The organism is Brevibacillus invocatus (genome assembly GCF_003710915.1).
Classification (GTDB): Bacteria; Bacillota; Bacilli; order Brevibacillales; family Brevibacillaceae; genus Brevibacillus; species Brevibacillus invocatus.
On record NZ_RHHR01000027.1, the window covers coordinates 1 to 57,671 of the forward strand.

58 protein-coding genes, 3 pseudogenes and 1 riboswitch (1 of these 62 running past the window's edge) are annotated in these 57,671 nt (G+C 50.1%); of the genes and pseudogenes, 12 read left to right on the forward strand and 49 right to left on the reverse strand.

Going from position 1 to position 57,671, the window contains the following annotated elements; translation table 11 throughout:
• Window positions 1-213, reverse strand: a pseudogene (locus EDM52_RS24930) (IS5/IS1182 family transposase); the annotation flags it as partial.
• Between the two features lie 214 nt (window positions 214-427).
• On the opposite strand from EDM52_RS24930, the gene EDM52_RS14325 reads away from it, so the two are divergent.
• Window positions 428-1,375: a helix-turn-helix transcriptional regulator gene (locus EDM52_RS14325; protein WP_122909665.1), complete on the forward strand. Its 948-nt coding sequence runs from the start codon at window positions 428-430 to the stop codon at window positions 1,373-1,375.
• Here EDM52_RS14325 and EDM52_RS14330 read toward each other — a convergent pair.
• The 13 genes from EDM52_RS14330 to EDM52_RS14395 form a co-directional block, all read right to left on the reverse strand.
• A complete protein-coding gene (locus tag EDM52_RS14330) occupies window positions 1,372-2,553 on the reverse strand; it encodes an MFS transporter (RefSeq protein WP_122909730.1) in 1,182 nt (393 codons plus the stop codon). The genes EDM52_RS14325 and EDM52_RS14330 overlap by 4 nt on opposite strands.
• A 47-nt stretch (window positions 2,554-2,600) precedes the next feature.
• On the reverse strand, window positions 2,601-3,587 hold the full coding sequence (locus EDM52_RS14335; protein ID WP_122909666.1) for a lipoate--protein ligase: 987 nt from the start codon (window positions 3,585-3,587) through the stop codon (window positions 2,601-2,603).
• 144 nt (window positions 3,588-3,731) lie between these two features.
• On the reverse strand, window positions 3,732-5,102 hold the full coding sequence (locus EDM52_RS14340) for a type 1 glutamine amidotransferase family protein (protein WP_122909667.1): 1,371 nt from the start codon (window positions 5,100-5,102) through the stop codon (window positions 3,732-3,734).
• Window positions 5,103-5,233: 131 nt separating this feature from the next.
• Window positions 5,234-6,064, reverse strand: a complete 831-nt coding sequence (locus EDM52_RS14345) for a TasA family protein (protein WP_122909668.1) — start codon at window positions 6,062-6,064, stop codon at window positions 5,234-5,236.
• Between the two features lie 80 nt (window positions 6,065-6,144).
• Window positions 6,145-6,705 carry a TasA family protein gene (locus EDM52_RS14350; RefSeq protein WP_122909669.1) on the reverse strand — a complete coding sequence of 187 codons (561 nt, stop codon included), beginning with the start codon at window positions 6,703-6,705 and terminating at the stop codon, window positions 6,145-6,147.
• A 251-nt stretch (window positions 6,706-6,956) separates the two neighbouring features.
• Complete coding sequence (locus EDM52_RS14355) at window positions 6,957-7,481, reverse strand: signal peptidase I (RefSeq protein WP_122909670.1); 525 nt, start codon at window positions 7,479-7,481, stop codon at window positions 6,957-6,959.
• Window positions 7,482-7,581: 100 nt separating this feature from the next.
• Complete coding sequence (locus tag EDM52_RS14360; protein WP_122909671.1) at window positions 7,582-8,415, reverse strand: hypothetical protein; 834 nt, start codon at window positions 8,413-8,415, stop codon at window positions 7,582-7,584.
• Between the two features lie 14 nt (window positions 8,416-8,429).
• Window positions 8,430-9,002, reverse strand: coding sequence for a hypothetical protein (locus EDM52_RS14365; protein ID WP_122909672.1), 573 nt, complete (start codon window positions 9,000-9,002; stop codon window positions 8,430-8,432).
• Window positions 9,003-9,072: 70 nt separating this feature from the next.
• Window positions 9,073-10,329 carry a M73 family metallopeptidase gene (locus EDM52_RS14370; protein ID WP_122909673.1) on the reverse strand — a complete coding sequence of 419 codons (1,257 nt, stop codon included), beginning with the start codon at window positions 10,327-10,329 and terminating at the stop codon, window positions 9,073-9,075.
• Entirely contained in the window at window positions 10,326-10,871 is a 546-nt protein-coding gene (locus EDM52_RS14375) for a signal peptidase I (RefSeq protein WP_183185099.1), read from the reverse strand. Before EDM52_RS14375 ends, EDM52_RS14370 begins: the two co-directional genes overlap by 4 nt.
• Before the next feature lie 438 nt (window positions 10,872-11,309).
• Window positions 11,310-12,482 (reverse strand): HD-GYP domain-containing protein, encoded by a 1,173-nt coding sequence (locus EDM52_RS14385; RefSeq protein WP_122909676.1) that lies wholly within the window; start codon window positions 12,480-12,482, stop codon window positions 11,310-11,312.
• A gap of 39 nt (window positions 12,483-12,521) precedes the next feature.
• Entirely contained in the window at window positions 12,522-13,145 is a 624-nt protein-coding gene (locus EDM52_RS14390; protein ID WP_122909677.1) for a response regulator transcription factor, read from the reverse strand.
• Window positions 13,133-14,689, reverse strand: a complete 1,557-nt coding sequence (locus EDM52_RS14395; RefSeq protein WP_183185101.1) for a sensor histidine kinase — start codon at window positions 14,687-14,689, stop codon at window positions 13,133-13,135. Before EDM52_RS14395 ends, EDM52_RS14390 begins: the two co-directional genes overlap by 13 nt.
• A 239-nt stretch (window positions 14,690-14,928) precedes the next feature.
• Here EDM52_RS14395 and EDM52_RS14400 point away from each other — a divergent pair, with 239 nt between their 5' ends.
• Window positions 14,929-15,651 (forward strand): ArsR/SmtB family transcription factor, encoded by a 723-nt coding sequence (locus tag EDM52_RS14400; RefSeq protein ID WP_122909679.1) that lies wholly within the window; start codon window positions 14,929-14,931, stop codon window positions 15,649-15,651.
• Here EDM52_RS14400 and EDM52_RS14405 read toward each other — a convergent pair.
• The 10 genes from EDM52_RS14405 to EDM52_RS14465 form a co-directional block, all read right to left on the reverse strand.
• Entirely contained in the window at window positions 15,611-16,510 is a 900-nt protein-coding gene (locus EDM52_RS14405; RefSeq protein WP_122909680.1) for a DMT family transporter, read from the reverse strand. The two genes, EDM52_RS14400 and EDM52_RS14405, sit on opposite strands and share 41 nt — an antisense overlap.
• Window positions 16,511-17,225: 715 nt before the next feature.
• Window positions 17,226-18,806: an alpha/beta hydrolase gene (locus EDM52_RS14420; protein ID WP_122909682.1), complete on the reverse strand. Its 1,581-nt coding sequence runs from the start codon at window positions 18,804-18,806 to the stop codon at window positions 17,226-17,228.
• Window positions 18,807-18,839: 33 nt separating this feature from the next.
• The gene (locus tag EDM52_RS14425) at window positions 18,840-19,862 is read right to left on the reverse strand and encodes a FecCD family ABC transporter permease (protein ID WP_122909683.1); all 1,023 of its coding nucleotides are present in this window, start codon (window positions 19,860-19,862) and stop codon (window positions 18,840-18,842) included.
• Complete coding sequence (locus tag EDM52_RS14430) at window positions 19,855-20,862, reverse strand: FecCD family ABC transporter permease (protein WP_122909684.1); 1,008 nt, start codon at window positions 20,860-20,862, stop codon at window positions 19,855-19,857. Before EDM52_RS14430 ends, EDM52_RS14425 begins: the two co-directional genes overlap by 8 nt.
• A gap of 46 nt (window positions 20,863-20,908) precedes the next feature.
• Entirely contained in the window at window positions 20,909-21,913 is a 1,005-nt protein-coding gene (locus tag EDM52_RS14435) for an ABC transporter substrate-binding protein (protein WP_122909685.1), read from the reverse strand.
• Window positions 21,914-22,019: 106 nt separating this feature from the next.
• Complete coding sequence (locus tag EDM52_RS14440; protein ID WP_183185103.1) at window positions 22,020-23,684, reverse strand: ABC transporter substrate-binding protein; 1,665 nt, start codon at window positions 23,682-23,684, stop codon at window positions 22,020-22,022.
• A 462-nt stretch (window positions 23,685-24,146) separates the two neighbouring features.
• On the reverse strand, window positions 24,147-25,565 hold the full coding sequence (locus EDM52_RS14450) for an MFS transporter (RefSeq protein WP_122909688.1): 1,419 nt from the start codon (window positions 25,563-25,565) through the stop codon (window positions 24,147-24,149).
• A 184-nt stretch (window positions 25,566-25,749) separates the two neighbouring features.
• Complete coding sequence (locus EDM52_RS14455) at window positions 25,750-26,643, reverse strand: alpha/beta fold hydrolase (protein ID WP_122909689.1); 894 nt, start codon at window positions 26,641-26,643, stop codon at window positions 25,750-25,752.
• 3 nt (window positions 26,644-26,646) lie between these two features.
• Window positions 26,647-27,621: an ABC transporter ATP-binding protein gene (locus EDM52_RS14460; protein WP_122909690.1), complete on the reverse strand. Its 975-nt coding sequence runs from the start codon at window positions 27,619-27,621 to the stop codon at window positions 26,647-26,649.
• Window positions 27,618-28,619, reverse strand: coding sequence for an ABC transporter ATP-binding protein (locus EDM52_RS14465; RefSeq protein WP_122909691.1), 1,002 nt, complete (start codon window positions 28,617-28,619; stop codon window positions 27,618-27,620). The genes EDM52_RS14460 and EDM52_RS14465 overlap by 4 nt, the downstream gene beginning before the upstream one ends.
• Before the next feature lie 88 nt (window positions 28,620-28,707).
• Between EDM52_RS14465 and EDM52_RS14470 the strand changes: the two genes are divergently transcribed.
• Window positions 28,708-29,616, forward strand: a complete 909-nt coding sequence (locus EDM52_RS14470; protein ID WP_122909692.1) for a LysR family transcriptional regulator — start codon at window positions 28,708-28,710, stop codon at window positions 29,614-29,616.
• On the opposite strand, the gene EDM52_RS14475 is transcribed toward EDM52_RS14470, so the two are convergent.
• The 9 genes and pseudogenes from EDM52_RS14475 to EDM52_RS14515 all read right to left on the reverse strand — a co-directional run bounded on the left by EDM52_RS14475 (window position 29,613) and on the right by EDM52_RS14515 (window position 38,911).
• Window positions 29,613-30,497, reverse strand: a complete 885-nt coding sequence (locus EDM52_RS14475) for an ABC transporter permease (protein ID WP_122909693.1) — start codon at window positions 30,495-30,497, stop codon at window positions 29,613-29,615. The genes EDM52_RS14470 and EDM52_RS14475 overlap by 4 nt on opposite strands.
• The gene (gene nikB / locus EDM52_RS14480; protein WP_122909694.1) at window positions 30,494-31,435 is read right to left on the reverse strand and encodes a nickel ABC transporter permease; all 942 of its coding nucleotides are present in this window, start codon (window positions 31,433-31,435) and stop codon (window positions 30,494-30,496) included. The genes EDM52_RS14475 and nikB overlap by 4 nt, the downstream gene beginning before the upstream one ends.
• Entirely contained in the window at window positions 31,432-33,117 is a 1,686-nt protein-coding gene (locus EDM52_RS14485; protein WP_122909695.1) for an ABC transporter substrate-binding protein, read from the reverse strand. The genes nikB and EDM52_RS14485 overlap by 4 nt, the downstream gene beginning before the upstream one ends.
• Window positions 33,118-33,419: 302 nt before the next feature.
• Entirely contained in the window at window positions 33,420-34,079 is a 660-nt protein-coding gene (locus EDM52_RS14490) for an ABC transporter permease (protein ID WP_122909696.1), read from the reverse strand.
• 32 nt (window positions 34,080-34,111) lie between these two features.
• Window positions 34,112-34,996, reverse strand: a complete 885-nt coding sequence (locus EDM52_RS14495; RefSeq protein WP_122909731.1) for an osmoprotectant ABC transporter substrate-binding protein — start codon at window positions 34,994-34,996, stop codon at window positions 34,112-34,114.
• Window positions 34,997-35,024: 28 nt separating this feature from the next.
• Window positions 35,025-35,675: an ABC transporter permease gene (locus EDM52_RS14500; protein WP_122909697.1), complete on the reverse strand. Its 651-nt coding sequence runs from the start codon at window positions 35,673-35,675 to the stop codon at window positions 35,025-35,027.
• Between the two features lie 66 nt (window positions 35,676-35,741).
• Window positions 35,742-36,482, reverse strand: a pseudogene (locus EDM52_RS14505) (ABC transporter ATP-binding protein); the annotation flags it as partial.
• 205 nt (window positions 36,483-36,687) lie between these two features.
• Window positions 36,688-36,821, reverse strand: a riboswitch (cyclic di-AMP (ydaO/yuaA leader).
• 209 nt (window positions 36,822-37,030) lie between these two features.
• Complete coding sequence (locus EDM52_RS14510) at window positions 37,031-37,924, reverse strand: AEC family transporter (protein WP_122909732.1); 894 nt, start codon at window positions 37,922-37,924, stop codon at window positions 37,031-37,033.
• An 84-nt stretch (window positions 37,925-38,008) separates the two neighbouring features.
• On the reverse strand, window positions 38,009-38,911 hold the full coding sequence (locus EDM52_RS14515) for a LysR family transcriptional regulator (RefSeq protein WP_122909699.1): 903 nt from the start codon (window positions 38,909-38,911) through the stop codon (window positions 38,009-38,011).
• Window positions 38,912-39,031: 120 nt separating this feature from the next.
• Between EDM52_RS14515 and EDM52_RS14520 the strand changes: the two genes are divergently transcribed.
• Window positions 39,032-40,222, forward strand: coding sequence for a coenzyme F420-0:L-glutamate ligase (locus EDM52_RS14520; RefSeq protein WP_122909700.1), 1,191 nt, complete (start codon window positions 39,032-39,034; stop codon window positions 40,220-40,222).
• Window positions 40,223-40,328: 106 nt separating this feature from the next.
• Here the strand turns inward: EDM52_RS14520 and EDM52_RS14525 are convergent, their stop codons facing one another.
• Window positions 40,329-40,676, reverse strand: a complete 348-nt coding sequence (locus EDM52_RS14525; protein ID WP_122909701.1) for a hypothetical protein — start codon at window positions 40,674-40,676, stop codon at window positions 40,329-40,331.
• A 373-nt stretch (window positions 40,677-41,049) separates the two neighbouring features.
• Between EDM52_RS14525 and EDM52_RS14530 the strand changes: the two genes are divergently transcribed.
• The gene (locus tag EDM52_RS14530) at window positions 41,050-42,528 is read left to right on the forward strand and encodes an Lsa family ABC-F type ribosomal protection protein (protein ID WP_122909702.1); all 1,479 of its coding nucleotides are present in this window, start codon (window positions 41,050-41,052) and stop codon (window positions 42,526-42,528) included.
• Between the two features lie 63 nt (window positions 42,529-42,591).
• Here the strand turns inward: EDM52_RS14530 and cuyA are convergent, their stop codons facing one another.
• The gene (cuyA, locus tag EDM52_RS14535) at window positions 42,592-43,590 is read right to left on the reverse strand and encodes a D-cysteate sulfo-lyase (protein WP_122909733.1); all 999 of its coding nucleotides are present in this window, start codon (window positions 43,588-43,590) and stop codon (window positions 42,592-42,594) included.
• Between the two features lie 179 nt (window positions 43,591-43,769).
• Between cuyA and EDM52_RS24935 the strand changes: the two are divergent.
• Together EDM52_RS24935 and EDM52_RS25835 are read left to right on the forward strand one after the other, a co-directional pair.
• Window positions 43,770-43,850, forward strand: a pseudogene (locus EDM52_RS24935) (polar amino acid ABC transporter ATP-binding protein); the annotation flags it as partial.
• The gene (locus tag EDM52_RS25835; protein WP_148038760.1) at window positions 43,830-44,255 is read left to right on the forward strand and encodes a hypothetical protein; all 426 of its coding nucleotides are present in this window, start codon (window positions 43,830-43,832) and stop codon (window positions 44,253-44,255) included. The pseudogene EDM52_RS24935 and the gene EDM52_RS25835, both read left to right, overlap by 21 nt.
• A gap of 50 nt (window positions 44,256-44,305) precedes the next feature.
• Here the strand turns inward: EDM52_RS25835 and EDM52_RS14545 are convergent, their stop codons facing one another.
• The 10 genes from EDM52_RS14545 to EDM52_RS14590 form a co-directional block, all read right to left on the reverse strand.
• A complete protein-coding gene (locus tag EDM52_RS14545; protein WP_122909734.1) occupies window positions 44,306-45,868 on the reverse strand; it encodes an alkaline phosphatase family protein in 1,563 nt (520 codons plus the stop codon).
• 25 nt (window positions 45,869-45,893) lie between these two features.
• Window positions 45,894-46,244 (reverse strand): stage V sporulation protein AE, encoded by a 351-nt coding sequence (gene spoVAE / locus EDM52_RS14550; RefSeq protein WP_122909704.1) that lies wholly within the window; start codon window positions 46,242-46,244, stop codon window positions 45,894-45,896.
• A gap of 11 nt (window positions 46,245-46,255) precedes the next feature.
• Window positions 46,256-47,263 carry a stage V sporulation protein AD gene (spoVAD, locus tag EDM52_RS14555; protein WP_122909705.1) on the reverse strand — a complete coding sequence of 336 codons (1,008 nt, stop codon included), beginning with the start codon at window positions 47,261-47,263 and terminating at the stop codon, window positions 46,256-46,258.
• Window positions 47,264-47,266: 3 nt separating this feature from the next.
• Window positions 47,267-47,740 carry a stage V sporulation protein AC gene (gene spoVAC / locus EDM52_RS14560; protein WP_122909706.1) on the reverse strand — a complete coding sequence of 158 codons (474 nt, stop codon included), beginning with the start codon at window positions 47,738-47,740 and terminating at the stop codon, window positions 47,267-47,269.
• Between the two features lie 15 nt (window positions 47,741-47,755).
• Window positions 47,756-48,616 carry a DUF421 domain-containing protein gene (locus tag EDM52_RS14565; RefSeq protein WP_122909707.1) on the reverse strand — a complete coding sequence of 287 codons (861 nt, stop codon included), beginning with the start codon at window positions 48,614-48,616 and terminating at the stop codon, window positions 47,756-47,758.
• A 75-nt stretch (window positions 48,617-48,691) separates the two neighbouring features.
• Window positions 48,692-48,898, reverse strand: a complete 207-nt coding sequence (locus EDM52_RS14570) for a DUF1657 domain-containing protein (protein ID WP_122909708.1) — start codon at window positions 48,896-48,898, stop codon at window positions 48,692-48,694.
• A 150-nt stretch (window positions 48,899-49,048) separates the two neighbouring features.
• A complete protein-coding gene (locus EDM52_RS14575; protein WP_183185105.1) occupies window positions 49,049-49,240 on the reverse strand; it encodes a hypothetical protein in 192 nt (63 codons plus the stop codon).
• 38 nt (window positions 49,241-49,278) lie between these two features.
• The gene (locus tag EDM52_RS14580) at window positions 49,279-49,695 is read right to left on the reverse strand and encodes a hypothetical protein (RefSeq protein WP_122909710.1); all 417 of its coding nucleotides are present in this window, start codon (window positions 49,693-49,695) and stop codon (window positions 49,279-49,281) included.
• Window position 49,696: 1 nt separating this feature from the next.
• A complete protein-coding gene (locus EDM52_RS14585) occupies window positions 49,697-50,620 on the reverse strand; it encodes a hypothetical protein (RefSeq protein ID WP_122909711.1) in 924 nt (307 codons plus the stop codon).
• Window positions 50,617-51,210, reverse strand: a complete 594-nt coding sequence (locus EDM52_RS14590; RefSeq protein ID WP_122909712.1) for a sigma-70 family RNA polymerase sigma factor — start codon at window positions 51,208-51,210, stop codon at window positions 50,617-50,619. Before EDM52_RS14590 ends, EDM52_RS14585 begins: the two co-directional genes overlap by 4 nt.
• 162 nt (window positions 51,211-51,372) lie before the next feature.
• Between EDM52_RS14590 and EDM52_RS14595 the strand changes: the two genes are divergently transcribed.
• The 5 genes from EDM52_RS14595 to EDM52_RS14615 all read left to right on the forward strand — a co-directional run bounded on the left by EDM52_RS14595 (window position 51,373) and on the right by EDM52_RS14615 (window position 56,159).
• Window positions 51,373-51,666, forward strand: a complete 294-nt coding sequence (locus tag EDM52_RS14595) for an SRPBCC family protein (RefSeq protein ID WP_122909713.1) — start codon at window positions 51,373-51,375, stop codon at window positions 51,664-51,666.
• Window positions 51,667-51,792: 126 nt separating this feature from the next.
• Window positions 51,793-52,257 carry an SRPBCC family protein gene (locus EDM52_RS14600; protein WP_122909714.1) on the forward strand — a complete coding sequence of 155 codons (465 nt, stop codon included), beginning with the start codon at window positions 51,793-51,795 and terminating at the stop codon, window positions 52,255-52,257.
• Window positions 52,258-52,389: 132 nt separating this feature from the next.
• Complete coding sequence (locus tag EDM52_RS14605; protein WP_245996930.1) at window positions 52,390-53,637, forward strand: stalk domain-containing protein; 1,248 nt, start codon at window positions 52,390-52,392, stop codon at window positions 53,635-53,637.
• Window positions 53,638-53,750: 113 nt separating this feature from the next.
• Window positions 53,751-54,509: an exodeoxyribonuclease III gene (locus EDM52_RS14610; RefSeq protein WP_122909715.1), complete on the forward strand. Its 759-nt coding sequence runs from the start codon at window positions 53,751-53,753 to the stop codon at window positions 54,507-54,509.
• 126 nt (window positions 54,510-54,635) lie between these two features.
• Entirely contained in the window at window positions 54,636-56,159 is a 1,524-nt protein-coding gene (locus EDM52_RS14615; RefSeq protein WP_122909716.1) for a glycine betaine uptake BCCT transporter, read from the forward strand.
• 58 nt (window positions 56,160-56,217) lie between these two features.
• Here the strand turns inward: EDM52_RS14615 and EDM52_RS14620 are convergent, their stop codons facing one another.
• From EDM52_RS14620 to EDM52_RS14630, 4 genes are all read right to left on the reverse strand, one after another.
• A complete protein-coding gene (locus tag EDM52_RS14620) occupies window positions 56,218-56,682 on the reverse strand; it encodes a PepSY domain-containing protein (RefSeq protein WP_415783051.1) in 465 nt (154 codons plus the stop codon).
• Entirely contained in the window at window positions 56,576-57,019 is a 444-nt protein-coding gene (locus EDM52_RS25175; RefSeq protein WP_245996932.1) for a PfkB family carbohydrate kinase, read from the reverse strand. Before EDM52_RS25175 ends, EDM52_RS14620 begins: the two co-directional genes overlap by 107 nt.
• Complete coding sequence (locus tag EDM52_RS25180) at window positions 56,962-57,333, reverse strand: PfkB family carbohydrate kinase (protein WP_276330122.1); 372 nt, start codon at window positions 57,331-57,333, stop codon at window positions 56,962-56,964. The genes EDM52_RS25175 and EDM52_RS25180 overlap by 58 nt, the downstream gene beginning before the upstream one ends.
• A 130-nt stretch (window positions 57,334-57,463) precedes the next feature.
• Window positions 57,464-57,671: the final stretch of a LacI family DNA-binding transcriptional regulator gene (locus EDM52_RS14630; protein WP_122909717.1), read on the reverse strand. 791 nt of this gene lie beyond the right edge of the window; only the last 208 of its 999 coding nucleotides appear in the window; the start codon falls outside the window, past its right edge; the stop codon is at window positions 57,464-57,466.

The window sequence follows — 57,671 nt, forward strand, 5'->3', positions numbered from 1 at the left end:
GGTTGGAATCCGTTCTACGATTCGAGCGACCAAAGAATACAGCATAGCAACATAATTCAACTCAGTAGGAGCTCCATAGATCGACTTTTTGGAGATAACACAAAGAATCGGATCGATGTCAAGGGTGGAAAAAATCGCTCCAAATCGTTTGGGAGGTTCTAAATCGAATAATTCTTGTATATCAAACAGGCTTCCTTGTCTTATAATGGACATTGGGAGTCACCTCCAGTTCTCATAAGTTTTGGTCGTACTTAACTTATTAGAGATTTGGGGAGGTACTCCTTTTTCTATGCTTAAAAAACCTTGAGCCCGTAGGGCTCAGATTTATGAAATTGATTCAAATTGCTATTTTATTCATCTTCAAGTTTAATCATCAAAAGATGACATCCATTGTCAATGATAGGATGAGGTTAGGAGGTGCATTTCTTTGCGAGCAGATCGTTTGCTATCCATATTACTCTTGCTACAAAACCAGGGAAAGATGACAACCAAACAGCTTGCAGACAAGCTGGAGGTATCAGAGCGGACCATCCATCGGGATATGGAGGCGTTGAGTGCTGCTGGCGTGCCAATATTTGCAGAAAGGGGAACTTATGGCGGTTGGCAGCTGACAGATGGGTATCAAACGGATCTGACAGGTCTTAAGGCATCCGAAATAACATCGCTTTTGCTCGGTTCACCCTCGACCATGCTGGGGGATTTGGGCATGCGCGAGCATTTTGAAGCCGCCCTGCAAAAACTGCTGGCTGCCTCTCCTGCTGCCCTTCGCCAGGATGCCGAATACGTCCGTCAGCGCATCCATATCGACGGAGCAGGCTGGCATCAATCGAATGAGTCCATTCCCTTTTTCCCAGCGATACAGGATGCCGTCTGGCAGGAAAAACAGCTGCTCATCCAATATCGGCGCACCAACGACATCGTCGAACGGACGATTTCGCCCTTGGGATTAGTAGCCAAGCGCAGCACCTGGTATCTCGTTGCCGAGGTGGATGGCGCATGGCGCACCTACCGGATCTCCCGCTTCTTGAGCGTCCTTCCATTGGATGAGGGCTTTATTCGGCCAGCCTATTTTGATTTGGCGGGCTACTGGGAAGAATCGACTGCTCATTTTCTGGCAGCCCTCCCCCGCTATCCGGCAAAGCTCCAGATCAGGGAAGACATTCGAGACCGCTTCGCAGAGGAGCGTTTTGTCCAAATAAAAAACACCCAGTCCGCATGCAACGGCTGGGTGGTAACAGATGTGCAATTTGAAACGTTGGAATCTGCTGTCGAAATCGTACTCCGGTATGGGGCTCTCCTGAAAGCAGTGGAACCCCAAGAGCTGCGGGACCAGGTCATCGCTGAAGCGCGAGCCATCCTCTCGCTCTACTCTTAACCCAAAGCTACGGATTCTCGTTCTCTCGTCTCTCTGCCTAGAATGAGCAGGACGATGGTGCCCAGAATCAGGACGACCGTGAACATGCCAAAGATAAAGGAATAGCCGTATTGCAGACCGGAGTAGTAACCGACCAGATAGGGCGCGATGATGCTGCCTATACGTCCGACACTGGATGCAAAGCCAGAGCCTGTCGCTCGCAGTGGTGTCGGGTAATTCTCTGGCGTATAGGCGTAGAGTGCGCCCCATGCCCCCAGATTAAAGAAAGACAGCAGGGCTCCCGTGACGAGCAGGCTCGTCGTACCGTTGCTTTCACCAAACGCGTAGGCCATAACGCCTGTCATGAATAAAAAGCTTGCGAGTGTCTGCTTTCGGCCCCATTTTTCTACCAGATACGCAGCAACGAAATAGCCTGGAAGCTGTGCCAAGGTCATGATCAGCACATACTGGAAGCTTTTAATCATCGTAAAGCCCTTGTCTACCAGCACGGAAGGCATCCAGAGAAACATGCCGTAGTAGGAAAAGGCGATGGCAAACCAGACAACCCAGAGGGTGATCGTCTCTTTTTTATGAGCCGTCAGCAATTGGCTTACTGGAATACGCTCAGCTTTCAGGCTGAATTGCGGCGATTCCGGGATGTTTTTACGCGCGAACCAGGCGTATACGATCGGTGCAGCCCCGAGAATGACAGCCAAACGCCAGCCGTAGTCGGGGATAATGAAATACGCTATGACAGCCGCGATCAGCCAGCCTACCGCCCAAAAGCTCTCCAGCAGTACAACCGTTCTGCCCCTTTTTTCGGGTGGCGCGAACTCGTTGACCAAGGTCGAGGCTACTGGAAGCTCTGCTCCCAGCCCAAGACCCATGAGGAAACGGAAGAACAGCATGGAGATGAAGCCTGTTGCAAAAGCGCTAGCCAGACTGGCAGCACCAAACAGAAGCAGTGTGAGCAGAAAAATGGGCTTACGTCCAATCCGGTCCGCCAGATAGCCCCCGACCGCTGCACCAATCGCCATGCCGACAAGATTACCGGTTCCCAAAAGTCCCGCTTCTTCTCCGCTCAGTCCCCATTCCTGGCGCAACGCAACCATGATAAAGGACAACAAGGCAACATCCATCGCATCAAACATCCAGCCAAAGCCTGCTGCCCAAAACACTTTTTTATACGGTACGGACATGTTCGTTTCCCTGCCTTCTTTTCTCATCTGGTTATCTTCATCCCACTTTAAAACAGCAAGGAGATGAACGATTCACGATCCAGATTGCCGAAAAACTCCTGGATATTTACGTCAGACAACAGCTGTGTCAGTGTAGAGCGGTCGTAAGGCTGGTCGAGAAGCAATGCTTCCAGCTCTGACACGTCCCTGACCCCAAAGAAGTCACCGTAGATATGCGCTTCCTTGATTCTGCCTTTTTCAATATCGAGCTGCACCTCGATGTTGCCGATGTCAAAACGCTTGGACTGGCGGAAATTGCTCTTGGGAGACTTCCCGTAATTCCAATCCCAGTTTTGATAACGTTCTCGGGACAGCTCGTGGATTTTTTCCCAATCCTCATCCGTCAGTTTATACTCGATAATTTCTTTTCCTTCAAAGATTGACTTCAGGATGGCTAGTCGGAAATCCTCAATGCTCATCTCTTGATCCAAAAACTCTGTGATGTTGGCAACTCTGCTACGGATGGACTTAATGCCCTTGGATTTGATCTTCTCTGCATTTACTTTTAGTGCGGAAACGACATTCTCCATCTCCGAGTTGAACAGGAGCGTACCGTGGCTGAACATCCGTCCTTTGGTCGAATACTGGGCATTGCCTGAGATTTTACGCTCTCCTACTTGAATGTCATTGCGACCGGTCAGCTCTGCGTCTACCCCTAAATGCTTCAAGGCTTGTACGACAGGCTTGGTAAACTTACTGAAATTATGAAACGACTGCCCATCATCATTTGTAATAAAGCTAAAATTCAGGTTCCCCAGATCATGGTAGACCGCACCGCCACCCGACAGCCTGCGAACGATGTGGATGCCATGCTGCTCCACATATTCAGCGTTGATTTCCTCGATCGTATTCTGGTTTTTCCCTATAATAATGGACGGCTCATTCACATAGAACAGCAGATAATCATCTGTAGCAGGCAATTGCTTCAACGCGTATTCTTCTATCGCCAGATTGATTCTTGGATCTGTAATTCCTTGATTGTCGATGAATCGCATCATGTTTCCCCCCCGTTGGCAAGGCTAGTCTTCCCTTATCATACCATGTCCATCCGGTAATAGAGAGCCATGCGCGAGTATGAAATAAATAGACTGCTGAGAATGGTTTTCTCAACAGCCAGTTAGGTCTTACTCCGATTGTGATTAAAGCAAATACAGTTGAACCAATCCGCGAATTCTTGACTCGGACAGAGTAGTGTGATCTTGAACAATCGGCATCAGGTATTCCATCACCCTGTCGATGTCTTCTTGGCTGGACGCCTCAACCTGATCGATTGCGTGATAGATCATGATGGTCATTTGCTTACCGGTCAAGATATACGGTTTGCCGTTGATGGTGGTCTCCAGAATGGCGAGCAAGGCCTCTTCAATCACGTCCTGCGCTTCGTCCATGTCATTACCGACCGCGGATTTCCCCTCACCCTCAGGCAATTCCTTGTACAGCTTCTTCGCGTTGTTCAGCTTGTCGATGGCTGCATCGATACCGGTTTTGCTGGTCAGTTTGTCATCCAGGATATCATCGAGAATGTCACGCACCGCATCCATGTCCTCAAGCAGTTGCTTCACTGCATCCAGTCTTGCCTGCAGCTCAGTCTTGGCTTCCCCTTCCGGCACGTTGTCAATGGCGTCTTGGGCGGCATCCACGCTTTCCTGCGTTTGCTCCTGTTCAGCCTGCTCTACCAGTTGGGTGGCAATACCCAGATAGTCCGGTTGTTCTTCGATGTTGGAATTTTCATACGCGTATCTGACCAGATCATCATACGCTTGGCTGAAGTTCCATCCATAATCTACTGCGATTTCCCATGTAAGGCCGGACGCAATGACCATACCGTCGCCCAATTCGTATTCTACCAATGTAGCCTGGTCAGAGACAGAACCTCTTATAATGACATTGCTGTTGCTGGGCAAGGAAGATTCGTTCACAACTCGGTGGCTGGCAAAGCTTCCTGGAAACTCGCCTGATAAACCACCACCCCTGACAACCGGATGATCCGTATCTACGACGTAATTGTTTATCTCATAGGATGATGTACTCGTTACTCCGCCGGGGAGCGCTGCATTAAAGGATCCACCGTTGTGACCCTGATCCGAAATCCCCGCGAGAAGGACGCCGCCCGATTCCACGTAATCTTCGAGTTCATCTTTAGCAGCGTTGTAGTCGTTATAGAAGGTAGAGTTCTGGTCGTTGGCAAACATGATCATGCGGTAGTTGGACAAATCCAGATCATCCACCCGATCCATGGTTGCGGCATCGTAGGCGATACCCAGATTAGCCAATGTACGTTGCGCGGCACTACTCCCCCAAGGATACACGTTCATGACGAGAAGCGCCTTGCCTTCCTCCCCCCCAATCTCCGATGCGATGTTCAAGCTTTGTTGCTTGCTCAGCTTCTTTGGCGTGTAGCCATCCGGCGGCGTTACGGAATCCGCGGATTCAGCCTGTGCATACAGGGTGGGAACGGCCAGTGAGAAAACCGTGGACAAAGCAACCATTGTCCGCAAAACTTTTTTCATAACAACCCTCTTTTCCTTACAGATTTTTTGCGATTCGTTGCAAATACCGTCTGCTATCTTTGCGCCATCACCCCTTTCACATACAAAGGGATGCCCAGAGCGGGACATCCCCAAAAGGTGGCAATAACGGCTTAGTCTTGTACGAATTCGGTTCCGAAGTTGAATTTGACTTCCTTACCTTGGAGTGGGTTGTTTTCTTCTGGAGTTAGATCGTCAAAGGAAACAGTATAGCCGAAGAAGAGGGATTCGCCTGGCTCAACCACGTATTGCAGACCAGGATCCACGATGTTGTCATTGCCGACCAGATTGCTCAATTGGTCCTGGAATACATGCTGGACGTTTACGTTGACCGGGTCGCCGTTTACATGTACGCGGAACGATTCTTCCATGAGCAGTCTTTTCACTTCTCCGTGGACCTGCTTGATCGCCTGTTTCAGTTCTTCCAGCTCCATGGTGTCATGCCCTGGGAACATCGCTTCCATCAAGTCATCGAAGGTCGTTTGGTAGAACTGGTCAATCGCATCCACCAAGTCCGCATACTCGCTGCTGTCGATGTTCAGGAACACGTTGGAATCCGGTTCAAAAACGGCGATCGTCGCATGTGCTTGCTCGGCAAAGGCCATCGCATCATCATCTTGCGCCTCCGCGAAAAGTTTGTTCAGCTTCGCGTTCAAAGTACCGTCGTTGCGGATAAACATGCCGCGTGTATGCGTATCGCCAGGCTGCCAGAGGCCAGTGCCCAGGACGCCGGCGTCATCCGGACCGAAGCCGTCGCTCGTGTAGAACATCGGTCCTTCTATCGGAATGTCATTGCGGAAACCGGTCATTTCCAGTGTACCTGCTTGAACAGTGTTCCCGGTCGATGTTTCAGTATCATTAAAATAAGCATAAGTTCCAGCGCCCACCAGGCCAGCGAAAGCCACCGTCGAAGCGAGCATAGACAAAGCCAAGCGCTTTTTCATCGAATGATTCCTCCTATTGAAATGCGGGAGAGGCATCCTCTCCCGCTTGGTTGAAATGGGCTTGCGCTACAGGATGTTTATTATTGTTGGCGTGCTTCGAATACGAGGTTGACAGATGCGCTGTCGCCTTGGTATTCGTTTTGCGGAGCGTTGGCTTCTTTAAATGTCAGTTTGAAGGTAATTGCTTTCTCATCATCTGCTGCACCGTCAGCACCGAGTGCACCCAGTTCGATATTCGCATTATCCAGATCGGTCAGTGTCAGATCGCCACCGTTTGGATCGTTAACAGTTACTGCTTGCCCACCGAATTGCACATCGGTAACGATCAACTGAGTACCGATGTCGCTTCCATCGCCATTGCCGTCTGCAGTGTAGTCGGCAGTAACATTTACGTTAGCAGCCAAAGATCCAGCGTTGCTCAGGTTGTAGTTTACATCCCAATCGTCACCTGGTTTTGCGTTTTCAATGTTGAACACGGCAGCGCCATTGAGGTCTGGTCTTAGGTCAATCGTACCGGCTGCGAACGTGTTGTTGTTCGACGTTTCGGTGTCATTGAAGTACGCGAAGGTTCCGCCGCCGATCAGTGCAGCACCGATCCCCACTGATGCCAAAGTAAATGCGAATTGTTTTTTCAAGCTCATTTCCCAATTCCTCCCACATATCTTGTATTTTGTTCGTTGGCACCCGAGGCGGTGTGCCTTACAGTTCTAATCTTACTGGTTTCCAATCTTTTCAACTTCCTGCATCGGGGTGAATTAAGTAGGAGAGCATGGATGAACCGTTTCTAACACTAATCGGCTACAACCTTTCATACTCAAGGATGAGGAGTAATCATCCCTGGGTAAAACCAAAAAACCCGATCACGCAGACCGGGCTTCTTGCAGGGGGCTGTTCAGTTTGCTGCTGCTTCTTCTTCCTTCATCATCTTTATCAGCTTCCAGATCTGGCTGACAATCAGATACAAACCGGGAACTCCCAAAAAGATCAGCATGCCTGCCTTGGACTTGATGAACTCAACCAGGTAGCCAACCAGCGGGACCCAGTAGTCGACTTGGCCGATCACCCGGTCTTTTGTTACCGGGGTGGAATCCATTCCACCATTGGCGTCCCCTTTTGTGATCAGCTTTCCTTCATTGATCTCCACTACACGGTGGGTAACCGTCCGGCCGTCCAGCTCTTTAAAGGTGATGATGTCGCCTTGTTTTATTTGCTCAAACGTAACGGGCTTCACTGCCACCACGCTGCCTGTGTCAAAGGTGGGAGCCATCGAGCCGCTGAGCACCACCATGATCTCACTTCCAAATAATGTTGTTTTCCCGCCGTTCAATTTACCGATGAAAAGAAATACGCAAAGGGCGATGACAACTACGAGAAACAGAGTTGTCAGGACCGATATTGATTTTTTGAGAATAACCACTTTGTGTAATCCCTCGCTTTTTTCGAGCGGTTCTGTCGTTCACCGCTCCCAGTATGGATGATACAACTTCCCAAAAATACATCTCCTTCGTCAGATACCGCTACGATGCTTGGGCCGGTTCCCCAGATTCAGGAGAGCTCTCAGGAGAGGGTGACCCTTGATTTTCACCGGAAGGCACGGATGGAGCAGGGTCGGTCGAAGGCGTCGGTGGTGCAGTAGCTTCATCCGATGGCGGAGAAGGCGAATCTGCAGAATCGGACGGCGGAGGTGTAGTCGGCTCCGTCGTTGATCCGTCCGGCGGTGGTGTTTCTGGCGTTGCAGGTGTTTCTGGCGTGCCGGGTGTGCCAGGCGTGCTCGGATTTCCAGGCTGCTGGGGATTTCCCGGGGCATTCGTCTCCTGCACGTCCGTCTTCTTTTTGTAAATCGTTGTGACCGCAACTGGAATCACGACATCGTAAAAACCGCCCAACGCAGTGACATGCAGTTCCCCTTTTACTGTCCCGTTTTTCCATTCCATTTCACCACGGGCATGGGAAATGAGAAACTCAATGCCCTCCTCCGACTCTATCTTTTCAACCTTGACAATACCTTCCACTGCTCCGGTTACACGTAAGTTCTCCAACTCCAGATCCAGGTGAGGACGCTGCGGAATAAACACAATCGTCTGTGCTCCTTGGTCGATCGACACTTTATCTTCCGCCGTCTCGGAAGAAGTTCCGTCAGCATTCATCGTCCGTCTGATTACGGTCCGCTTGGTTATCTTGGTCTCGATCGTCATTTCCTTGGTCTGTGTCACAAATACATCTTCATTGGTACCGAGGGAGATGGAGGACGTCTGTTTTTTCTCACTGGTCAAGAAGGCGACCGTACCGTCCAGTGGCACGATGTTCAACACCAGACTGGCCGCGAACAGCCCTACTGCGATTTTTTTCAATTCCCTCCCCTCCTTTACTCAGCATAAATAGCGTCCTGTGTCACCTGCTTTGCCAAAAAACGCAGCTCTAGTTCCCCTTGTAAAGCTTGAAAGGTATGGTCGACGCCTTCCTGCGGCAGATATGCCGTAATGAGAAACTTCTTATTCGGATCCCCGGCATGAAACATGTTCTCCGTATCATTCGAACGAACCACTCCAGGCTCTTGCGGATGCAGATCGCGAACAAGCCCCTCATACAAAATATTCTTGCCGCTCGCGATGCGGATGTGCAGAACTTCCTCCAGCTTTTGCGCCACTTCCGGAGCATTCGTATTCTTCATCTGAGCCACGATTTTGTACACAAAGTCGAGATCACTCGCGCCCTTTGATAAGGTTGCCTCTAACAGCCGCTCATCCCCCGGTATCATTTTGGACAGATCAATGGATTGGTTGCCGCCCTTCACGACCTTCCACTCACTGCCAAAGCTGCTCTCGGTAATGTCGAGCAATCCGATGACAAACTCATGTCCGGTGTCCTTGGCTTCCTGCCACATCCAGCTGTAGGTAGTGGCGGGCTGCCCCAACAAGGAGACTGCTACACCTATCAAAAAAAAGCTTCCGACTACCTGGTCGCGGAAAAGGAGCCACCGCCCCTTTGATCTCTTGACCCGCCGTCTGTTACTCATATTTGTTGTTTTCGAGGTACAAATCTGCCTTGTGCAGATGAAGAGCCAGTTTTTTCGTTTCGCTCTCTTCCGTTGCGATCTCCTTAAATCCGTCAATGCCATCACCTACCCGCACACCGCCGCTTTCCACTGCGTGTTTGTTTACTTTGGTGAAATCATTGCCGACAATCTGTACTTGAGTCTCTTTGTCATTGGCGATCACAACAGCATGCTCTCCTCCACCAAATGTGTTGTCAGCGATAAGCACCGCCTTGATCGTTTGCTCCAGGAGGATGGCAGTTTGCGCTCCTTCAAATGTGCTTCCTTTGATGGTCAAGCCTTCAATAGTCTCACTCTCTCCATCAACGGCCGCCGTCTGGATCGCGGTTTCGAAGCCGCTGCCAAACGTGCAAGCCCGAAAGCTGATATTGGAGCCGATGACCAAACCTGTCCCATTGCCCTCAAAACGGATTCCCTCAAACGATGCGTTGCTGACCTGAAGTTCATCGGCTTCGATGACGACTTTGCCTTCCTGGCCGGGAGCAGCCTTCCAGGTAATATTTTCAGGCAGCTCCAAGCCGCCCAGATCGTAAGTGCCTTCCGCTAGAATAAAGGTCATGGAGGCATCTTCCTCCGATACCTTGTCAGCGAGCTTCATGGTTTCCATCAGCTGCTTGCCGCTCAAATCCTCTGGTCTAAAGGTCATGACCGGCCCGCCTTGGGCAAAATACTCGCCATTTTCCTGTTGGGTGGCGAGGAAGCCGAAATTAACCTCTGCCGACTTCTGCTGCACTTCGTTACCCGTGCTCTCCGGGAGGTATACAGAAAATTGAAGCTGGTCACTCTCGCCTTTGCCCAGCTCTGGGATAATTACATTCGCCTGCGACAAGGTGCTGACCCGTCCATGATACAACACGCTGCTGTCGCTTTGAATCTCTACCACCAGTTGGTCGTACACGATATCATCCCCGCTCGCCTTCTCCGCCAGCAGCGCATACTTGACAGGCACATCACTTTCATTGCTTACGGTAAGCCCTTTCTCGAAGCGCACTCCAGGCAAAAACGGCTGATCGCTATCCGCCTGAAACTTCAAGTTGCTCTGCCCCAGACTAATCTCCAGTGTGCCGGCAGCAAAAGTGGTGGAATCATCCACTTGGCTGGTAAAGTATGCGTATGTACCAAAACTGGTGCTGGCCGTGATCGATGAGAGGACAGCCGTTCCAATCAAGATACGCTTCCATGGCCAGTTTTTAACCTGCTCCCATTTCATGATACTTCCCCCTCAATGCACTCGGTTTGAGTCAAATCCTGCTTGCTGTTTTTCTTTCGTTGTGTATAGATCAAGAAAGCTGCGAACCCTGCAAGGAGAAAACCCAAGGTCAACGGCTCTCTCAGCATTTGCTGGAACGATGCGGCGTACGGGATGGTAAAAACCACCTTACCAAGCAGACGTGACGGATCGGTCCACCCCCCGTCCGTTTCCTTATTGGCGTCTCCCTTGGTCTGGAGATAACCGTTTTCCAGACGTTGCATGACGCGATGTGTCATCAGAGAACGGGTTTTATCGTTCTGATAATAGGTCACGATGTCGCCCACCCGGGGTTGGTCCTGCCCGTAACGCACAACGATCACCATGTCTCCTGCAGCGATGGCGGGAGACATGCTGCCCGTAAGAACGGAGAGCACCCGCCAATCGCCGTACCCCGGAATTTGGTCGGGATTCCAACGACTTGTGGTATACAGAAATAAATTAGTAAATGTAAACAGAGCCAAAAATACCAGTCCAGCTTGTTTTACCCATCGGAATCTCACGCCGATCACCTCTTTCACTTATTCTACGCCAAAGCATTTCCGCTATCTTCCATCACCGGTACGACTCACTTCCCTTGAAAGGCGGAAGATTTTTCGCGAACAGGATGAATCCTTCTCATACTGAAGGATGAGAGAGCGAAACCAAATAAAAAAACTGTCCTCATCAGACAGTATCCTCGTCAGTAATATGAAGTTTCAGACGATAGGTGACCAGAGGCCGTACCGGCACATACCTTTTACCAGCCGGCCCAGCCTTTATCAAGGTGATATCCTTTCCACAGTAAGGACAGATCCAACGGCACAAGTCACCACTACTATAGGAATGCTTTTTACAGTGCTTACACCGTTTTTGCAACAAGCGACGTCCCCTCCCCCTGCTTTCCCCCACTCTATCAAAATGGACACGAGGAAAGGAATCGGGGAACAGTCTCATTTTTTTTAGCCACGAGGCTGAGAATGATCCAACCATCGGGGGACGTGGGACACCTTTGTCGGGGAATGAATCTGTACGGCGCTGGCAAACGCCTGCACTACTTTCTCGTCATAGGCATTTCCAGCCATGCTGCAAATCTCTTCGTACGCTTCTGCAAGCGTAACCGCTTCCCGATAGGCTCGTGGCGTCGTCATTGCCAGAAAACATTCAACAATACCCAAAATCTGTGCCAATAGCGGGATCTCCTCCCCTTTCAACTGCTGAGGATATCCGCTTCCGTCATACCGCTCATGATGAGAGTAAAGCGCTTTTACCACACGCGCAAAGGCGGGTTTATCATGAAACATCTCGCTACCGATGTGACAATGTTCCTGAATGATTTGATATTCGTAGGTGGTAAGTCTTTCATCCGACTCAAAAACGTAGTCCGGCCATTTGATTCGACTGACATAATGCAACAGTGAAAGCATGTTGATCTCCCAGTCATTTACCTTCTCCAGCGGAAACTCTCGCAAAATCCGCTTGATCAGGCGGCCCATCTGTTCAATCTCTTTGCTGCTGCTCTGCGTCTTGCGTTCAACGATGGGAACCAATGTATTCAGCAATGTCATGGCATACTCCCGATTGTGCTCCTCTGCCGCCTTTCGCGAATCGCCTAACACTTTTTTTATGGTGACATAGCCGATCCAGGCACACGCAGCACTGATTCCCGCCAAACTCAGATCAAACAAAGCATCTATTGTCACCGACATGTTTTGTTCCAAACCCAGTGTGAGTACGTAGATGAGATAGGCTGCCGATCCCCAGATGAGCAGGAGAGCACGGTCGTGAAAAAAGCTGAGAAAGATGGGAAACAACAGGAAAATCATCCATACGCCAGTAAACTGATGAGGATTGTACAAGCAGAAAAACAGCAGCAAGCAGGTCCCGAGGAAAGCGGAAATATGCAGCGAATTGGTCCCAGGCATTACGTAAAGCTTGTGCAAGACATAGACGGTCCAACTGACTGCAGCACATATCGCCAATCCGAAGATCGCCATCCACGGTGACAAGACGACTCCCAACGTGTGCAACAGCAAAGACAGGAACGCATCGACACTGACGAGCAGTGATATCCCGTAAAACATGCTATCTGCCAAATAACCAGTGTGATTACCGTTTCTCTTTCGCGATTTCATGGACAACCCTCTTTACGATTATTCCATCGACCACTATCGTCAACGCGGAACCTTGACCAGTCCTTTTTTCAACGCGTACAAGACTGCCTGTGAGCGATTCGGTTGACCTGTCTTGCGCAGAATGCTGCTTACATGTGTTTTCACCGTTGCCTCGGAGATGAAGAGGCGCTGAGCGATTTCCTGATTTCCTAGATTTTCCACAATCAGCTGAAAAATTTCCTGTTCGCGCTCGGTGAGGGAAATACCTGAGTTTTCTTTCTTTTTCTGTTGCAATTTGGATTGAAAGCAGGAGTACCCCATCATGACCATATCCATGGTGTTCAGAATCTGTTCAGGGACCGTGTCTTTCATGATGTATCCGTCCACATTGGACTCCAATGCCCGAAATACATCCTCACTTTCGTCGAATGCTGTCAGGATCAGCACTTTGATTTCAGGCAGCTGCTCCTTCATTGTTCTGCAGCTGTCGATAATGGAGATACCGGGCATTTTCAAGTCAGAGATAATCAAATCAGGTTTCAACGCCAAAGCCTTGGTTTGCAACTCGTCTCCGGTGCTTGCTTCATCCACCACCGTATAGCGTGGGCAGCTTTCCAGAATCATCTTCAGCCCCTCCCGCACAATCCGATGATCATCAGCCAGCAGCAATCTCACCCTATCCACATGTCCACTCCTTTTCGCGGTATGATAGCCACGATTTCAGTTCCCTCTTCCGGTTTGGAGCGGATCTGAAACGTCCCTCCCACCTGTGAGATACGCTCTTTCATTCCCATGACTCCATACTGGTTTTTCTTCCTTTTTTCTTCGGGACAAAAGCCGATTCCGTCATCCTTGACCCGTACTTTTACCTGTACCGAAGAAGCCTCCGCACTTACGTCAAGAAAATGGGCATACGCGTGTTTCAGCGCATTCGCCGTCGCTTCCTCCACCATCCGATAGATGGCATCCAAAATCGGCAGATCTTCCTCCAGCACTCGTACTTTTGATGTAAATCGCACCTGCAGATCGGTTCCAGCCGTCATTCGCCGCAACAGTTGCTCGATGGCTTCGGAGATCTGCTGCGACTCCCGGAACTCTCGCAAATGCGTAATGGTACTCCGCACTTCTTTGTGGCACCACTGGATTCGCTCTTCAATCTGACCAAGCCGCTCTGCTGCGGTTTCTTTTACCTCTGAAGGCAGGGACTGCTTGAGCTGGAATAGTTGGGCGGACAAAAAAAACAACTGCTGGGCTAATCCATCGTGCATGTCCTGAGCCAGTTTTTTCCGCATTTCCTCGTGGAGAGATTGGGCCATTTCATAATGGAGACGGTTTTGTTTACCCTGCTGACAAATAACGGTCGAAATAACGCGAAGCATCAACCGCTCTGCTTTGCTTATCTCCTGCTTTGGAGGGATTGCAAAAATCAGGCATCCCCACGCCTCATCATCTAACCTGAGTGGCGAACAAGCATATGTATCTTCCCTGCCGGTGTAATCATCCAGCTTCAAGATCGCAAGTCGGTTCCAATCTTCTGCACCTGCGTCCAGCAAACATTGCAGAAAGTAATCTCTTTTCCAGTCACCTTCCGTCTCCCGTTCTTGGTACAAACACAAATATGCCTGCTCTGTGCGAAATACGCGTCGCAACATCTGCTCGGTAACCTCGCAGATGTTGATGGATGGAGCTGACGAGACTTTCCTTAAAAAAAGGTACACTTGAAAACATCTGGCGTAGAGTTTTTTTCCCATTTTCAGCAAGGCAACGACCCAGAACGTCAGACTGGCCCAAATCATCATATCGAGTAGTATACTCAGGTTGTCATGCTGGGTCTTTGGAAGCATGACTTCGGTGGGAAACCATAAGGTAAGAACGAAAACGGCAAGAATAAACAGGGTGAATACGAATAGAACCTGTTTCAGCCGCAAGACAGCCGTCAGCCATAACATCGACGTGTACGCATAGAGCATAAACGGGCTGTTCCACGTACCGGTCTGTGCGATGAAAAAGAGAGCAATCCCCAAATCGACCATTCCGAGCAAAAACCAGGATCGTCGCGGAAGTGCGTACCCGAGAATAATGACGTAGACACCACAGATACCTAGGGTGATTGCGGAAAATCGGTAGTTTGGACTGGGAGCGTCCATGAGGAAGAAGAAGAAAGCCAACAAAAGCACCCATTGAAACAGATACAGAACGAGGCGAATTTCTTTTAGCAATTGGTCCATTCGACAAGACTCCACTTCCCATTGGAAAAACAAAACGGAAAAAATAGACATCATAATCGTACTTGATTTTTACAAACATTTACAATATATGAAAAGTGTCGAACCGAGATGAGTTTTCTAGTTTTTTCGACCTACTTTTACATACTTCCTCCAGCCCATTACCTCACCATGTTATGTAGGGCATACCTGATTGATGTCATCGAATCAACATGTCATACTGATGCTGGAGGTGAAGCTCAATGAATACCAGTCCTGATATTGCCGCAGTTGCCAGCTTGATTGGCGACTCTTCACGGATCGCCATGCTGCTTGGTCTCTTGGGAGGAAAATCATTGCCCGCAAGTGAACTGGCACGCGCTGCCCGCATCACGCCCCAAACCGCCAGCTCCCACCTGTCCAAGCTGGTTGAGGGCGGCCTGCTCGTTCAAGAATCCTACGGGCGGCATCGCTACTATCGTTTGGCAAATGCGGACGTTGCCCATGCCCTCGAAGCATTAAACGCGATTGCACTGCCAAAACCAGTCCGCTCCTTGCGTGAGTCCGAGCAGGTAAAAGCGATTCGTTTTGCCCGTACCTGCTACGATCACCTCGCTGGCGAGGTCGGCGTGGCTTTGACCGATCGCCTGCTTGCCATGGGGTTGCTGGAGGAATCTGGACAGGATTACGTATTGAATGAAGAAGGCAAGCAAAAACTGCGCAGCCTGGGCGTGGAGCTCGAACCCCGCAGCAAAAGCCGCCGCAGCTACGCCAGACCATGCCTGGATTGGAGCGGGCGCCGGCATCATCTGGCTGGCAGTCTTGGCGCGGCCCTGACCCAACGTTTGTTTGAGCTGGGCTGGATCGAGCGCTATGCCGATCATCGTGGCGTACGGATCACGGAAGCCGGAGTGAAAGGATTTTTCGACGAATTCGGACTGACTATCAAGCACCCGCACGCTTTGTCTCGGCAGGCTGGCGGCTGAGTGCTTTCTTTTTGGCAAACGTCCAGTTCACAAGAAAGATTCCCGCAAAAATGAAAAGTCCCCCGACATACACATGCCATTGGATTCGCTCATCCAGCAACAGCCACCCGGACAGGACGCCAAAAAACGGTGCTAGGAATAGAAAAGCGCTCGTTCTTCCCGGGTCTCCCTTTTGCAGCAGATAAAACCAGGTGGCGAATTGCACGATCGACGCCATTACGGCGAGCCAGCCTACTACCAGCAGCGATTCAGGAGTGATGACCATGTAGGGAGTTTCCAGTGTGACCCCCATGAGGATGAGCAGTGCGCCCCCAAAAAGCATTTGATAAGCCGTCATCACCCAGACATTGAATGCCACTCCCCACTTTTTCACCAAAATGGTGGCAATCGACCAAGCCACGGCTGAGCCAATGCCAAACAATGTCCCCGTTTCCCATTGCAAATGAAAACCGAGTGTGATGAAAACGCCGACCATGCCGATCACGACACCCAGCCATTGGGCAAATCGGTACTTCATTCCGAGAAAGAGGGTGCCCCATATCACCACCAAAAGCGGATTCATGAAGGTCAGAATCGAGGATTCGCCCGCTGTAATCGTACGTAGGCTCAGAAAAATACATCCCATTACGCTGGCTGTCTGGAAAAAGCCGATCACCAGTACCTTGCCCCAATCCCGGATGGATGTGGGAAGCGGCTTTCTCCACGTCAACAGCGCCATCAGGATGCCGGCAAGCGTAAAGCGCAAACCCACTAAAAGCAGCGGGGAGAAGTAGTTCAATCCGATTTTCCCAATGGCAAATGACGACCCCATCAGGGAAGTCGTAATCACAACGAGACTCGCAAACAAGATTGGATGCAACGTATAGCTCCCCCATTTCCTTCTTTTACCTGTTGGCTGAGATAAGTGTACCTGAAGAAAACTTCGATAGGGAGCGAATCGTATGAGAAAAAGAAGCCTTTTGGTAATAAATACAGGGCATGTCAATCCAGCCTCAGTGGTGGGCAGGAAACAGGAGAAAACGCTCCAGCTTCTTGGACTACCTGCACAGGAGATGCACTGCCCGACTCCGCGAAAAAAACGAAACCGCGTCCAAAGCAGCCGCCTCCAAGGAGTCTCTCAGGGGTGGACGCTTAAAAGCGTGTTTCGTTTTTTTCACTCCGTCTCGGTAGGTAGCCCAAAGATCTTCGCGATTTTCTCCTGTTTCCTGTGGACAGCTTTGTTTAATCGCCATCTTTTTCATGATCATGTAAAAGTTTAATCATTGAAGCCAGTTATACATCCGAACGAGAAACCAGTATTTTGCTTGGACAAAGCACCCAAGCTGGTATGAGAAAAAAGAAGAAAAGGCGAAAGTCTTTGGGAGTCCGACCGAAGCGGAGTGAAAAAAGAGAAACCTGCCTTTAGCGTCCACCCATGCAATACATCTTGAACTGGCTGCTTTGGACGCGGGTTTCCCTTTTTTCACGGAGCTGGGCAGGGATGACCCCCTGCGGGGATCCCAAGAACTTGGAGCGTTTTCTTTTTTTTCTCGCCTCCACCAAAGCACGGTCGATTCCCCAAAGAAATAGAGCGTTTATCCGATAAATCGCATGATCTCGCTGATCATCGGATGGAGCACGGAGATGTGCCCTTCTCTCTCCATTTTTCGAAATGAGACGTGAAAGTGATCTCCCTGGTACGGCAGCATTCTCGTGTACAATTCCTCTGCATCCGCAACCATGTCCACTTTCTCTTCCTCCCCGATGGCGATAAGTAATGCAGCATGCAGTTCTCCCTTTTGCAAACGCTGCTCGACTGCCGGCCATTTTTGGAGCAGGCTATGCCTTTTCCACCAGATGGAGGGGCTTCCTGCTATGTAGGTCTGAAAGGCTTCCGGACGCGTAAAGAGCACGTACAGGGCGAAGTAGCCTCCGAGTGAGTGCCCAAACAGCCCCTGCCTTTTTTGATCGATCGAGCAAAATCTCTCTACTGCCGGCTTCAGATCCTCCTCGATGAAGGCGATGAATTCCTCGATACCGCCCGTTTTCGGCCATGCCGAGTGGTCGCGGCGCTCTGGCAATTCAGACGCGTCAGCCTTCTCGGTATAATCGTAGAAGCGCGCATCCGTCACCATCGGCACATCCGCGTCATAGCCAATCCCCACGATCACCTGCGGCTCGATCCCATGCGGCTTTCGACCTTGCAGACGCATCGCTTCCGCCATCGAGCCGAATACGGCATTTCCATCCAGCACGTACAGCACAGGATATCCATCTGCAGGAGGCGGATCTGGAGGGACAGAAATAGAGATCCGATATTCGCGTCCTGAGCGTTTGGCCCGCATGCTGTGATGATAGGTGTTCGGTATTTCGAAGCCGCTCGTGATGCGACTGTACGGAACCATTGCTTCCTCCTCATGCTGGCCATTGCTCGACTTCTCTACTTTCCCGAACAACCATTGCAGGGCCTGCGGAAACTGCTGCGCCATAAACAGCAAATCATGGGTTCCGCCCTCGGTCAGCGAAAATCGCTGCTGCTGCTCTGGAAACCCTTTTTCCAGCCAGAGTGCATACACTTCCTTCGTACTTGCCACCATGTTCTTCTGAATGTTTGTCTTGTAGATCCCTTCACAATCACCGACGGACATGTAAATCCGCTGAGCACTGGATGGTGCGGGCTGTTCACGAAGAAAAGACATGACCCCTTCATACCAGAATGAGGTAGACAAAAGCCCAAGTCTGCCGAAGACCTCCGGACGCCAATAGCCAGCAAACAGGGAAATGAGTCCACCAAATGAACCTCCCATAATCGCTGTATGCGCCGCTTCAGGCAGGGTACGATACTGGCTGTCGATAGCAGGCTTGATCACGTCAGCCAACTCATAGACATACTCCCGACCTCTCCCGTCAAACGTCGGCATCCCTGGGGCCAATGATTCTGCTGGCCAAGGCGTATATTCGTGATTGCGCTCATGCGAAGAAATCCCTACCAGGATGATTTCCTTCAGCTGGCCCGTCGCAACCAGATGATCGAGATAATTGTAGCAGCTCGAAAACAAATCACCGTCATCCTGTACATAAGCCACTGGATAGTGTTGATCAGATGTCAGATAGGATTGCGGAAGAAACACGATCAGCTCTCTGCCTGATACCTGGACACTGTGGATACGCTTCATTATTTCTCCTATCTGCCGCCCACGGCTGGTCGGCTAGCGCTTCATTTTCAACAGTAAAAAAACAAAGTATGGGACACCAATGATGGAGATGACAATTCCTGCAGCAAGCTCGGCGGGCGCGAAGATCGTCTTGCCGACATAATCCCCCCATACCACCATCGCTGCTCCGATCAGCCCACTGACAGGCAGGATATTGGTGTGATTGAGCCCGACCAGCCTTCTTGCCATATGCGGGGCGATCAAGCCAACAAAGCCGATGCTGCCGGACACAGCCACGCTGGCGGCTACGAGCCCGATGCTGCATAAAAGCAAGATATGCTTGTCTCTTTCCACCTTCACACCCAGGCTGATAGCGCTATCCTCTCCCAGCTGGATCAAATCCAGGCTTCGTGACTTCCACCAGAGAATCGGCGGCAAGATGATCAGCCACGGAAGCATAGTCAGCACATATTTCCAATTGGCGTTGTAAATGCTCCCGGCTAGCCACACCGCTGCCATCTCGAAGTCGTTTGGATTCATTTTCAAGGATACATAAAGAGTCGCTGCTCCGAACCCGGAAGCAATCGCGATACCGACCAGGATCAATCTTTGCGGGTCCAGTCTGCCATTTTGCTGGGAAAACAGGTAGATCAGCAATACAGCCATGAAGCCGCCGACCAGCCCAAACATCGGCATTATCATGACAGCCATCCAGCCTTTGATCTGCATGCTTCCTTGGAAAAAGAACATGAACAAGACAACTGCCAAACCAGCGCCTGCATTGATGCCCAATATGCCGGGATCAGCCAGTCCATTGCGCGTCACTCCCTGAATGACGGTGCCTGCCATACCAAGCGCCGCTCCTACCAAAGCACTCAAGACGATACGAGGCAGCCGAAAGTCGAATACGACGAGATCATGCTCTTTTACAGGATCGATGCGCAGCAGCGTCTTCACCATCTCGGCAAAGGTCAAATCAAACATTCCACTAGTCAAGCTCAGATAGGCGCCTCCTGCCAGTACGGCGAGGATGACAGCCGATACCGACCATCCTCTGGACGCTAAAGGATCAGGCATGCTTGCCCCCTCCTCTCGTCTTGATCAGATAGAGGAAAAACGGGACACCAAACATCGCCGTTACCACACCGATCGGAGTCTCAAACGGATAGTTGATAAAACGGGCCAGAATGTCGCAAAAGGCAAGAAACAGTCCCCCGAGCACACCCGAGACGGGAATGATGCGCTGGTAGTCCTCACCGCAGAAAAACCGGGCGATGTGCGGCACGATCAGGCCAATGAAGGCAATCTTGCCCGCAAGCGCTACCGAAACACCAGTCAAGATGACGACGGTCAGTAGGATCAAGACGCGCACCAGCGCAGTTCGTTGACCAAGACCTGCCGCCACATCGTCTCCGAGCGACATCACGGTGACCGATCTCGATAAAAGAAGCGCCAATCCCAAGCCTGCGATCGCAAATGGTATCGACAGCTTGATCAATGTCGGGTCCATCGCATGCAGCTTGGCGTTGTACCAGAAGCTGACTCCTTGCGACAGTTGAAAATAACTAGCTGCCGCAGCGGAAAGCCCACTCAGAAAAGTGCCGATGATGGTGCCGAGTATCGCCAGCCTCACGGGTATTAACCCGCCTGGGATCAACCAGCCGAGACCGAATACAATAGCTGCCCCGATCGCAGAACCGATCATTGAGACGACGATGAGGCTGATGGAATTCGAACTGGGCAAGAAGATCATGGCAAGCGTCACGAGAAAGATCGAGCCGTCTGAAACACCCATGATCGACGGGGAAGCGAGATAATTGCGGGTCATACCCTGCATCAATGCTCCGGATATCGCCAGAAAAGCCCCGATGAGCAATGCCCCGACTGCTCTGGGCAATCGAGATACCATCACAATTTGATGATCTACATTCTCCGCATCAAAGGAAAAGAAGGCTTGCCATACCGTCTCCTGAGAAATACTCTTGGAACCGTACATGACTGATAAAAAAAGGAGACAAACAGCTGCTACCGGCGCCATCAGCAAGATGACAGCCGGCAGGATACGTTGGAATCGCATACATGCAACACGCCTTATCGATATCTATTCTGCGAAGAAGTGTCCGCTACTTGGACAATTGCTCCACAGCAGCCTTCAGGAACGCCACCTTGCTGTAGGCCGTTCCGCCCTGTGCCAACGGATCGACAATATTGAAGTACGCATGGCCATTCTTAAATGCGTTGGTACTCTTGAGTATCGGGTTGTTCTGCAGCTCCTCCATCGCTTTCGGAGCTTCTGCATTTTCTTCAACTGAAAATTGGAAGAACACGTAGTCCGGGTTCATTTCCGCAAACTTCTCGATTGGCAGCATCTCTTGCGCTTTGGCTGCCTGGACTTCGGCCGGAACCTGTAGTCCAATTTCCTGATAAAGAATCGGATTGAAAAATACGGTCTCCGGATAAATATTCATTTCTCCTGCACGCACGCGAATCACAACAACTTTTTTGTCTTTCAGCTTGTCAGCCAGCTTCACTTTGGCTTCTTCCAGATCCGTTTTATACTTCGCAATGACGTCCTCAGCCTCTTTTTTCTTGCCGCTCAATTCTCCGAGCAGCAGGAGGTTGGACTCCCAATTAGTGGATACGTGAGAGTACAGAATCGTCGGAGCAATCGATTCTAACTTTTCGGATACTTCAGGCTTGAACTTCGTGGTACCCAAGATAACATCCGGCTTTAGCCCCAGAATGGCCTCGAAGTTAGGCTCTGTTTTTTCGCCAATCGATACGGCATTTTTTGTAATGGACTCGAACATGGGTGGGAATTTACCAGCGAAGGAAATCGCCCCGACTGGATTCACTCCCAGTACGATCGCATCCTCCATCGCTTCCACAGCACCTGCGATGACGATTCGCTCCGTCGCAGCAGGTAATGTATATTCCTTATCCAAATAAGTAATGGACTTCGATGCTGGCGATGCTTCACTCGTTTTTTGCTCAGTGGCATTGGCCACCGTCGCTTGTGTTGATCCGCTTTCTCCCGCTGGCTGGCTGCTCGTCGTTTGGCTATTACCACCTCCGCAAGCACTCAGCGTCAGTGTCAGTGTCAGTGCCAAGATAAAGGTCCTCTTCATCCTCGTTCAACTGCTCCTTTCCTATCTCCGCTACAAATGATAATGAGTCTCATTAGCGATTATAGTCCCTGCTCCCTTTCCCGACCATGTACAATATCCAGAATAATCATGGACAATTTCCATAGAAAATCTGCATCGCCTCATCGATCATCTGCTCCAAGGCGAGTGGCGAATATTCTCTCCATGGCTGGGAGGGGATCTGGTGAAGCTTGTTGTCGCGAACCATGCGCATCGTCAACCAGGCAGTTGATTGCTGCAATGCCTTCCATTCCTCCAAGGTCTCTGAATCCCGGCAGATCAGTAGCAGGACCGTATCTGCCTCTATTTGATCGATTTCCTCCAGACTGATCGGTATACTGTAATTCGGGTCTGGATGCTCATAAGCAGCCCTCACGCCCAATCCGTCATAGAGAACATCATGCATACCTCGATTGCTAAACAAGAAAAACTGGTTCCGCAATCGCTTGAGCGTCAACACACGCGGTCGATCTCCGACTGGGGAAAGCTTTTGCCTGCTGTGCTCCAACTTGCGTTCAAATCCCTCGATCCAGCGATGTGCTTCGGATCTCTCTCCCAAAACTTCTGCAAGAGCGAGCAAGCCCTCCTTCCATCCCCTCTCCTCATCCTGGAGCTCTACGATGGGTGCTATCGCAGTCAGCCTCTCCCTTTCCCACTGCTCCAAATCCTGGTGAGTAATAATCAGCTCGGGCTTGGACTGAGCAATCAGCTCCAGGTTCTGGCTCCGGTGATAGTTTTGCCGAACGGCGTTGAGGTGAAAGGGGATGTCACTCCCGTATTGCGTGTAATAGAGCTTGGACCACATCGGGTGCAAGGGAGCAGCATGTGGAATCACCTTCATGGCGAGCAGATAGCCCACGATTGCTGACCTGCCGTACACCGCCAGCCGCCTGCTGCGTTGCTTCATGTACTGGGAAGGAGACAATCCGAACGTTTGCTTGAATTTGCGGCTGAAATAGAAGGGGTCCGTGTAGCCGACCTCGCAGGCTATATCCTTCAAGAGGCGTTCGGAGTGAGTCATGAGGTGCTTGGCCTTATCCATTCTCAGCTTCGTCAAATGATCCAGTGCGCTTACCCCGTAGGTCTTCTTGAACAGATCGACATAGTATTTCGGGCTCAGCTCTGCCATAGCTGCCAGCTGGTTGATTGTAATCTCCTCGACAAATCGCTCTTCCATATACGCTTTGGAGCGTTCGAGGGCCTCTCGCGTATCAGTGGTCCGTTCGGACGTTGCCGCTGCTGCCGCGAAGAGGAGTTCATAGCAATCCAGGTGAGCGCGCCATACTTTCAGTCTGTCCCGGCTGTTGACATTGACCTGAATCGCACGGCACAGCTTTTCCAGTCGACCCGCAGGCGTGACAGGTATTCCCTTGCCCATCGGGATGGCCGAACTCATTCGCTCTGGACTAATGGCCTCCACCTGTCCGTCTCTCTCCTCATAGATGTCCAAACGAAGGATCATCGCAGACAGCTCGCCGCTCCCATCTCCGCTCCAGCCAAAGGTGCACTCAGGCGGGCAGAAATACGCATGATCCTTCTTCATCACCATGCTCTGATCGCCCAGCTCCAGTGTTCCACTGCCACCGAGCGGAACAATGACTGTGTAAGAGAGGCTGAGCTGCTGCTCCAGCTTCAGTCTGCTGGCCCCCTCAGAGATCCCCGCATCCCGCAGCCGTACGAAGCAGCTTCCGGGATCAAGCAAATTTTCTAGCCGGCGCCCATTCCGCCCTTGGTCGATTCGATCTATTTTCATCGCCCTTCTCCTCTTGATAACGATTATCATTCTCTTGTTTTTAGTATAGCAGGTAACGCTGGCAGAACAACAGGACAAATCGTCGTACTTGCCAGGATAGGAGAAAATAAAAGAAATGCTACATCCATGTGAGATACAAAAGAGAGGAGCCACAATCCGAGGGGATCATGGCTCCTTCATTCGAGACATCGCTGTATGCTGTTATACGTTAGTTATTACGGACTCTAACAATCAACGTATCGCCAGGGTTAAGCGTAATGCGAAGCGTTCTATTATTTCCATTTCCATTTCTATTTCTGTTGCCATTGCCGTTGCCATTTCCATGACGGATTCTTACACGGGATCTTCCTTTTCTCAAATGAACCCCCTCCTTTATCTCTTGATACTTTCACAGTATGCAAGAGCACGAGGGATGCTTGGACAACAGTTTGGTATACTTGCATCATTTTTTCGCCTTTTTCGCTAGGCCGACTCTCGCTCGATCGAAATCGGCTTCTCCCGTCTTGCGAGGCGCTCACCGTACAGAAAAATCATGACGCTGATCAGACAAACCAAGGCACTCAGTCCAAAGCCCCCGCTGTAATCGGAGATCCGCTGCCCAGCCCCGGCTCCATTCAGCATGCCCAGTCCCATCGCTGCTCCGAATACCATGCCGACATTGCGGATCATTCCAACCATTCCGCTAATACTCGCCGACTCGTGGGCAGGTACGTGCTTCATGATCAGACTCAGGTTGGGAGTCGCTGTGAGCCCCATACCTGCTCCGACAATGCCAATCATGATGGCAATAAATACAACGGAAGTGTGCTCATAGAACAGTGCGAACAGCAGCGTGCCCGCCCCCATCAGTCCCAAGCCGGCCAGTGTCAAGCGTTTTGGGCCATAGCGATCCGACATTCGCCCTGCGATCGGCCCTGCCAGCGCCAGCACCATCGGGTACGCAATCATCAGATAACCAGCCAGAGCCGTCGGCATCTCCAGAAAGCCTGTCAGGTAAAAAGGCGTCACCGCAAGCGTCGTATTCGCTGCTGCATATGAGGCAAAGGTCACCACCATGCCGCTCGCCACCATCGGATTTTTACAGGTATGCAGGGGTAAAAACGGAGTCTTTTGACGTCTTTCCCACAGCATCAGCATCAGCAGACTTGCGATACTCATGGCCAAAACCGCAGTGGTCGGTGCTGAGAGCCAGCCGTACTGGTTGCCGTTGGACATGCCGTAGATCAGGGAGCCGATCATCAGCATGAACAGCATAATGCTGACTAGTGGAAAATGTTCTTTGGTTTTCACGGTTTTTTCCTTTGGTATGGTCACATATGCCAATACCGTCGCCACAATCGAAACCGGTACATGAATTAAAAACAGCCAGCGCCAGCCCAACCATTCGGCTACCATCCCCCCGATGACTGGCCCCGACATCGCGCCCAACGCCACCGCCGTACTGACAGTCCCCAGCGCTCGTCCTATTCGATTTTTAGGAAAATGCACCGCGATCAAGGCGACATTGGTGGCCTGATACATCGCAGCACCGATCGCTTGTACCACACGCAGCAGGAGTAAGACAGCAAAATCCGGTGACAGGGCTAGCAGGAACGAGCTGAGCAAAAAGGTGAGGTATCCCAGATTGTGAATGGTGCGAAGCCCGAACCGATCTCCCAGCTTGCCCATCAACGGCAGAAACGTGGCAATCACCAGCAGATAGCCGACCGTGACCCACTGGACGCTGCCCAGGCTCACTTGGAAAACATTCATCAGCTCTGGCAAGGCGACATTCATGACACCCGCCGTAAAATGAGAGACGAAAATCCCCAGCAGGACAGCAATCAGAACCAGCTTCTGCTTGCCTTGATCCATCGATTCAGCCGTTTCTCCTCTCAGCATCTGTTCGTACACCTCCACACCCCTACCAGCTGGCGCATCTATAATTGAAAAATTCCATTTCTTGTTCGCATCAGTCAAGTTTCGATCATTTGTTTAGTTTAGATTTACTTGGAATGCAGTGTCAATCCAAAGAAGAGGGGATCTCTAGTAGATTCCCTACCTTTGATCCCCTCCCCCTCTATATTTAGAATGTAGGCAAGACTCTTCGTTTGATGAAGCTGATAACCGTAGACAGGTAATACTCGTATTCGTCCTTGATCACGCTGTGGCTGCTGTTTTCAAAGATGACCAGCTCGCTGCCAGGAATCCGCTTTGCAATCTCCAGGGATTCATCGACGGCTGTAATCCAGTCATGGCGAGCTCCCATCACCAGGGTAGGCGCGTTGATGTTCTTCAACTGATCGCGCACGTCAAAGTTTTGCAAAAAGCCGCCAAAGCCTTCATTCAATGCCTGGAACGAACGATTGGAACGCGCTTTTGCATCTCGGGATTGCTGCTTCTCGATTTCAGACGCCTGTGCATTGTGCGTGACCGCGTACAGAGGGGCCATGATTTCATAGAAACGGCTCAGTTGCTCCTGCGACTCAAATTTGCCTTCCCACAGGACCGCCGTAATCTCCTTCATTTCAGGTGTTCCTCTTTCCTCGACGATCTTCTTGGCCTTGTTCAAAAATTCGTAGCTGGGTGATGTCGTCAGCAGCAGCAAGCCCGCTACGTGTTCCGGATAGCGCAAGGCGTATTCCTGTGCCACCATCCCGCCGTAGGAGTGTCCATGCAGCACGATCTTCTCCAGCCCCAGATGGCGTCTCAGCGCATCGATATCCGCCACATTGTTTTCCAGCGAGTACGACTCCTGTGGTCCATGATCCGAATGTCCACTTCCGCGATTATCGATGTAGACGAGCTGCATATGCTCCGATAACGGGGTCAATCCCGGCTTGTATCCCGTGTGATCGCCACCTGGCCCGCCATGCAGGACGAAGCATACCGGCTTTTCCCGCAAAATAGGCCCATCTGGCACCCAGCCCATACCCTCGACATCAAAAAAAATGCGTGTTCCGTTGATAGATGCGTACATGCGCTAACTCTCCTTTTTCGCTTCATAAAGATGACAGCGGACCATTTGCCCTGCGATGAACGTTTCCTTGGGCACTTCTGTCTTGCAGATGTCCATGCAAGCGTGACAGCGAGGATGGAAACGGCAGCCTGTCGGAGGATTGGCCGGGGAAGGCAAATCCCCTTGCAGGATGATCCGTTCTTTCTTCTCATCCGGGTCCGTCACCGGAATCGCGGAGATCAAGGCTTGGGTATACGGATGCAGAGGCGTCTTGAACAGATCTTCCTTTCGCCCCAGCTCCACTATCTCTCCCAGATACATGACCGCCACTCTGTCGGAGATGTGCTCCACGACACCCAAATCGTGGGAAATAAAGATGTACGTCATCCCGAACTGCTCCTGCAAATCCTGCAGCAAATTCAGGATTTGCGACTGAATCGACACATCCAGTGCGGAGACGGGTTCATCCGCCACAATCAGCTGAGGACGCAGCATAAGTGCTCGTGCGATCCCAATCCGCTGTCTTTGACCACCGGAAAACTGATGCGGATAGCGATCCAGATGGGCGATCGTCAAGCCCACGATTTGCACGGTCTCTTCAATGATCTGCGCCCGCTTATCTCTCGGTACCTTTTGTGCGATCAACGGCTCCTCCAGAATGCTGCGAATCGTCAGCTTGGGGTTGAGCGTGGCAAAAGGGTCCTGAAAGACGATTTGCAGATCGCTTCTCTTCTCGCGCATTTCCTTGCTCGACAGCTTGGTCAGATCCTGTCCCCGATACCAAACCTCGCCCGAAGTGGGTTCCAGCAAGCGCAACAGACAGCGTCCAGTCGTCGATTTACCGCAGCCTGACTCGCCGACGATGCTGAGCGTTTCGCCTTCGTACACCGTCAAGTCGATGCCATTTACTGCCTGCACGTAGGTCGCTGGCTGGAACCATCCCTTTTTGCTTGCAAAATGCTTTTTCAGCCCTTTGATCTCAAGAATGGGTTTGCTCACGGCCGCTCACCCCCTTCGGTACCTGGCACATGCAGCCAGCATCTGCATTCCGAACCGTCCTCCATCTTCATCAGGCTTGGGCATTGCTCTTGACAGATCGGCATTGCCTCACTGCACCTGGCAGCAAAACGGCAGCCTTGGGGCCACTCGCCCGGAGATGGCACATTTCCCGGGATTGCATACAGCCACTTTACCCCTTTTGCCTGATGGGGTACCGAGCGTATCAAACCCATCGTGTAGGGATGCTTGGGATTTCGCAGCAAGGTGCGAACGTCCGCTGATTCAATCACCTGTCCGGCGTACATGACAAGTACCCGATCGCACATCTCAGCAACGACGCCCAAGTCATGCGTAATCAGCATCACTGCCATGCCTGTGTTGTCCCGCATATCGCGGATCAGCCCCAGCATCTGCGCCTGAATCGTCACATCCAGCGCCGTTGTCGGTTCATCCGCGATCAGCAGCTGGGGCTGGCACGCCATCGCCATCGCGATCATGACGCGCTGCCTCATTCCCCCTGACAAGCGGTGCGGATGCTCGCGATAGACGTCCGCTGCGCGGGGTATACCTACCAGCGTCAGAAGTTCGATCACCCGACGCTTTCGTTCTTCTTGACCGAGCGACGTGTGGAGCTGCAAGACCTCCCCGATCTGCCTGCCAATCGTCAGCACAGGGTTCAGCGAAGTCATCGGCTCCTGAAAAATCATCGCGAGCCGGTTGCCCCGCAGCTTGCGCATCTCCTGTTCTGTCAACGTCAGGGTCTCCTGTCCTTCAAAGCGGACACTTCCGCTTGTTACCTTGCCGTTTTTGCCTAACAACCGCATGATAGACAGCGATGTGACGCTTTTCCCGCAGCCTGACTCGCCCACGATCCCGAGCGTTTCGCCCTTCTTCACATGAAAATCGACTCCATCTACGACAGTGACCGACCTGTTTTTGCGATTGGAAAATTGAGTGGTCAAACCTTTTACTTCAAGCACGGACGGTTGGCCATTCATAAGGCACCTCCTTAACAAGAAAGCTCACAAGATGTGTTATACTGCTCGTAATCCAAATATTTAAAACATTCCGGAGGGGGTTTACGTCATGAATATGGATCACATTGAGGCGTTTCTTTACGCGTTCCAACTCGGTAGTTTCAACAAGGCTGCTGAAGCGCTTTACCTAACCCAACCTTCCGTCACTGCCAGGATTCAATCGTTGGAGAGGGAGCTGGGCGGGCCCTTGTTTTACCGCGACAACAAACAAATCTCCCTGACTGAACGGGGCAAGCAATTTCTGCCCTACGCCCAGAAGATTCTCAACGCCTATCAGGAAATATCTACCAGCCTTCGCGAGCAACCCCTGTCTGGAAACAACCTGACTATCGGCTGTACCCTATTGATGTCTACTCATATCCTCCCGGAGATCCTCCCGCTCTATCGGGAAAAGTATCCGGGAGTCAATATACGGATCCTCGTCGGTTCTTCCGCATATGTGCTGGAAAAGGTTCTGAACAAGGAGGCTGATTTTGGACTGGCCAGAACCGTATCCCATCCACTCATCGACTCTTTTCATCTCCACACGGACAATCTGCGGCTCATGGTTCCATCCGCACATCCTTTTCGCTCGATGCCAGCACACAAGCTGACATGGGAAAAAGTAGGGCGTGAACCTCACATCGTTCTCGCTCACGGCACGCTGGAGTGGCTCATGATTCAGCGTCACTACCATCGCAATCAGATCCTCCCCAACATCATGATGGAGGTAGACAACTTCGAAGCCGCCAAAAAAATGGTGATGCGCGGTGTCGGCATCAGTTTCCTGCCTGAGCTGTGCATCCAGGAGGAGCTGGCAAGCGGCCATCTGGTAGAAATATCGCCCCATCCAGTTGCACAGCTCACCCGCAAGATCGATATTATCTGTCTGCGCGAATCCAAACGCGACCTGATCGACTTTTTCATCCACGCCGTCAAGGGAATGGAACGAAAGCTGTTGATCAGCAGAAGCAGTTAATTGGACTTCGGATCGAGGATGTCTCGCAATGCATCACCCAAAATATTGACGGAAAAGACGACGATGCTGATCGAGATTCCTGGGAAGGTAGCCAGCCACCAGGCATCTGAAATGTATTCCTTGCCCTCACTGAGCATCGTGCCCCATTCCGGTGTCGGCGGTTGCGCCCCGAGTCCGATAAAGCTGAGTGCTGCTGTATCCAGAATCGCGATGCCGATCTGTAGCGTGGTGTAGACCAGCAGGGTGCTCATGATATTCGGCATGATCTGGAAGAGCAAAATCCGCGCATTGGAGGTCCCCACTGCTCTGCTCGCTTCCACATAGCCGGATGACTTGACTGCCAGCGTCGAGCCCCGTGTCAGCCGTGCGTATTTGGGAATCCCCGCGATTCCGACCGCGATCATGGCGTTGGTCAGACTGGGGCCGAGGATCGCCACAATCGCCATAGCCATGATAATGTTCGGTATCGCCAGTAAAATATCCATGATCCGCATCAATATTGTATCGACGACACCGCCGATGAAGGCGCTCGTCACACCGATAAAGGTACCCGTAATAAAGGTAATCGAGACGGCCATCACAGCGACCATGAGGGTCACACGCGTGCCGTGCAGCAGTCTGGAAAAGACATCGCGGCCAATCGAATCCGTGCCCAGCAAATGCTCAGCGGATGGCTCCGCAAGCAAGGATTCGTAGTACGGCTTTGTAGGATCATGAGGTGCGAACCATGGGCCCATGATCCCGACCGCGATGACTATCAGCAGAATGATCATGCTGTATCTGGATTTCGGATTTTGCCAAAGCTTTAGCAGGACACCATCTTCACGGACCGGAACCTGTTTTTGTGATGGTGAAATGACGGCTGGATTGGCCTGACTCATGAGGTCCCCTCCTTCGTCTGTCCGACTTCAATGCGCGGATCGATCAGGCTGTAGACGATATCGACCAGCATATTGACAAGGACAAAGATGACGCCAATAAACAGGATGATCCCCTGCACCAAAGGAAAATCGCGGGAGGCAATCGAGCTGATCGCCAACGAACCAAGACCCGGCCAGTCAAATACGCGCTCGATGATGACGGTCCCTCCCAACAGGGAAGCGATTTGCAGCCCAATGATGGTGACGACCGGAATCATCGCATTGCGGAAAGCATGGATGAACAGGACTGCTCCTTCGCCCAGACCTTTGGCCCGCGCAGTGCGGATATAGTCAAAGGAAAGGACCTCTACCATACCTGCCCGAGTCAAACGGCTGATGACCGTCGAGGCCAGCACCCCGAGCGTAACAGCTGGCAAAATCAGATCACGAAAACCGGTTCCGCCTGCGATTGGAAGCCAACCCAGCTTGACCGTAAACAGCATGATCAACAGGATGCCGAGCCAGAAGCTCGGGACAGAAACCCCCAGTGTCGCGATGCTCATCGCAGAAAAATCAATGAACGTATCCTTGAAGCGAGCTGCCAGAACTCCCATCGTAATCCCGATGCAAATGGCTAGAAACATGCCGCTCGCCGCCAGCTTGACGGTCGCGGGAAAACGCTCCAGAATCTCCGACAGGACGGGGCGTCCCGTCTTGAAGGACGTCCCCAAATCCCCTTGAAGCACATTCGCTAAATATTGGAAGTACTGTGTGACGAGCGGCTGGTTCAAACCCAGCTGCTCTCTCAGTGCATGAACTTGCTCGGCTGTTGCATTTTCTCCCAGCATGATCCGGATTGGGTCTCCGGGAATGAGATGGATCAGCGCAAACGAAAAGATCGAAATACCAAGCAGAACGATCAATCCAGAAGCGAGCCGTTGGAGAATGTACTGCTTCATTGGTTTACCCAGCTATCGTGGTACATCAGGCCACGCAGTGGATGGATGCCCACGCCTTCAACGGGCTTGCGCACGACGTTGAACTGCTTCTCCGTATAGATCGGTACCCACCATGCCTGCTCGACCACGTATTTTTGAACCTCTTTGTACACGTCTTTACGTGCTGCACTGTCTACCGTCGTTCTGCCCTTTACCAAAAGCTCATCCATCTTTTCGTCTTTTACATAGCTGAAGTTCAAACCGCTATCTGCTTGGCTGGAATGCAGGAAGAGGTAGAGCACATCCGGATCGTTCAGCGTGTAGCCCATCAGCGTCATATCAAAGCTTCCCTTGGTCGCTGTATCCACCAGCGCTCCCCACTCCAGCGTCACGATGTTCACTTCAACCCCGATATCCTTCAGCATGGCTTGAATCAACTGAGAAGCCTGCGCCCAAGTGCCTGTCTGCGTCAACAGATCCAGCTTGAGTGGTTTGCCGTCCTTCTCATACAGTCCCTGCGCGTTTTTCGTATATCCCGCCTTCTCCAGCAAGGCTTTCGCTTCGTCTACCTGATAGGTGAGACCGTAATCTTTCACGGATTCATCGTAGCCGAACAAGGATGGAGGCAGTGGACCGTATGAAACGACGCCCTCTCCTTGGATGACGGCTTTCATGATCGCTTCCTTGTTGATCGCTTTATTCAAAGCCTGTCTCACTTCTACGTCCTGGAACACCGGTTTGCGCGTATTCAGCATGACGAACAGTCCCAAACCATTGCGCAGCATCTCTTTAACCTCGAATTGCGGATTGTCCCGGTACTTGGCGACGTCCTTGGCTACGACACCGCGTGCGATATCGATAGAGCCGCTGTCCAAGGCAGCGAGCAACGTTTGATTTTCAGCAATAAAGCGGTAGACGAGTCTATCTGCATATGGCGCTCCCTGGTTTTTAAAGATCGGATCCGCCCAGGCAAACTCCTCGTTTCGTGTAAAGGATATGGATTGACCGTTCTCCCATTTCTCAAACTTCCAGGGACCCACACCAACGGGTTGACGTGCGTACTTGTCGCCTGCCTGCTCGATCGCCTGCATCGACAACGGCTGAAGCCAGCCCGGATCGCTCAGGAATTGAAGCAGAGGGGCAAATGGCTGTTTCAGATGAAGCACCAGAGTCGTATCATCAGAAGCTTCCACAGACTCTACCTCAGACAGATTGCTTCCCGCTACCTTCGCAGCTGTTTCCGGATTAAGCGCGCGCTGATAGGTTTCCGCTATGGATTTGGCTGTCATCGCGGTCCCATCGTGAAATTTGACGTCTGTACGAATCTTGAATGTCCACGTCTTGCCGTCCTCCGATACCTGCCAGCTCTCTGCCAGATACGGTTTGAATTCCAGCGTGTCCGGGTCTTGCGTGACGAGACTCGCGCCGAGATTGCCTGCAATCTGGTTGGCGACGGCCATCCCCGTCTTGTGGATATCCAGCTGATCCGGTTCGTTGGCGATCCCGATCGTGATGGTTCCTCCCTTTTTCGGTTGGAGGTCCGCTGTTGCTGCCGGTGTTTCAGTCGAAGTCGTAGTCGACGGTGCTGAACCTTCCGGTGGCGAACTTGCTGGTGGTGTACTACATCCGGCTATCAGCGCCATTGACAGGGACACCATTGTTGCGGTCGAGAAGAGCTTTTTGAGGTATGCTGTAGGTACCATGTGCCATCCTCCTAAAAGGTAATATGAATTAACACCTACAGTACCATTTATCTAAAAATTGTGATTATTGAAGATTTCTATAAGGTATAGATGATTTTTGTCGGATCTCATGGGTGGACGCTAAAGGCAGATTTCTCTTTTTTCACTCCGCTTCGGATGGAATCCCAAAGACTTTCGCTTTTTTCATGGAGTCGGGCAGGGCATTTTCTACTCCTGTTTCCTGACCACCACTACAGTTGGATCAACGTGCTTTTATCATGAAAAAGCCCGATCACGGGGATCGGGATTCCTTCAAATCATTTTTATTTCTGCGCTCTAGCAGCCTGCATGCGGAAATTGGCGCGTTTTTCGATCTTGCCCAGGATCAGGTCGACCAATATCACCAGCAAAGCAGCAGGAATCGCTCCCGCCAGCACCTTCTGATCATCAGTCGTCACGATGCCGCGCATGATCATCTCGCCAAGTCCACCAGCCCCGACAAAAGTGGCCATCGTCGCCGCACCAATGGAAACGACGGAAGCTACGCGAATTCCTGTCAAAATGATCGGCAGGGCAAGGGGTATTTTGACCTTGGTCAACAGCTGCAGCTTCGTCATGCCCATGCCTGTACCCGCTTCTGTCAGATTTTTATCGACATTTTCGAGGCCAGCATAGGTATTTTGGACGATCGGCAGCAGCGAATAGAGAGCGAGCGCCACGATGGCAGTCCCATAGCCCAGTCCCAGAAAAATCATGATGATCAGCAAGAGGGAGATGGTCGGTATGGTTTGGATGGCGTTTATCGTCGTTTGGATGACAAACGCGATACGTTGATTTCGCGTCATCCAGACGGCCAGCGGGACACCTACGACGATCGCGATGAGAATCGCACTGGCACTCATGAAGAGATGCTCCCCTGTGAAGGCTAAAAGCTGCCTCCAGTATGTCACAAACACTCCCAGTATTCCTATCAAGGCATCCATGGAGATCTACCTCCCTTCCCGTACACCTTTTTTTACTTCTGAATCAGTCCTTGCTCCAGCAAAAATTCGCGAGCAATCTCAGCCGGATCCTTTTTCTCGATGTCTGCTTTGTAATTCAAGGCCGTCATCGTCTTCGTATCGATCTTGCCAGTCAGCTTGTTGATGACCTCTTCCAGCTGCGGATACTGCTTCAGCGTGTCTTTGCGTACGACAGGAGAAGCTCCGTACGGCGGGAAGAAGTGCTTGTCGTCCTCCAAGGTTGCCAGACCGTATTCCTTCAGACGGGAATCTGTCGAATACGCAAGCACAATATCGACCTCTCCGGAGTCAACAGCCTTATACACCAATCCGATGTCCATCGGCGTTGTCTTGCCGAACGAAATGCTGTAATCTTGTTTGAATGCCTGATAACCGTCATTCGGACGCTCCAGCCAGCTTGAATCCGTACCCAAGCTCAAATCTTTGGCAATAGGAGCCAGATCGGAGATGGTTTTCAGATTGTGCTTATCAGCCAGCTCCTGACGAACGGTAAAAACATACGTGTTATCAAACCCATACGAAGGGAACCAGAGCTCGTCGAACTTCTCGGCCACACCGTTTTTCACCAGTTCAAAAGCTTCCTGCGGATCCTTGCTGAATTCTTCCAAGCCGAGGCTGCTTGTTAGATCGGTTCCTACATAACGTACGGCGGAAATCTGGATATCGTTGTTCTGCATCGCTTTCAACACGACAGGAGTCGCCCCGAGACCGCCAACCAGCTCAGCCTTCAGGTCGGAATTGCCTTGAATGACTTGCTGGAGCATATGCGCCAGAATCGTCTGCTCCGATGTGGGCTGATGTCCGATCTTGACGACATCGCCAGAGCTGCATCCAGTGGCTAGTACCAGTGATAATCCTGCTATGATAAGTGCTTTCATCCAATTGCTTTTCAATGGTTGTTCCCCCTTAATCCGCACGCTTTATCTTTAATCCTTTTGGCGTGCATAGCTTCTGAACTTTTCTTGTCAATAAGTCAGCAATCGTCGCCAGCATTGCGGTTGCAAGCGCACCTGTAATCAGCATGTTGTCGTTTGCAAGCCCAAGTCCGGTAAATACCAAGTATCCGAGTCCTCCCCCGCCGATCACGGCAGCGAGCGTGGCCCAGCTAATGGTATAGATCGTTGCTGTTCGAAACCCTCCCATGATGATGGATATCGCCATCGGCAATTCAATTTTCAGCAGTATTTGAAAGCTGGTCATGCCCATGCCACGAGCTGCTTCGATCAGGGCCGGGTCTACTTCTCGGATACCCGTAAACGTATTGCGCAGCATGGGTAACAGAGAATAGAGAAATAAGGCTACGACCGCAGGTACGGCCCCGATTCCGAGGAGTGGAATCATCAGACCCAGGAGGGCAAGACTGGGAATCGTCTGCAGGATGTTGACAAACCCGATGACGTATTTATTGATTTTCTCTGTCCTCGTCAGCAGAATACCGAGCGGCACAGCGATCAGAAATCCAGCCATTACGGCGATAAAGGAAATGTAGCTATGCTCCCAAAGCAGGGACAGGACCAGGTCATACCTTTCTGTCAAAAACAAAATCCAATCATTCATCTTCACACCCCCTTGTTAGGATATACTCCACTTCGGGAGCGCCGCTTTTTTGGAAGTGGCCGGGTGCAGCTCCTTTACCTTGCGCAGGCGTTTGGCTCCGATAAAATTCACGACGAATTCGTTGGCCGGATTTTGCAATAGCACATCCGGTGTATCCAGCTGAACGACAGTGCCGTCGTTCATCAGACAGATGCGATCGGCAATCTTGATCGCTTCGTCCATATCATGCGTCACGAACACGATCGTCTTGTTGATCGTTTTTTGCAAGCGGACAAATTCATCCTGCAGCTGCTCCCTGCTGATCGGGTCCAATGCGCTGAATGGTTCATCCATCAAAATAATCGGTGGATCTGCGGCCATCGCGCGAATGACGCCGACGCGCTGCTGCTGACCGCCGCTCAGCTCAGCAGGGTAGCGATTTTTGAAGACCTTTGGATCAAGTCCTACCATGTCCAGCAGTTCGTCTACCTTTTTTTCGTACTGGCTGCGCTCCATTTTTTTCAGCTTGGGCACCAGCGCGACATTTTCGCCAATCGTCATGTGCGGAAACAGGGCAATTTGCTGAATGACATACCCGATGCTCCTGCGAAGCTCCACTGGATCAGTCTTGAAAATATCCTCTCCGTTGATCTCAATCCTGCCTGCGGTCGGCTCGATCAGTCGATTGATCATCTTCATCGTTGTCGTCTTTCCGCATCCACTGGGGCCAATCAGGACAAACAGCTCACCCGCATGGATCTCCAGGTTCAAACCCTTGATAATGGAGGCGTCGCCAATGCGTTTTTCCACTTGTTGAAAGGAAATCATAAGCACCACTCCTTCGAAAAAGATTTATGAAAAGAAAAAAGTCGAGACACTGTTCACGTCTGGAGGACCTTCCGGACGAAAGCAGTATATCGACTCTTTTCTCACATACAAATATGGGGAAATAAGCTTGCATAGTGCGCGACTGGTAGCCCAAATAGAGCTGCTAGTCAATACACGAAAAGCAAGCATGTACACGTAGATTGTATGCTGATTCTGCTTTAGCCGACGAGGTTAGCTGACGGGTAGGATGGCAGGTAGCATCCCTTCTGTTTGCACAGAATTAACCCCAATGATGGTTCCCCCGTTTTCGTCAAGGACGAAACTAGGCCCGATATGAAGTTGGTTAAATCGCTACTAAAACGGATTGGGTAATGAAATTCAGTTTACCATAACGTGAATGTATACTCAATTTTCAAAAAACGCCGTATAACCCCCTCTGACTCTCTCAAAGGGAGTTAACCGTAATCAGTTTACTCTTTCTTCTGAATCCTCCGGTATCCTTCCAAATCCTTCCCTGCCGCAATCGGAATGTTCATGAAAATCGCGCTTCATTGTAAAAAGTGCAGCAGGAATGTCAAGGTTCCTACACTCATCACCGTCGTCACCAAGACGGAGCTGGAGACAAACTGCGGTCTGGCATTAAATTGGATGGCATACATCGCGGTGGTCGCCGCTGAAGGCATCGCTGCCAAAACAATCAGTACCTTCTGAAGCAAGGGATCAATCGGAAACATCAGACAGATGAGATAAGCGAGCACCGGGGATGCGACCAGCCGAATCACGCTCGCGATACTGATCCCTTTCCACTCCAGTCCTTTTGCCGATACATTGGCCAGCTGCATGCCCAAAATCAGCATCACCACCGGAATCGCTGCCTGGGCAACCAGATCAATCGCCTGGTAATAGGTTTCTGGTATCGAAATCTGAAGCTTTTGAAACAAGACAGCGACCACAACCGCATGATTGGAGGGCTGCTTCAGCACCATCTTGATCGCGACCTTCGCCCCGCCTTTGCCCCGGGAAGCGAAATAGACACCGAAGACTCCCATGATGATGGCATGGAACACCATGATCTGTACCGCATAGTGAAAGCCCGTCTCGCCGTAAGCAAACAGAATGATCGGCGTCCCGTAGTTTCCACTGTTCATGAAAGCCGTGGAGAGCATCATCGCGCTCTCCTGCTGCTTGTCGTACTTGAAGCATTTTGCTGTGATTTGCGTGATCAGGATCAGCCCAATCGTCAGCAAGGTGGAGATCACCACGATGTAGAACAGCTGCATATCGAGCGGCGTCTTATAAAAGGTTCTGAACACCAGAGCCGTAGACAACACGTATATGGCAAGTGTCGAGATGGGTTTGAGATCCAGCTTGTAGATCCGCTGCAAGATGTAACCACTCAAAAAAATCAGTAATACAGGTAAAATCACTTGGAAAAATATCATGCCATTCCCTACTTCCTTATCCATTCACTTTCCTGCTTCAGTATACCAGAGCAACATGAAAAAAAGCCGATCCCGCTTTATTTTTTAGGTAGCGTGATCGACTTGATTATTTTCCAATATCTCCACAAATTTCGATGCGGCTGGTGAGAGCGACACACTTTTTAAAAAGCAGACTCCTACTTCTCTCTTTGGTATCTCATCCGTTAACGGTACTTTATACAATAATCCTTTTTTCAAATACTCTTGGGAAAATTCTTTGGTCACACAGGCTATTCCTAAATTGATTTTCGCAAATTCCAGTAATAAGTCATGAGAGCCCAATTCAAATTCCGGAGAAATCTGTATGCCTTTCGATAGCAGATAATCTTCTACATACCTTCTGGAATTTGAATTCGATTCAAGCAGGATTAAAGGCAGCTTTACCACTTCATCTAGGGTTATGGGTTTCGATACGAGATGCTTGTATTTCTCCCCACAAACAAAAATATCATGGATATCGATGCACGGTCTTTGTTCTAAGGTAGAATCATCAAGAGGCAAATTAACAATGGCAATATCAACCTCTCCTGATTTTAATATCGAACAAAGCTCTAATGTGGTACCATTCACGATCTTAAATTTAATATTGGGATATTTACTATGAAAAGCTTCCAGATAGGGAAGTAAAAAATATCTCGATATCGTATCCCCTACCCCAATCTTTAATTCCCCTGTCGACAAATTCTTGAATTCTAAAATCTTTTCTTCCCCAACATCAATTAATTTCAAAGCCGAATTTACATATTCATAGAGAAGACTGCCTTCGTTTGTTAAAGATACCCCTTTAGGCGTTCGATTAAAAAGACGTATATCCAATTCTCTTTCCAATTGCATGATTGCCTGGCTAACAGCGGGTTGGGTCATGTAAAGATCTTTGGCTGCCTTAGAAAAGCTTTTCCTTTTTCCTACCTTGCAAAATATTTTATATAAATCTAATTTGCTTATCATATAAGCGCCCCTTATACCTACCATTCCATATATTCATTTTACTTATATCACTCAACCGATGTATAGTACAAGCAGGTAAGTCTTGTGAATAAGCTTTAGTCCTTACAAGGAGTGATCATAGTGGAAAGAGTAGTTGGAACTGTTGTTAGAGGCCTTCGTTGCCCGATCATCAATCATGGGGACAGCATCGAGGAAATCGTTGTAGATAGTGTGCTAAAGGCTTCGGAAGTGGAAGGCTTTCACATGAATGACAAAGACATCGTTACGATCACAGAGTCTATCGTTGCTCGTGCTCAAGGGAATTATGCAACGATCGATGATATTGCGAAAGATGTACATTCGAAATTTGGAGAAGATACGGTTGGCGTTATTTTTCCGATCTTGAGTCGTAATCGTTTTGCAGTTGTTCTGCGCGGTATTGCAAAAGGCGTTAAAAAAATGGTTCTAATGCTTAGCTATCCATCTGACGAGGTGGGAAACCACTTGGTAGATCTGGATATGCTGGATGAAAAAGGAGTGAATCCTTGGACGGATGTTTTAACAGAACAGCAATTCCGTGAACATTTTGGCTATAATAAACATCCTTTTACGGGTGTGGACTATATTGATTACTATAAATCGATCGTGGAAGAATACGGTGTCGAATGTGAAGTGATTTTCTCCAATCATCCCAAGACGATATTACAATACACCAAAAGCGTTCTGACTTGTGATATCCATTCGAGATTCAGAACAAAAAGAATCTTGAAGGCAAATGGCGGAGTCAAAATCTATAGCCTCGATAACATTTTGTCTGAGTCTATTGATGGTAGTGGATATAACGAAGCTTACGGCCTGCTGGGATCAAATAAATCGACAGAAACCAGTGTGAAGCTGTTCCCGCGTAATTGCCAACCTATCGTGGATCAAATACAGCATCTTCTCAAAGAAAAGACGGGTAAGGATATTGAAGTCATGATTTATGGAGATGGAGCTTTTAAAGACCCGGTAGGGAAAATTTGGGAGCTCGCTGATCCTGTTGTTTCGCCAGCTTACACATCAGGACTTGACGGTACGCCCAATGAAGTAAAACTAAAATATCTTGCTGATAATAACTTTGCAGATTTAAGAGGAGAAGAGCTTAAGCAAGCGATCTCTCATTACATTAGCAATAAAGAGTCTGATCTTGTAGGGTCGATGGAAGCACAAGGCACTACACCTAGAAAACTTACCGACCTGATCGGTTCTCTATCCGATTTAACTTCTGGCAGCGGAGATAAGGGTACGCCTGTTGTCTATATTCAAGGATATTTTGATAACTATACAAAATAAGCGCAAGTACGCTCGCTAAAGCCTGCGCGCAACCAAATTTAGAGGCAATCTCGTACTCTGCATAGTGAGTACTTGGAGATTGCCTCTAGAATATAAACCCTTGATTTTATTCAGGAAAATAGCCTTCGGACGAATTCAGAAGACCTTCCAGCTGTGTCACCGCGGACAACAGCTCTGGTCGTGACTCCCGGTTCGTCTCGGCCAGCTTTTTCAGCTCATCGTATGCTTCAGAGAGCCGAAACAGCGGCTCAGACACATTAGGCTTCCGCTCGGAAACAGTCTCTGTCATCACCATGTTGCTTTCGAGGAAAAAGGTATCTGCCGGAACCTGCTCGATGTTGGTCTTCACTTCCTGCAACAAGGATTGAAGATCGCTTGACATGATCTCCTTGTGCTTCTGCAAATGATCTACGATGGTAAGGACATAGTCTTTTTTCGTCAAGTTGTTCGTCATCCTTTCGTCTTCCAGTCCCTTTTACTTTGCCCCGAGCTATTGTCATACATTCCTAATGCTATGCTCGTCCACCCGGTGAACCCAGCGTACCGCCGACAAAATCGATTTGGAATTTGCACATCGTTGTGATACAATTTTTGTAATTCATGATGGGAGTTGAAGAGGATGTAAGTTTTCTTGCACGTAAAGTCAAACAAAACAGCGGTTTTTTTCGCATGTTTTATTTCTTTATACGCAAGAAAGTTACGATATCCTTTCTCTCATACCATATCCTGATCTGACGCCATATTTGGGTTGGATTTACTGTTTGTATTCGAGCTGCGAGAAAGTAACTTTCTTGTAGCTTTTATTTTTTCATACAGGGGGTATTGTGATGTCATTAATTCAAGTCTCCAACCTGACGTTTGCCTATGAAGGCAGCTTCGATCACATATTTGAAAACGTAAATTTCCAGATCGATACCGATTGGAAATTGGGATTTACGGGAAGGAACGGCAGAGGAAAAACAACCTTTCTCAACCTGCTGCTCGGCAAGTACGACTACAGCGGCAAGATTTCTGCGAACGTCCATTTTGAGTACTTCCCTTTCCAGATCGCAAACAAGGAGCAGCAGACCTTGGATGTGATCAACGACATCACTCCAGACTATCAGCACTGGGAATTGATGCGCGAGCTTTCCTTGCTGAAGGTATCGGAGGATGTTTTGTATCGCCCTTTTGATACCCTGTCCAATGGCGAGCAAACAAAACTGCTGTTGGCTGCCTTGTTTCTGAAGGAAAACCACTTCCTGCTAATCGACGAGCCAACCAATCATCTGGACATGAATGCCCGGCAGCTTGTCAGTGATTATCTCCATACCAAAAGCGGCTATATTTTGGTGTCCCATGACCGTGCTTTTCTGGACAACTGCGTGGACCATATTCTTTCCATCAATAAGACCAACATCGAAATTCAAAAAGGAAACTTCTCGGATTGGTGGGAAAATAAACAGCGACAAGACCAATACGAGCTGGCAGAGAACGAAAAGCTGAAAAAAGACATTAAACGCTTGTCAGAATCAGCCAAACGAACGAGCATCTGGTCTCATGAAGTGGAAAAAACCAAAAACGGTACAAGGAATTCCGGCTCCAAGGTGGATAAAGGCTACATTGGCCACAAGGCAGCCAAAATGATGAAACGCTCTAAATCCATCGAGCATAGACAGCAATCGGCGATCGATGAACGATCAAAGCTCCTAAAAAATGTGGAACACGCTGACAGCTTGAAGATATCTCAGCTCGCCTTCCACAAAAACCAGCTTGCAGAGCTCGAACATGTCTCTATCAATTACGGTGACAAGACGGTTTGCACGGATGTCAGCTTCACGATTGAACAAGGGGAGCGAATTGCGCTGGCAGGGAGAAACGGCTCTGGGAAATCCAGCATTCTCAAGCTCATTTACGGTGAGGATATCCACTATACGGGTACCTTCAGAAAGGGAAGCCAGCTGAAAATATCGTTTGTTTCACAGGACACCTCGCATTTGCAGGGCAATTTGACGGACTATGCCAGAAGCAACGGAATCGATGAATCTCTTTTTAAATCGATTTTACGAAAACTCGATTTTTCCAGAGTCCAATTTGAAAAGGACATCTCGGCTTTTAGCGGCGGTCAAAAGAAGAAGGTGCTGATTGCCAAAAGCCTTTGCGAGAAGGTACATTTGCATATTTGGGATGAGCCGCTTAATTATATTGATGTTATTTCTCGCATGCAGATCGAGGAGCTTTTGCTCGAATACTCCCCGACCATTCTGTTTGTAGAGCATGACCGTGAATTTTGCCAAAATATCGCCACGAAGATCGTCGAGCTATAGGGCTAAAAAAGGAGGTAGTCAGGGACGTGTTGAGCGTTCCTTTCTACCTCTTTCCTATTACTGTTACGGAATGAAAAGCTGAGGAACGGTATACAACGCAGGGGTACCACCTGTATGCAAAAACAGGACACGGTCATCTGGAGTCAGCTCGCCTTTACGAATCATCCCGATCAAACCCGCCATCGCTTTACCCGTATAGACAGGATCCAGCAATATACCTTCTGTGCGGGCAACTAGCGTCACGGCCTCTACCATCTCTTCGGTCGGAATCGCGTACCCGGCACCGACATATTGGTCATCACAGCGGACAGCATCATCTGAAATCTCTCCTTGCAGTCCTACGAGGGCAGCGGTACGATACAGCAGATCTCGCACTTGGCTCTCCTTGCCTTCCTTGGTGCCGCTGACATTGATTCCAATCACCTCTGTATGGGATTGACGAGCGAGGAAGCCTGCGACCAGTCCTGCATGCGTGCCCCCGCTCCCCGTGCCTGTAACCACGTAGTCAAACGGTGTTCCCATCTCCATGGCCTGCTGCTCGATCTCGTCTGCGCACGCCATGTAACCGAGAGACCCGATCTGGTTGGAGCCGCCGAGCGGGATGATGTACGCCTTCTTCCCCTCTTTCTCCACGGCCTGGGCCAAGGCTTCCATCGCCACCTGTATGTCACCGTCAGCAGGAATCAGCTCGATTTTTTCCACACCCATCAAGTGAAACAGCAGATGATTGCCACTCGCTTGCGGGTTGTATTCCCCCGCCTCCGGCTTCGACAACACCAGCTGGCAGCGCAAGCCTTCCCGTACGGCAGCAGCAAGAGTCAGACGGCAGTGATTGGATTGTACGGCCCCACAGGTAATCAACGTATCCGCCCCCTGCTTGATCGCATCCGCCACGAGATACTCCAATTTACGCGTTTTGTTTCCACCTGCGGTCAGTCCGAGCTGGTCGTCTCGTTTGATCCAAATAGCTGGGCCTCCCAATGCTTTCGAAAGCCGTTCCAGCTTTTGAATCGGCGTGTATCCATTTGTATAGGTTCTGCGTTCATAGCGAATCTGGTTCATGTGCCGTTCCCCTCTTTTCATGCATGGATTTCTCCTACACCATACTACACGTTCTTCTGAAAATCCTTTTTGCCCCTCTTAAAAGTTAATCCGCAGGCTTCCACCTGCGGATATGTCCAGCTGTATTAATTTGTTCCATTCTCTGATACCCGTCTCAAAAACGATTTAAGCCGCTCTGTTTGCGGATTCTCGGTGGCAGCTGCTCTGGGAAAAGCACGCTGCTGCGATGTATCAACCGTTTGGAGACATTTACAGACGGGCGTCAAGCCCAAACTCCTGATGGAATAGCCAGTCTGATCTTGCAGACCGTCCAACAGCGCGGGAAGCAGCATAATCCTGTCACCGGTTCGGGCGGTATGTTGATCGGAGTGGTACGCCAGGTCGGTAAGGATTTCAGCGAACAGGTTGAAGTCGGCACGAAAATCGCGACACTTGTCTCTCTTTCCTTGACACCGTTACAGATCGACGAGATTCATGAGATGGATATGGATACCTGTCAGGTTCGTGTCTCTGGACAGGCCATCCTGTTTCAGAGCGGCATCTTTGCGAAATTGCCTGAGGATTTGCCGCAGGAATTTGCCGCAGGAATTTGCCTTGGGTTTGCTGGATGTAGGAAGACGGATGAGGGCGGAAGGTTTGCTGTAGCGTTTCGAACATGCATTTGAACAGCTCGAAAAAGACCAATGGAATCTCACGTTCCCTGGTCCTTTTTTCATCATTTCACCAATTGCAGAATCCAATCTTTCAGATCAACGATTCGCAACGTCTTTGGGCGGGTGTCTGTTCCGGTTACGAGTATAGGAACGTGCGAATCTTGTTCATGCAGCGATCCGTGAGCTGCTCCCCCTCGATGGGAAGGGGAATTTTCACCTGCAAGCTCATAACCGGGCTTGACAGTGATGACCACGTATTTCCCTTCGTGAGAATGCATGGCTCCGTACAGCCTAGCCAATACGTCGGGATACTTTCCATACGTGATCCGGTTGTTTGTAATCGTCATGTCCAGCAGCCCGGGGTCGCCCGTCCATGTCCACGACTGACCGTATTCATCTACGAATTTTCCCTTTGGACGATAGGAGAATGTCTGGTTGCTTTTCCCTGCCGTAACTTGCACATTTTGACTGTCCCTCATGGCAATGATGTCGAGCTTGTCCTCCTTTTGCAAATGCTTCACCACCTGCGCGGGCGAGACTTGCGGGTCGATGGCATAGATATAGGACATCCGCTCATTTGCTGCAATCACCAATTGGTCTGCTGCCTGGACGGGCTGACCAATTTTCGCAATGCGGTAATCAGATAATAATGACCTCAAGTCGATGGTAGCAGCTTCTCTATCTTCCTGAACATCGGTTTGACCACTGTCTCCCATGACAATCCAGACGGCCTGATGGACGGCCTGCTCCCAGGAGCCGTATGCATTGAGCGCGATTTGAAGCGCCTGATCCGCTTTTACGATCCCTTCAGTTTGGGCACTTCCTTTATTATGTACAGACATGTCGTTTTCCGGAAAGTAGGCGATGGTTACATCGGGAAGCTTGCGCTGCTCGATCAGATAAGCGATGTCCTGCGCGGAGAATGGGTTATTCAGTCCGTACTTCTTCCACAGACGAGCATTCCGGCGATTTTGCGGATCAAGCTGTGCCAGTGCTGCGTAGGAAAGCAGGGAAGGTCCCTTGACACGCATTTCTTCCGGCAATCGCGTGCTCTTTTCTATATATGCCGGAACATGCAAGCTGTGCTCGGTTTTGCCTCGATAGATGATTGCATTGATGGAAGCGGAATGTTTTCCTTTTTCGGCTAATTCTTCATGGATGGTCTTCGTTTTTTTGCTCAGATGGTTCTGATTTAGTTCATAGACGGAATCGATAAACTGCTGCACTTGATCAATCTTCAGCGCTTCCTTGGGTCCATTGCCGTAGTAGATCATGCGGTTTTCATTGCCACTGTACCAGACCAAGCCCGGCACCTGATGCTGGTCTGCGTATGTACCCGTCAAAAAGGTGCTGTCTATCGTTACCGACATGGTGGGAAAAGAACTTACCATCTGTGGATAGTAATGTCCTTTGGATACCAAGAACTGAAGGGCGGGAGCACGACCTTGTTGGATCGCTTCACGCAGTGGCTTGTCCATTAACGAATCGACGAGGATGACGATGACAGGCTTGGCAGCTTCGGGGGCAGAGGACTGAATTCTTTGCAGATTGGCCCGATCTTGAGGAGGTGTACTGCATCCAGCGACGAGTAGGAGTACGATCATCACGAGATACGGAAGCTTCATCGTCTTTACCAACACACTTCCCCCTTCAACCCTTTGGCCGGAAGACGAGGGCCATCAAAAAACCGAAAACAATGGCGGAAGATATGCCTGCGCTCGTCACCTCAAAAATACCCGTGATAATGCCGACCAATCCATTCGCTTCAGCCTCTGCCATCGCCCCGTGGACCAGCGCATTGCCGAAGTTGCTGATGGGGACGGTAGCACCCGCGCCAGCGAATTCGATGAGTGGATCATACAACCCAAAGCCATCCAGAACTGCTCCTGCCACAACCAAAGATGACATCGTGTGCGCTGGCGTCAGCTTTACCACATCCATCAAAAACTGACCGATCAGGCAGATCGCCCCCCCCACTAGAAATGCCCACAAAAACGTCATGGTCCCCCTCCTTACTTATCAGCTTCAATGGCTACGGCGTGCGCGATGCATGGGATGCTTTCTTTTTGCTGATAGGAAATAGGCGACAGCAACGCTCCAGTGGCGACCACGAGAATGCGGTTCCACTCCCCTTCCTTCATCCGACGCATCAGATGGCCGTAAGTGACCGTAGCGCTACAGCCGCATCCGCTGCCACCGGACCATACCGTGGGATTATCGCCGTAAATCAGCATGCCACAGTCCACATAGCGCTCAAGCGGGACGTGGACGTTGTGCTGGGGTAACAGTTCAGACAAAATGGAATGGCCGACTTTTCCAAGATCGCCCGTCACGATCAGGTCGTAATGATCATGCGGGAGCTGCAAATCCCGAAAGTGGGTTTCGATCGTCGCCAAAGCAGCCGGGGCCATCGCTCCCCCCATGTTAAACGGATCAGACATGCCCATGTCTACAATCCGCCCAATCGTGGCAGCTTGAATGCGCAAGCCAGTGCCTTTGTTTGCGACCACCGCTGCTCCTGCACCTGTCACGGTCCACTGTGCAGTAGGCGGTTTTTGCGAGCCATATTCGGTAGGATAGCGGTACTGCTTTTCCGCTGCCGCATTGTGACTGCTGGTCGCAGCGAGTACATAGTCAGCAGATCCGCTGTCTACCAGTTGAGCTGCCAAAGCGAGCCCTTCCATCGAAGTAGAGCACGCGCCGAAGATGCCCAGAAAGGGAATAGCCAGCGTCCGTGCAGAAAAACTGGCGGAAATGGTCTGATTCATCAAATCGCCAGCCAGCATGAAGTGTATTTGCTCTTTTCGAAGGCCTGCCTTTTCAATCGCTTTGTCGCAAGCCTCCTCCAGAAGAACTCGCTCCGCTTTCTCCCAGCTGTCCTGCCCGATCATGAGATGACCATGCAGGATATCAAAGTCGTCTGCCAGCGGGCCTTGTGCTTCAAATGGTCCGCCAATCGCAGAAGTACCGGCAATCACTGGCCGTGATGGAAACACCCATGACTGGTAGCCCTGGCGCATACGTTATCCTCCCATTTTGATCAGCGTTTTGATGAGTCCGACGATGAATGCGGAAGCGACACCAAATACGATGACCGATCCCGCAAGTTTAAACATATTTCCACCTACCCCCAGCACAAAGCCCTCGCTGCGGTGATCAAGCGCCGCTGAAGTAATGGAGTTGGCAAAGCCTGTCACAGGCACACTCGTTCCCGCTCCCGCCCATTGTGCAATCCGATCGTACAGCCCCAATCCCGTCAACAGGGCTGAGATGAAGATCAAGACCGCAACAGTCGGGTTGCCTGCCGTTTTTTCCGTAAAGTGAAAATAGCGAATAAAGATTTCCTGAATCGCTTGCCCCACCAGACAGATCCCCCCTCCGACGAGGAAGGCACGAGTGAAATTGCGCACCAAGGGACGCGGCGGTTCATGCCGCTTGGCCAGCTCTTGGTATTTCTGCTGAGACAGAGTAAGATTTTTCTTTTTTTCATCAGCCATCCGGCTCACTCCCTCTTAACGGATCAACAGTGGTTTGACCTGATCAATCACTTCTTGAAGCTCTTCTGAATCGACCTGATAGGCCCGCTTCATTCGCTTGTCCTTTGTCCCTATTGCGTACAATTCCAGATCTGCCTGACATTTTTTCAAAGTGGCAAATGTCAGCTTCATGGCCTGCGGCTCCGGAACCTTTAATTTATCATCGTACAAGTCCAGGTATAGCTGTCCGCCCTTGTCTACTTGACCAAGGAAGACATTTTCCAGAGCGACCCCTGCTTTCTCCAGCTCGGCCCTTACCCAATTGCGGTTCAATCCCAGATTGGATAAAGACTCGTCCATGATCGCTCCATCCATGATCACCGCCTGGGGCTCTTCCGCTGGAGACACAATCAGTTCAAGGTGTTGAGGGGTCACTGGCTGATGCTGTGACTTGAGCAGTACACTGACATCTCCACTGGATTCCATCAAGGCGAATTCGACGTCGGCTACGCGAAAGACGTTCTTCATTCGCAGATGCTCCATCAAGTCTTCCGTAGACATCCGTTCACTTTTGAGATTGTCTTCCAAAATCTTGCCGTCCTTGATCAGAATCGTGGCGTTGCCTTCTACGAAATTACGAATGTGCTTGCTTTTAAGAGAGAGCCACTCCAATAAGACCGGGAACAAGGCAAAAATGGTTAGCGCAATCAAGCTGTGGTAAATGGGACCATCCACTTCAGTAGCCATAAAAGCGGCAATGGAACCAATGGTAATTCCCACAACATACTCGATGTAGGTAATCTGTCTTATCTGTCTCTTCCCGATGATTTTGGTTAGGATAAATAGATACACAAAGGCTACGAGCGATCTTATGACGATGTCCAGCCAATCCGGCATGTTTCACTTACCTCCAATTCCCACCAGGAAAGGGAAGGGAGAGAGTCCCCTCCTCCGTCTCCTGTTTGGAAGCAATTAAAATCCTTTGTATTGTGGTTCTTCGTTTTCCAGCTCCGTTACGCGTTGTTCCAGATTGGTAATGATCGATTGCGTTTGCTCAGCTGCTTGGGTATACAGTTGTTTTGCCTGTTGGTTTTGCGTATTCAGCGCAAACGTTTCCAGGTTGGCCTGCGCACCTTTCAAGCTAGCCAGTGTTTGCTTCACCTGCGATCCTACTGTCATCTGCTCTCACCTCCAATGATAGTATCAACCATTCAAAAGAAATTATCCCCATATATGGAGCCATATCTTTTGGAAATAAAGGTTATTTTTAACATGAAAAAGGCGCCTTCCATTAGCAGAAGGCACCCAGGTGATTGTTTTAATGTGATGTTATTCAGAAGAGGGTTTGAAAGCAGAGGCCAAGCGAATCAAGTCCTTTTCTGATAGATTTCCAATGATTTGCAGACGGATGACCTTTCCCTTCGGATCAAGAATATGCACAGCAAGCCGTTTGACATCACTATTCTGAAATGGAGTAAGTGTAGCCACATTGTCGCTACCTGGGATCTGCATGACTTTCATATATGCAGGATATGTCTCGTGAACTCGCTCTTTTCGATTCAGAATATCCATAGTTGGGTGACAGCAGCCCACTCTCGTTCTTTTCGGAAAATGTCCCAATGCGCAAGTTTTTGGACCGGTTCCCCCAACTTCCCGTCCTTTAGTGTGAAATATTGCGTAATGAGTCCATTGGAAGAGAGGAGAGGTAGATGTGCGGCAACGGGTCGATATAGAGGGGCGCCGAAGGTTTTTTTCGTCTCTTCTGTCGTCATAACCTTCCCTCCTTTGCTAATCCTCTGGTAGTCCTCCAAAGAGGTCGTAATCACATCTGATCTTTCAGCATCTGAAGGATCACTAATTGTTATTTCTATATTTTTCCATTTTTTCTGTACGACTTCTTCTGCTTGGACAAAATCCTGAGCGAACATGACTACCATCACCATTGCTGTACATACAAACTTCATGCATGTTTTCATGTTACGGTCTCCTCTCCATGATCTGACTTGCAATGTCCAGCATTGCATCTTTGCTCATGCCTGTATCTGTCGTATGAAGAGAGAGCGACCAGTCCTGATCCATCCATCTCAATTCCTTTCGCGGCTTCCCAAACGGATCATCTCGTTCGATATACAAGCCTTCCAAACCGCTGATTTGCACCTCTTCTACCGTTTGATTAGCCCCTGGCACTGTGATCATGCCTTTGCCTTCCCAGTCCTGCTTCCATCCATTGACACGAAGCAGGTTTCCAGTTGGGTCTTCATAGGTAGCAGACACCTGGTAGTAGGTGGGCAGAGCTGGCAATGGTTCAGCTATCAGCTCCTGCTTATTTTCCAACCCCCGATTTTTCAAGCTCACTTCCAGGGATTCGTCTTTTGTATAATCGTAGCTGATCAGACCTTCTGTAAAGTCGTACGTGTCAGCAATACGTGCGGGATAATCGAGTACCCCTTGGACCAGTGTGTTTAGCTCGGACAATTCTCTTACCTTGAGCGGATTCACGATATAGATAACCTCTCCTTGCCCTGCTTCATTTTTCTGAAACACTGCTGCCGCCGTACCGGGTTTCAACCCGCTCCTAACCTCGTCGAGCTTGGCCTGCGAAGCTTGCAATTGAGCGAGTCGTTCCTTGGACAGAGGAGGGGAAGCCTGATACTCGATCACCGTCTCTTTGGCTTGGTTCTGGATTTTGTACAAGGTTATCGATGTAAATCCCGTCGCGAAAACAAATACAAGCGTAGCGACCAAAAACCACTTGGTCTTTATGGCATTCTTGGTTGTCGATCCTTTTCTGTCTTTTCCGGCAGAATGAAGGATTCTTTCCCGCAACAAAGGGGAAAGCGGAATTGATTCGTGCTCATTACCCAAAGCATCCATTGCCTTCTTCATTCGTTCTTCCATCATGACCGATCCCCTCCCAAGCTTAATGGCTGCTGACTGACGATTTCTCGAGCTTTTATCAAAGCATGGTGCAAACGCGATTTTACGGTTCCGACAGGCAATTGCAGGATTTCGGCAATCTCATTCTGGCTACAGCCATGCCAATATTTCAGAACCAAGACACTTCGGAATTTGAACGGAAGATGCTGGATCCGTTCCATGAGCTGCTGCTGCTCCAACTGTTCGACTACCTCCTTGGAGATATCTGGTACCGTTTGCGCAGTCGCCAGCAGGTTCACTTTGTTGAATAAACGGACAATCTTCCAGCCTCTCCGACGGTAATTCTGAATCTGACGAATCGATACACCAGTCAACCAGGAAGAAAAGGCTCGTGTTTGATCAAAATGACGCAATGACTTGAATACCTCTAGATATATGTCATGAATCACATCCTCAGCGTCTTGCTTGTTGTCCAGCAGAAACGAAACTGTCTTCTTGACATCATGAATCGTCCTATCATACAGTTCACCGAAAGCCTCCCTATCACCCGCGAGTACCTGATTGATGCATACTCGCAATCCCTCGTCGATCGACCGCTCCACAATTCCACCCACTTTCCGTTGATTTACACCTCATATTGGTCATTTGCGATTGATTCGTTCAAAATGTCCCCTGCCTATTGTAATAAACTTATAGGATTATTCTCTATACGAATGATGCCAAAGGCTTTTTGAACAACGCTGGCATCATGGTACCGATGAGACTTCTCCACGAATATGAAACGGCACCGTACCATCTGGGAATTTGTCAGCGTCATGGACAAGTGGGCTCCGCTGGTTCCCGGCTACATCAGCCACGAGATCATCAATGACCGCCAGTCCACCTGGACCTTCATGGGCGACATCGGAATCATGAAGAAAAAAGTGAGCTTGAAGATAGACATCACGGCAAAGGGTGTCATGGGTCCCATGATCAACTCGATTCTCAAAACATTCGTTCCAAAGACGACGACTGATTTGGCGGAAGCCATCGCCAATCGGATCAACGAAACAGCATCGATCAAATCCTAGCCGAAAAATGGCCCCGAGTATGGGGCCTTTTTCATTGAACAAAAAAGATTTTCCGATATATCCTGCGGCATTCCTCCATACACATATCAAGATCGACAACCATCGAGGGGAAAGGAATGAGTATCCATGCCTCAGGGAATACACGAAATAGATCTCGATCTCCCGGTCCAGACGATCTGGGAGTTCGTAAGTGTAATGGAAAACTGGATTCCACTGGTTCCCGGCTACATCAGCCATGAGATTATCAATGAGCGTCAGTCCACCTGGATGTTCAATGGCGACATCGGCATTATGAAGAAAAAAATACATCTTCAGGTCAATATTACGGAGTGGACACCGCCATCCCTGGTGAAGTTTAACCTGACAGGAATCAACGAGAATTTTTCTGGTGAAGGCTACTTCAAGACCGCGTCACTGGGTAATCAGCGTACCAGAATGACATGTTCCCTCGACATCACAGCCAAAGGCGTAAAGGCCCCTATGATCAACTCTGTACTAAAAAGCTTGGTTCCAAAGACAACCACGGAATTGGCCGAAGCTGTCGCCAACCGGATGCTCGAAATGGCTTCCACTCCACCAACACGTTCATGACGCTACCTCTGCAGCAGACCATCGATCGGGTCCTGTCTGCAGAGGTTTTTTATTTCAAAATATTCATTGCCTTCCTAACCGCTAAACTGGTATACCTATTCATGTAAAAGAATGAACTCACGAGGAAAGGAAATGTCCATGAAGATGCGATTTAGGAAGCTGCTGTTCTCTCTTGCCATCGGATGCGTTTCACTGATCGGCATCCAACAACCTGCTGTCGCCGCAACATCTAGCACCACCATTCTGCTCGACGGCTATCCGCTCCCCTTTCCAACTCCGCCAACTCATATAAACGGAACAACTATGGTTCCATTTCGGGCCATATCAGAAGCAATGGAAATTCAGGTAAATTGGGAAGCGCGAACCCAGTCCATTACGGCCATTCAGTCGACATCCCAAGGGGAAAAAACAGTCAAAATGCAGTTAAACAATCCACTCGTCACCGTGAATGGACAAACCGTCACCCTGCCCGTCGCCCCCTATGAAACCAATGGGAGCACCTTGATTCCACTCCGGTTCTTCAGTGAGCAATTTGGTGCACAGGTTGGCTGGAATGGGGAAACCAGAACCGTTTCGATCACCTCGCCCCTGCGCGATATGTACGGGCTGGCCTTTTATGCCATCTCTTCCTTTTCACAGCGTGACCTGATTCCGTTCTTTGATGCAACTGCTTTTGGCTGGAGCAGAATTGATCAGAACGGAAATCTGACCCTGACTGGCAACGATTTTTACTGGCCGAAGCCTGCTGGCGAGACTACACCTGAATCGATCATTGCAGACGCCAAAATGATGGGCTCCACTCCCTATCTGATGGTGTTTGCCGGGGATGCCAATGGGGAATTGACTGCGCTGCTTGAAGACGCAAGCTTGCGAGAAAAGGCAATCTCCCAAATGCTCGCACTCGCCCAGGAAAAAGGACTGACAGGAATCGCTCTGGATTTCGAGGGTTTAGGCATGAACGGAGATTTTACAGGGGTAAAAGAAAAGTACAACGAATTCGTACGCCTGCTTGCCGCCGAAACTAATCAGCGAGGCATACAATTGACTCTGATCCTACATCCGCTGAACGGTGCCTACAAGGGCTACGACTATGCCACGTTAGGTGCAATGGCGGATGATCTTGTCATCATGGCTTACGCCTACGAAGGTGAGAAAGGTCCGGAGCCGATGAACAAAGTGGACGAAGCGATTCGCATGGCCTTGGTCCACGTCCCTAAGGAAAAACTGATTCTGGGAGTATCGATGGGAAGCGAAAATGAATCATCGGTGAATCAGAAAATCGGTCTTGCCAAGCGATACAATCTCAAAGGCTACGCCATCTGGCGACTGGGTCTGATCAATCAAGCATCGATGGAGCAAATCAAACAGAGCGTTCAATAAATGGCGCTCCTTGGTAGGCAAAAAAGAAAGAGGCAGGATTCCCAAATGTGAAATGTGAGACGATTTAGGGAAGACGGCATCTGTCAAAAAGCTGTAAGGAGATCAAGCCGACGATGAAAATGATATCATGGAACGTGAATGGATTAAGAGCTTGCGTGAATAAAGGGTTTCAAGAGTACTTTGCGAAAATGGATGCGGATATCTTTTGTATCCAGGAAACGAAATTGCAAGAGGGCCAGATTTCGGTTGAGTTTGCTGATGGGTATCATCAGTATTGGAATTATGCGATCAAAAAGGGCTATTCCGGAACCGCTGTATTCACCAAGCAACAGCCCTTATCTGTCTACTATGGTCTGGAAGACAACCATGAGCCAGAAGGACGGATGATCACCCTGGAATTCGATTCGTTCTATCTCGTCAACGTATACACGCCAAATGCAAAACGAGACTTGTCGAGACTGGAATACAGGCTGGAATGGGAAGATCGGTTCCGCAGCTATCTCTTGCAGCTGGACAAGCAAAAGCCAGTCATCGTGTGTGGCGATCTCAATGTGGCTCATCAGGAAATCGACATCAAAAATGCAAAATCGAACCGTGGAAATTCCGGCTTTACTGACGAAGAGCGTGGCAAGATGAGTGAACTGCTCCAATCCGGTTTTATCGACACGTTCCGGCATTTCTATCCAGATCGAACAGATGCCTATTCCTGGTGGTCCTATATGCCAAAGGTAAGAGAGCGCAACATCGGCTGGAGAATCGACTACTTCCTCTCCTCCACAAGGCTTGCCCCGTCCTTGATTGACGCCCGTATCGATGCCGATGTAACAGGCAGCGATCACTGTCCAATCATCCTGGAACTGGCTGATCTGTAGCACACGCACATACGGCTGCCTGCTGGGCAGCCTTTTTTATTGCCCACGTTTCCATTTCAAGGAATATTTTCAGATGTCATGAGAGATTCTACAACTAATGGTCAGTCCATATCCTGGAGGAATCCCATGACATTTCTGATATCGTTTCTTATCGTGGTCGTGATCGTTTTGTTTGGCGCCTTTTCTCCAGAGCTTTTTGCCAAAACAGCTACTCGCGTTCTAGACTTGACCACCACGAACTTTGGCTGGTTTTATTTGATCGTCGCCTTTAGTTTTTTGATCTTCTGTATCTATTTGGCCTTTAGCAAATACGGTCAGATCCCTTTGGGGCAGGATGACGACGAACCCGAATACTCTTTGCCTACCTGGTTTAGTATGCTTTTTAGTGCAGGAATGGGAATTGGACTTGTTTTTTGGGGAGTCGCCGAACCTGTTTCCCACTACTTTGCGCCTCCAGCAGGAGTAACAGGCCAAACGACGGAAGCCGCGCAGGTCGCTATGCGGTACGCTTTTTTCCATTGGGGACTTCATCCGTGGGGCATTTATGCCGTCATCGCGCTTTCGCTTGCCTACTTCCAATTCAGAAGAGGCTCCAAGGGGTTGATTTCTTCCACTTTTGCCCCTTTGCTTGGTGAGAGAATACATGGGCCTATCGGAAAAGCAATCGACATCCTCGCCGTGATCGCCACCGTTTTTGGAGTCGCCACCTCGCTTGGCCTTGGCACGTTGCAAATAAACGGCGGGTTGTCTCATCTGTTTGGTCTTGCCTCCAATACCACCGTACAAATCGCGATCATTGCCATTATTACGGTCATCTATCTCTTGTCCTCTACCACGGGACTCGATAGAGGGATCAAGATACTCAGCAACACCAATTTGATAGTAGCATTGGCCTTGTTGCTGCTGACCCTCATCCTGGGTCCGACTTCATTTTTGTTCGACACCTTTACCAGCACGCTGGGCAGCTATTTGAACAATCTCATTTCCATGAGCTTGCGCCTCACTCCTTTTACCCAGGGGAATTGGGTTGCCAATTGGACTTTGTTCTACTGGGCCTGGTGGATCGCCTGGGCCCCATTTGTCGGCATGTTTATCGCCCGAGTGTCCAAGGGGCGTACGATCAAGGAATTCGTCATCTGTGTGATGCTCGTCCCCAGTCTGCTCAGCTTCATCTGGTTCTCTGTCTTTGGGGGTACCGCCTTGCATCTGGAAATCTTTGATCAGGCCCCGATTGGAGAGGCTGTTCAGAATGATATTTCTACCGCCTTGTTTCTCGCGCTGGAACAGCTGCCTTGGGGAACCATTCTCGCGATTGTCGCCCTGGTTCTGATCTTCACCTTCTTCATCACCTCGGCTGACTCAGCCACATTTGTCCTGGGGATGCTGTCTGCCGACGGCACCCTCGATCCATCCACTCGCGTCAAAATCACCTGGGGCATCCTCCAGTCTACGATTGCTGTGGTCCTTCTGCTCAGCGGAGGATTGGAGGGATTACAGACGGCCTCGATCGTCGCCGCACTCCCTTTCGCCGTCATCATGGTCTTGATGTGCTTCTCCTTGATGCGCGCCCTTCGTGAAGAAGAACGGTCTGCCAAAAAGAGGCGTCGGGAACAGAGCAAGAAGCTCGAAAAGCTGCTTAAGGATCTATGAAATGGCGAAAAAAAAATAGTCCTGTTTTCGCTTCGGACTAAGGTTTTTATGATTTGACTTAATCGTCCCAATCTACATCAAGCACATCACCTGTCGTTGCGGAGATCTCGAACTCCACTTCCCGCCATTGGTCCGTCCGCATTTCCACTTCGTACAGATACTGTCCGTCGTCTTCATCCAATTTAGCTTTGACGATCGTTCCTTTCACCTGGTTCAAGGCAATTTTTTTTGCTTCTTCGAGACTGATTTTCACCCTTTGCTTCATGCGTTCCGGATCGTTTTCGCGCCACGCTTCACCGGTCATGGCATCGACATAGACGTCTACACTCCGATTGGTCTCGAATTTGTAATAGAGCGTACCCCGCTCCGTTTCCCTCATGATAGCGCCTGAAAATGAAACAGAAATAAGATTACAATTAGAAAATGATGCATTGAAGGCGTCTCCGGCGCCAGTCGTATCGACGACTGGAACCTGATGGCCGGAAATGTGCAGCAGCGATCCAGCTTGAGCCTTGTATGCCACTCCCTGTGCTCCGAGCTGTTGCCACGACGTGACGAACACCTTGCTTCAGCAAAGCATCCATTCTTTCTACCAAATCTGACTCACCCTCGGCAAGCATTGAAAGCTCCGTTTCGTTCGGTGTCAGATAATCCACGCTGGCCAACAATTCAGGCGGCAGCTTTTGTGCAGGTGCAGGATTGAGAATGACGGTCTTTTGAAGCAGCTTTGCTACCTTGGCGGCATAGGTTACAGTCGCGAGCGGTATCTCCATTTGCATCAGAACAATATCCGCGCGCTCGATCAGCTCGATCTGGGCATCGATGTCAGCCGGTATGCACTGGGCATTGGCTCCGGGCACGACGATGATGCTGTGCTGTTATCCCCTTCTGCCAGCACGATGAAGGCAGTCCCTGTTTCACCGGACTCCGTCTTCTTCACGCCTGTGCTGTTCACCCCTCCTGTCTGCAAAGAGCCCAGCAGCTCCCCGCCGAAAAGATCCTGGCCAACGCTGCCGATCATGGCAAGCTCCGCTCCGAGCCTGGCGAGTCCAATCGCTTGGTTCGCTCCCTTTCCTCCCGGCACGAACTGCACGCTTTGACCCAGGATGGTTTCCCCCATGACGGGCAAACGTGGTGTCTGGACTACCATGTCCATGTTCAAACTTCCAATCACGACGAGTTTGGCTTCACTCTTCCACTGCTCCTTCGACTATACGAACGTTCCGACCCGTCCTTTCTCTACGTTACATGCGCTTCTCTCATTCCGGGTTCATCGACTGTCGGAATCTTGTCTGGGAGAGTCATCATGCTTTTTGTGTGGACTCCCTGACAATAAGCGAGACTCCTAGCTCTACGGTTTCATAATGGCTACTAGACTGATTAATTCGCTCAATCAGCTTGTTCGCCGCCAGCTCCCCGATCTGATAGATTGGCTGTGCAATCGTAGACAGCTCCGGCTGGGTAATCTCCGTCAGATTGACACCGTCAAAACCGCAAACTTTCACTTGCCCC

What these genes read in the sequence shown, in the direction of transcription:
- EDM52_RS14500 (WP_122909697.1), bottom strand. Translation starts at nt 35,675, where the DNA reads ATGAATGATTGGATTTTGTTTTTGACAGAAAGGTATGACCTGGTCCTG.
- EDM52_RS14425 (WP_122909683.1), bottom strand. Translation starts at nt 19,862, where the DNA reads ATGCCTGATCCTTTAGCGTCCAGAGGATGGTCGGTATCGGCTGTCATC.
- EDM52_RS14435 (WP_122909685.1), bottom strand. Translation starts at nt 21,913, where the DNA reads ATGAAGAGGACCTTTATCTTGGCACTGACACTGACACTGACGCTGAGT.
- EDM52_RS14600 (WP_122909714.1), top strand. Translation starts at nt 51,793, where the DNA reads ATGCCTCAGGGAATACACGAAATAGATCTCGATCTCCCGGTCCAGACG.
- EDM52_RS14385 (WP_122909676.1), bottom strand. Translation starts at nt 12,482, where the DNA reads ATGAAATCGCGAAAGAGAAACGGTAATCACACTGGTTATTTGGCAGAT.
- EDM52_RS14400 (WP_122909679.1), top strand. Translation starts at nt 14,929, where the DNA reads ATGAATACCAGTCCTGATATTGCCGCAGTTGCCAGCTTGATTGGCGAC.
- EDM52_RS14580 (WP_122909710.1), bottom strand. Translation starts at nt 49,695, where the DNA reads ATGAAAACATGCATGAAGTTTGTATGTACAGCAATGGTGATGGTAGTC.
- EDM52_RS14465 (WP_122909691.1), bottom strand. Translation starts at nt 28,619, where the DNA reads ATGAATGGCCAACCGTCCGTGCTTGAAGTAAAAGGTTTGACCACTCAA.
- EDM52_RS14330 (WP_122909730.1), bottom strand. Translation starts at nt 2,553, where the DNA reads ATGTCCGTACCGTATAAAAAAGTGTTTTGGGCAGCAGGCTTTGGCTGG.
- spoVAE (WP_122909704.1), bottom strand. Translation starts at nt 46,244, where the DNA reads ATGACGTTTTTGTGGGCATTTCTAGTGGGGGGGGCGATCTGCCTGATC.
- EDM52_RS14420 (WP_122909682.1), bottom strand. Translation starts at nt 18,806, where the DNA reads ATGAAGCGTATCCACAGTGTCCAGGTATCAGGCAGAGAGCTGATCGTG.
- EDM52_RS14340 (WP_122909667.1), bottom strand. Translation starts at nt 5,102, where the DNA reads ATGAAAAAAGTTTTGCGGACAATGGTTGCTTTGTCCACGGTTTTCTCA.
- EDM52_RS14345 (WP_122909668.1), bottom strand. Translation starts at nt 6,064, where the DNA reads ATGAAAAAGCGCTTGGCTTTGTCTATGCTCGCTTCGACGGTGGCTTTC.
- EDM52_RS14545 (WP_122909734.1), bottom strand. Translation starts at nt 45,868, where the DNA reads ATGAAGCTTCCGTATCTCGTGATGATCGTACTCCTACTCGTCGCTGGA.
- EDM52_RS14350 (WP_122909669.1), bottom strand. Translation starts at nt 6,705, where the DNA reads ATGAGCTTGAAAAAACAATTCGCATTTACTTTGGCATCAGTGGGGATC.
- EDM52_RS14585 (WP_122909711.1), bottom strand. Translation starts at nt 50,620, where the DNA reads ATGATGGAAGAACGAATGAAGAAGGCAATGGATGCTTTGGGTAATGAG.
- EDM52_RS14605 (WP_245996930.1), top strand. Translation starts at nt 52,390, where the DNA reads ATGTCCATGAAGATGCGATTTAGGAAGCTGCTGTTCTCTCTTGCCATC.
- nikB (WP_122909694.1), bottom strand. Translation starts at nt 31,435, where the DNA reads ATGAAGCAGTACATTCTCCAACGGCTCGCTTCTGGATTGATCGTTCTG.
- EDM52_RS14395 (WP_183185101.1), bottom strand. Translation starts at nt 14,689, where the DNA reads ATGGACCAATTGCTAAAAGAAATTCGCCTCGTTCTGTATCTGTTTCAA.
- cuyA (WP_122909733.1), bottom strand. Translation starts at nt 43,590, where the DNA reads ATGAACCAGATTCGCTATGAACGCAGAACCTATACAAATGGATACACG.
- EDM52_RS14570 (WP_122909708.1), bottom strand. Translation starts at nt 48,898, where the DNA reads ATGACAGTAGGATCGCAGGTGAAGCAAACACTGGCTAGCTTGAAAGGT.
- EDM52_RS14510 (WP_122909732.1), bottom strand. Translation starts at nt 37,924, where the DNA reads ATGATATTTTTCCAAGTGATTTTACCTGTATTACTGATTTTTTTGAGT.
- EDM52_RS14495 (WP_122909731.1), bottom strand. Translation starts at nt 34,996, where the DNA reads ATGAAAGCACTTATCATAGCAGGATTATCACTGGTACTAGCCACTGGA.
- spoVAC (WP_122909706.1), bottom strand. Translation starts at nt 47,740, where the DNA reads ATGGCTGATGAAAAAAAGAAAAATCTTACTCTGTCTCAGCAGAAATAC.
- EDM52_RS14490 (WP_122909696.1), bottom strand. Translation starts at nt 34,079, where the DNA reads ATGGATGCCTTGATAGGAATACTGGGAGTGTTTGTGACATACTGGAGG.
- EDM52_RS14450 (WP_122909688.1), bottom strand. Translation starts at nt 25,565, where the DNA reads ATGCTGAGAGGAGAAACGGCTGAATCGATGGATCAAGGCAAGCAGAAG.
- EDM52_RS14335 (WP_122909666.1), bottom strand. Translation starts at nt 3,587, where the DNA reads ATGCGATTCATCGACAATCAAGGAATTACAGATCCAAGAATCAATCTG.
- EDM52_RS14455 (WP_122909689.1), bottom strand. Translation starts at nt 26,643, where the DNA reads ATGTACGCATCTATCAACGGAACACGCATTTTTTTTGATGTCGAGGGT.
- EDM52_RS14430 (WP_122909684.1), bottom strand. Translation starts at nt 20,862, where the DNA reads ATGCGATTCCAACGTATCCTGCCGGCTGTCATCTTGCTGATGGCGCCG.
- EDM52_RS14475 (WP_122909693.1), bottom strand. Translation starts at nt 30,497, where the DNA reads ATGAGTCAGGCCAATCCAGCCGTCATTTCACCATCACAAAAACAGGTT.
- EDM52_RS14575 (WP_183185105.1), bottom strand. Translation starts at nt 49,240, where the DNA reads ATGAAAGTCATGCAGATCCCAGGTAGCGACAATGTGGCTACACTTACT.
- EDM52_RS14525 (WP_122909701.1), bottom strand. Translation starts at nt 40,676, where the DNA reads ATGACGAACAACTTGACGAAAAAAGACTATGTCCTTACCATCGTAGAT.
- EDM52_RS14615 (WP_122909716.1), top strand. Translation starts at nt 54,636, where the DNA reads ATGACATTTCTGATATCGTTTCTTATCGTGGTCGTGATCGTTTTGTTT.
- EDM52_RS14515 (WP_122909699.1), bottom strand. Translation starts at nt 38,911, where the DNA reads ATGATAAGCAAATTAGATTTATATAAAATATTTTGCAAGGTAGGAAAA.
- EDM52_RS14370 (WP_122909673.1), bottom strand. Translation starts at nt 10,329, where the DNA reads ATGAAATGGGAGCAGGTTAAAAACTGGCCATGGAAGCGTATCTTGATT.
- spoVAD (WP_122909705.1), bottom strand. Translation starts at nt 47,263, where the DNA reads ATGCGCCAGGGCTACCAGTCATGGGTGTTTCCATCACGGCCAGTGATT.
- EDM52_RS14440 (WP_183185103.1), bottom strand. Translation starts at nt 23,684, where the DNA reads ATGAAAATAGATCGAATCGACCAAGGGCGGAATGGGCGCCGGCTAGAA.
- EDM52_RS14530 (WP_122909702.1), top strand. Translation starts at nt 41,050, where the DNA reads ATGTCATTAATTCAAGTCTCCAACCTGACGTTTGCCTATGAAGGCAGC.
- EDM52_RS14485 (WP_122909695.1), bottom strand. Translation starts at nt 33,117, where the DNA reads ATGGTACCTACAGCATACCTCAAAAAGCTCTTCTCGACCGCAACAATG.
- EDM52_RS14470 (WP_122909692.1), top strand. Translation starts at nt 28,708, where the DNA reads ATGAATATGGATCACATTGAGGCGTTTCTTTACGCGTTCCAACTCGGT.
- EDM52_RS14610 (WP_122909715.1), top strand. Translation starts at nt 53,751, where the DNA reads ATGAAAATGATATCATGGAACGTGAATGGATTAAGAGCTTGCGTGAAT.
- EDM52_RS14565 (WP_122909707.1), bottom strand. Translation starts at nt 48,616, where the DNA reads ATGCCGGATTGGCTGGACATCGTCATAAGATCGCTCGTAGCCTTTGTG.
- EDM52_RS14595 (WP_122909713.1), top strand. Translation starts at nt 51,373, where the DNA reads ATGAAACGGCACCGTACCATCTGGGAATTTGTCAGCGTCATGGACAAG.